The 57,671-nt window shown below is 43.3% G+C and carries 56 protein-coding genes (2 of these 56 only partly in view); 41 read left to right on the forward strand and 15 right to left on the reverse strand.

Translation table 11 applies throughout. The features are described from left to right. The 6 genes from ACESTD_RS01905 to ACESTD_RS01930 all read right to left on the reverse strand — a co-directional run. Positions 1–245, reverse strand: partial view of a DUF4185 domain-containing protein gene (locus ACESTD_RS01905; RefSeq protein WP_195288473.1) — the 5' end (the start) only. It extends 1,162 nt beyond the left edge of the window; the window shows 245 of its 1,407 coding nt (coding positions 1–245); it begins with the start codon at positions 243–245; the stop codon falls past the left edge of the window. Positions 246–388: 143 nt separating this feature from the next. Continuing rightward, positions 389–802 carry a DUF4945 domain-containing protein gene (locus tag ACESTD_RS01910; protein WP_009037502.1) on the reverse strand — a complete coding sequence of 138 codons (414 nt, stop codon included), beginning with the start codon at positions 800–802 and terminating at the stop codon, positions 389–391. Between the two features lie 24 nt (positions 803–826). Continuing rightward, positions 827–2,662 (reverse strand): RagB/SusD family nutrient uptake outer membrane protein, encoded by a 1,836-nt coding sequence (locus tag ACESTD_RS01915; protein ID WP_034529209.1) that lies wholly within the window; start codon positions 2,660–2,662, stop codon positions 827–829. A 19-nt stretch (positions 2,663–2,681) separates the two neighbouring features. Beyond that, on the reverse strand, positions 2,682–5,891 hold the full coding sequence (locus ACESTD_RS01920) for a TonB-dependent receptor (protein WP_009037504.1): 3,210 nt from the start codon (positions 5,889–5,891) through the stop codon (positions 2,682–2,684). A 63-nt stretch (positions 5,892–5,954) separates the two neighbouring features. Next, complete coding sequence (locus ACESTD_RS01925; RefSeq protein ID WP_373158616.1) at positions 5,955–7,136, reverse strand: glycoside hydrolase family 172 protein; 1,182 nt, start codon at positions 7,134–7,136, stop codon at positions 5,955–5,957. Positions 7,137–7,164: 28 nt separating this feature from the next. Further along, positions 7,165–8,406 carry a ribulokinase gene (locus tag ACESTD_RS01930; protein WP_373169928.1) on the reverse strand — a complete coding sequence of 414 codons (1,242 nt, stop codon included), beginning with the start codon at positions 8,404–8,406 and terminating at the stop codon, positions 7,165–7,167. A 217-nt stretch (positions 8,407–8,623) separates the two neighbouring features. On the opposite strand from ACESTD_RS01930, the gene ACESTD_RS01935 reads away from it, so the two are divergent. The 3 genes from ACESTD_RS01935 to ACESTD_RS01945 are packed head-to-tail and all read left to right on the forward strand — an operon-like array spanning position 8,624 to position 11,167. Continuing rightward, complete coding sequence (locus ACESTD_RS01935; protein WP_005636637.1) at positions 8,624–9,871, forward strand: site-specific integrase; 1,248 nt, start codon at positions 8,624–8,626, stop codon at positions 9,869–9,871. Continuing rightward, positions 9,861–10,397, forward strand: coding sequence for a hypothetical protein (locus ACESTD_RS01940; RefSeq protein WP_005636633.1), 537 nt, complete (start codon positions 9,861–9,863; stop codon positions 10,395–10,397). Before ACESTD_RS01935 ends, ACESTD_RS01940 begins: the two co-directional genes overlap by 11 nt. Further along, positions 10,364–11,167, forward strand: a complete 804-nt coding sequence (locus tag ACESTD_RS01945; protein WP_004320828.1) for a KilA-N domain-containing protein — start codon at positions 10,364–10,366, stop codon at positions 11,165–11,167. The genes ACESTD_RS01940 and ACESTD_RS01945 overlap by 34 nt, the downstream gene beginning before the upstream one ends. 123 nt (positions 11,168–11,290) lie before the next feature. On the opposite strand, the gene ACESTD_RS01950 is transcribed toward ACESTD_RS01945, so the two are convergent. Then, positions 11,291–11,554 (reverse strand): hypothetical protein, encoded by a 264-nt coding sequence (locus ACESTD_RS01950; protein WP_226766765.1) that lies wholly within the window; start codon positions 11,552–11,554, stop codon positions 11,291–11,293. A 320-nt stretch (positions 11,555–11,874) separates the two neighbouring features. On the opposite strand from ACESTD_RS01950, the gene ACESTD_RS01955 reads away from it, so the two are divergent. From ACESTD_RS01955 to ACESTD_RS01965, 3 genes are read left to right on the forward strand one after another with little or no spacing between them, the layout of a single operon-like run. Continuing rightward, positions 11,875–12,435 (forward strand): sigma-70 family RNA polymerase sigma factor, encoded by a 561-nt coding sequence (locus ACESTD_RS01955; protein WP_004320822.1) that lies wholly within the window; start codon positions 11,875–11,877, stop codon positions 12,433–12,435. A 38-nt stretch (positions 12,436–12,473) separates the two neighbouring features. Then, positions 12,474–12,866, forward strand: a complete 393-nt coding sequence (locus ACESTD_RS01960; RefSeq protein WP_004320820.1) for a hypothetical protein — start codon at positions 12,474–12,476, stop codon at positions 12,864–12,866. 4 nt (positions 12,867–12,870) lie between these two features. After that, on the forward strand, positions 12,871–13,050 hold the full coding sequence (locus ACESTD_RS01965) for a hypothetical protein (protein WP_005641974.1): 180 nt from the start codon (positions 12,871–12,873) through the stop codon (positions 13,048–13,050). Positions 13,051–13,388: 338 nt separating this feature from the next. Here the strand turns inward: ACESTD_RS01965 and ACESTD_RS01970 are convergent, their stop codons facing one another. From ACESTD_RS01970 to ACESTD_RS01980, 3 genes are read right to left on the reverse strand one after another with little or no spacing between them, the layout of a single operon-like run. Continuing rightward, positions 13,389–13,712: a helix-turn-helix domain-containing protein gene (locus ACESTD_RS01970; RefSeq protein ID WP_005641972.1), complete on the reverse strand. Its 324-nt coding sequence runs from the start codon at positions 13,710–13,712 to the stop codon at positions 13,389–13,391. Positions 13,713–13,740: 28 nt separating this feature from the next. Next, complete coding sequence (locus ACESTD_RS01975) at positions 13,741–14,037, reverse strand: hypothetical protein (protein WP_373158614.1); 297 nt, start codon at positions 14,035–14,037, stop codon at positions 13,741–13,743. A gap of 6 nt (positions 14,038–14,043) precedes the next feature. Beyond that, positions 14,044–14,355 (reverse strand): helix-turn-helix domain-containing protein, encoded by a 312-nt coding sequence (locus tag ACESTD_RS01980; RefSeq protein ID WP_005641682.1) that lies wholly within the window; start codon positions 14,353–14,355, stop codon positions 14,044–14,046. A gap of 341 nt (positions 14,356–14,696) precedes the next feature. Between ACESTD_RS01980 and ACESTD_RS01985 the strand changes: the two genes are divergently transcribed. From ACESTD_RS01985 to ACESTD_RS02135, 31 genes are all read left to right on the forward strand, one after another. Continuing rightward, the gene (locus ACESTD_RS01985) at positions 14,697–14,843 is read left to right on the forward strand and encodes a hypothetical protein (protein WP_005641679.1); all 147 of its coding nucleotides are present in this window, start codon (positions 14,697–14,699) and stop codon (positions 14,841–14,843) included. Then, a complete protein-coding gene (locus ACESTD_RS01990; RefSeq protein WP_007845191.1) occupies positions 14,833–15,336 on the forward strand; it encodes a DUF3408 domain-containing protein in 504 nt (167 codons plus the stop codon). The genes ACESTD_RS01985 and ACESTD_RS01990 overlap by 11 nt, the downstream gene beginning before the upstream one ends. Before the next feature lie 230 nt (positions 15,337–15,566). Beyond that, positions 15,567–15,938 (forward strand): plasmid mobilization relaxosome protein MobC, encoded by a 372-nt coding sequence (gene mobC, locus ACESTD_RS01995; protein ID WP_234060445.1) that lies wholly within the window; start codon positions 15,567–15,569, stop codon positions 15,936–15,938. A 4-nt stretch (positions 15,939–15,942) separates the two neighbouring features. Continuing rightward, the gene (locus ACESTD_RS02000) at positions 15,943–16,863 is read left to right on the forward strand and encodes a relaxase/mobilization nuclease domain-containing protein (protein ID WP_234075961.1); all 921 of its coding nucleotides are present in this window, start codon (positions 15,943–15,945) and stop codon (positions 16,861–16,863) included. 30 nt (positions 16,864–16,893) lie between these two features. Then, positions 16,894–17,655, forward strand: coding sequence for a hypothetical protein (locus ACESTD_RS02005; protein ID WP_195292772.1), 762 nt, complete (start codon positions 16,894–16,896; stop codon positions 17,653–17,655). Positions 17,656–17,662: 7 nt separating this feature from the next. Then, positions 17,663–18,877 carry a site-specific integrase gene (locus ACESTD_RS02010; RefSeq protein ID WP_195292771.1) on the forward strand — a complete coding sequence of 405 codons (1,215 nt, stop codon included), beginning with the start codon at positions 17,663–17,665 and terminating at the stop codon, positions 18,875–18,877. Between the two features lie 778 nt (positions 18,878–19,655). Further along, positions 19,656–20,216 (forward strand): UpxY family transcription antiterminator, encoded by a 561-nt coding sequence (locus ACESTD_RS02015; protein WP_005649028.1) that lies wholly within the window; start codon positions 19,656–19,658, stop codon positions 20,214–20,216. A 92-nt stretch (positions 20,217–20,308) separates the two neighbouring features. After that, complete coding sequence (locus ACESTD_RS02020; RefSeq protein WP_005634567.1) at positions 20,309–21,103, forward strand: polysaccharide biosynthesis/export family protein; 795 nt, start codon at positions 20,309–20,311, stop codon at positions 21,101–21,103. Between the two features lie 35 nt (positions 21,104–21,138). Beyond that, positions 21,139–23,553 carry a polysaccharide biosynthesis tyrosine autokinase gene (locus ACESTD_RS02025; RefSeq protein ID WP_195292462.1) on the forward strand — a complete coding sequence of 805 codons (2,415 nt, stop codon included), beginning with the start codon at positions 21,139–21,141 and terminating at the stop codon, positions 23,551–23,553. Between the two features lie 54 nt (positions 23,554–23,607). Beyond that, the gene (locus ACESTD_RS02030; RefSeq protein WP_005634560.1) at positions 23,608–24,318 is read left to right on the forward strand and encodes a tyrosine-protein phosphatase; all 711 of its coding nucleotides are present in this window, start codon (positions 23,608–23,610) and stop codon (positions 24,316–24,318) included. Continuing rightward, entirely contained in the window at positions 24,315–24,533 is a 219-nt protein-coding gene (locus tag ACESTD_RS02035) for a hypothetical protein (protein WP_005634557.1), read from the forward strand. Before ACESTD_RS02030 ends, ACESTD_RS02035 begins: the two co-directional genes overlap by 4 nt. Positions 24,534–24,558: 25 nt before the next feature. After that, positions 24,559–24,708, forward strand: a complete 150-nt coding sequence (locus ACESTD_RS02040) for a hypothetical protein (protein WP_227187327.1) — start codon at positions 24,559–24,561, stop codon at positions 24,706–24,708. 735 nt (positions 24,709–25,443) lie between these two features. Further along, the gene (locus ACESTD_RS02045) at positions 25,444–26,043 is read left to right on the forward strand and encodes a sugar transferase (protein ID WP_085931221.1); all 600 of its coding nucleotides are present in this window, start codon (positions 25,444–25,446) and stop codon (positions 26,041–26,043) included. A 30-nt stretch (positions 26,044–26,073) separates the two neighbouring features. Then, on the forward strand, positions 26,074–27,279 hold the full coding sequence (gene wecC / locus ACESTD_RS02050; RefSeq protein WP_005634550.1) for a UDP-N-acetyl-D-mannosamine dehydrogenase: 1,206 nt from the start codon (positions 26,074–26,076) through the stop codon (positions 27,277–27,279). Between the two features lie 7 nt (positions 27,280–27,286). Next, a complete protein-coding gene (locus ACESTD_RS02055) occupies positions 27,287–27,454 on the forward strand; it encodes a hypothetical protein (RefSeq protein WP_227226227.1) in 168 nt (55 codons plus the stop codon). A 44-nt stretch (positions 27,455–27,498) separates the two neighbouring features. After that, positions 27,499–28,380, forward strand: coding sequence for a glycosyltransferase family 4 protein (locus ACESTD_RS02060; RefSeq protein ID WP_227247930.1), 882 nt, complete (start codon positions 27,499–27,501; stop codon positions 28,378–28,380). A gap of 129 nt (positions 28,381–28,509) precedes the next feature. After that, positions 28,510–29,976, forward strand: a complete 1,467-nt coding sequence (locus tag ACESTD_RS02065; RefSeq protein ID WP_237976659.1) for a hypothetical protein — start codon at positions 28,510–28,512, stop codon at positions 29,974–29,976. A 19-nt stretch (positions 29,977–29,995) separates the two neighbouring features. Beyond that, positions 29,996–30,325, forward strand: coding sequence for a hypothetical protein (locus ACESTD_RS02070; RefSeq protein ID WP_005649017.1), 330 nt, complete (start codon positions 29,996–29,998; stop codon positions 30,323–30,325). A 4-nt stretch (positions 30,326–30,329) separates the two neighbouring features. Next, positions 30,330–31,277 carry an acyltransferase family protein gene (locus ACESTD_RS02075; protein WP_221729089.1) on the forward strand — a complete coding sequence of 316 codons (948 nt, stop codon included), beginning with the start codon at positions 30,330–30,332 and terminating at the stop codon, positions 31,275–31,277. Further along, complete coding sequence (locus tag ACESTD_RS02080; protein ID WP_258912145.1) at positions 31,270–32,259, forward strand: glycosyltransferase family 2 protein; 990 nt, start codon at positions 31,270–31,272, stop codon at positions 32,257–32,259. Before ACESTD_RS02075 ends, ACESTD_RS02080 begins: the two co-directional genes overlap by 8 nt. Continuing rightward, positions 32,238–33,260: an acyltransferase gene (locus ACESTD_RS02085; RefSeq protein ID WP_084824218.1), complete on the forward strand. Its 1,023-nt coding sequence runs from the start codon at positions 32,238–32,240 to the stop codon at positions 33,258–33,260. The genes ACESTD_RS02080 and ACESTD_RS02085 overlap by 22 nt, the downstream gene beginning before the upstream one ends. 41 nt (positions 33,261–33,301) lie before the next feature. After that, positions 33,302–34,441: an EpsG family protein gene (locus ACESTD_RS02090; protein WP_005634536.1), complete on the forward strand. Its 1,140-nt coding sequence runs from the start codon at positions 33,302–33,304 to the stop codon at positions 34,439–34,441. A gap of 59 nt (positions 34,442–34,500) precedes the next feature. Then, positions 34,501–35,604 carry a glycosyltransferase gene (locus ACESTD_RS02095; protein ID WP_373158613.1) on the forward strand — a complete coding sequence of 368 codons (1,104 nt, stop codon included), beginning with the start codon at positions 34,501–34,503 and terminating at the stop codon, positions 35,602–35,604. Then, positions 35,601–36,701 (forward strand): glycosyltransferase family 4 protein, encoded by a 1,101-nt coding sequence (locus tag ACESTD_RS02100; protein ID WP_234075987.1) that lies wholly within the window; start codon positions 35,601–35,603, stop codon positions 36,699–36,701. The genes ACESTD_RS02095 and ACESTD_RS02100 overlap by 4 nt, the downstream gene beginning before the upstream one ends. Continuing rightward, positions 36,688–37,908: a polysaccharide pyruvyl transferase family protein gene (locus ACESTD_RS02105; RefSeq protein WP_234075989.1), complete on the forward strand. Its 1,221-nt coding sequence runs from the start codon at positions 36,688–36,690 to the stop codon at positions 37,906–37,908. Before ACESTD_RS02100 ends, ACESTD_RS02105 begins: the two co-directional genes overlap by 14 nt. A 64-nt stretch (positions 37,909–37,972) precedes the next feature. Beyond that, a complete protein-coding gene (locus ACESTD_RS02110) occupies positions 37,973–39,028 on the forward strand; it encodes a glycosyltransferase family 4 protein (RefSeq protein WP_258912142.1) in 1,056 nt (351 codons plus the stop codon). Between the two features lie 5 nt (positions 39,029–39,033). Further along, on the forward strand, positions 39,034–40,587 hold the full coding sequence (locus ACESTD_RS02115) for a heparinase II/III family protein (protein WP_005634533.1): 1,554 nt from the start codon (positions 39,034–39,036) through the stop codon (positions 40,585–40,587). A 3-nt stretch (positions 40,588–40,590) separates the two neighbouring features. After that, entirely contained in the window at positions 40,591–41,781 is a 1,191-nt protein-coding gene (locus ACESTD_RS02120) for a glycosyltransferase family 4 protein (protein WP_234075990.1), read from the forward strand. Positions 41,782–41,798: 17 nt separating this feature from the next. Continuing rightward, positions 41,799–42,959 carry a non-hydrolyzing UDP-N-acetylglucosamine 2-epimerase gene (gene wecB / locus ACESTD_RS02125; protein ID WP_075965464.1) on the forward strand — a complete coding sequence of 387 codons (1,161 nt, stop codon included), beginning with the start codon at positions 41,799–41,801 and terminating at the stop codon, positions 42,957–42,959. Between the two features lie 492 nt (positions 42,960–43,451). Then, the gene (locus ACESTD_RS02130; protein WP_195292757.1) at positions 43,452–43,760 is read left to right on the forward strand and encodes an Arm DNA-binding domain-containing protein; all 309 of its coding nucleotides are present in this window, start codon (positions 43,452–43,454) and stop codon (positions 43,758–43,760) included. 25 nt (positions 43,761–43,785) lie between these two features. Further along, a complete protein-coding gene (locus ACESTD_RS02135) occupies positions 43,786–46,047 on the forward strand; it encodes a Helicase associated domain protein (protein ID WP_234075992.1) in 2,262 nt (753 codons plus the stop codon). Between the two features lie 767 nt (positions 46,048–46,814). On the opposite strand, the gene ACESTD_RS02140 is transcribed toward ACESTD_RS02135, so the two are convergent. The 5 genes from ACESTD_RS02140 to ACESTD_RS02160 all read right to left on the reverse strand — a co-directional run bounded on the left by ACESTD_RS02140 (position 46,815) and on the right by ACESTD_RS02160 (position 52,836). Beyond that, the gene (locus ACESTD_RS02140; protein ID WP_373158612.1) at positions 46,815–47,261 is read right to left on the reverse strand and encodes a hypothetical protein; all 447 of its coding nucleotides are present in this window, start codon (positions 47,259–47,261) and stop codon (positions 46,815–46,817) included. 11 nt (positions 47,262–47,272) lie between these two features. Then, on the reverse strand, positions 47,273–48,703 hold the full coding sequence (gene fucP / locus ACESTD_RS02145; protein ID WP_005824680.1) for an L-fucose:H+ symporter permease: 1,431 nt from the start codon (positions 48,701–48,703) through the stop codon (positions 47,273–47,275). Between the two features lie 25 nt (positions 48,704–48,728). Beyond that, positions 48,729–49,952 carry a DUF6786 family protein gene (locus tag ACESTD_RS02150; protein WP_005824682.1) on the reverse strand — a complete coding sequence of 408 codons (1,224 nt, stop codon included), beginning with the start codon at positions 49,950–49,952 and terminating at the stop codon, positions 48,729–48,731. Positions 49,953–49,966: 14 nt separating this feature from the next. Continuing rightward, on the reverse strand, positions 49,967–51,754 hold the full coding sequence (locus ACESTD_RS02155; protein WP_005824683.1) for an L-fucose isomerase: 1,788 nt from the start codon (positions 51,752–51,754) through the stop codon (positions 49,967–49,969). Positions 51,755–51,831: 77 nt separating this feature from the next. Beyond that, positions 51,832–52,836 (reverse strand): LacI family DNA-binding transcriptional regulator, encoded by a 1,005-nt coding sequence (locus ACESTD_RS02160; protein ID WP_005824684.1) that lies wholly within the window; start codon positions 52,834–52,836, stop codon positions 51,832–51,834. A gap of 230 nt (positions 52,837–53,066) precedes the next feature. On the opposite strand from ACESTD_RS02160, the gene ACESTD_RS02165 reads away from it, so the two are divergent. The 4 genes from ACESTD_RS02165 to ACESTD_RS02180 form a co-directional block, all read left to right on the forward strand. Further along, a complete protein-coding gene (locus tag ACESTD_RS02165) occupies positions 53,067–54,131 on the forward strand; it encodes a hypothetical protein (RefSeq protein ID WP_055288463.1) in 1,065 nt (354 codons plus the stop codon). 329 nt (positions 54,132–54,460) lie between these two features. Next, positions 54,461–55,399: an FGGY-family carbohydrate kinase gene (locus tag ACESTD_RS02170; protein WP_373158611.1), complete on the forward strand. Its 939-nt coding sequence runs from the start codon at positions 54,461–54,463 to the stop codon at positions 55,397–55,399. 29 nt (positions 55,400–55,428) lie between these two features. Beyond that, positions 55,429–56,604 carry a glycoside hydrolase family 172 protein gene (locus ACESTD_RS02175; protein ID WP_005824687.1) on the forward strand — a complete coding sequence of 392 codons (1,176 nt, stop codon included), beginning with the start codon at positions 55,429–55,431 and terminating at the stop codon, positions 56,602–56,604. A 102-nt stretch (positions 56,605–56,706) separates the two neighbouring features. Continuing rightward, positions 56,707–57,671, forward strand: partial view of a SusC/RagA family TonB-linked outer membrane protein gene (locus ACESTD_RS02180; RefSeq protein WP_373158610.1) — the 5' portion only. 1,960 nt of this gene lie beyond the right edge of the window; the window shows 965 of its 2,925 coding nt (coding positions 1–965); it begins with the start codon at positions 56,707–56,709; its stop codon lies off the right edge, out of view.

Here is a 57,671-nt window from a genome sequence, read left to right on the forward strand (position 1 = left end):
CTTTGACTTATCTTAGCTGAATAGCTGTCACCTACACTCTTTCTAACCAGCAAATAATCTATGGCATCAATATCCTTAAAATTCAATGTTGTTGATACAATTTTTGTATCCTTATTTGGAATCAAATGAGTATCCAAAGGTATAATTTCATCAATAGGAATATAAGTTTCAGTTTCTTGTTCAGAAGTACAAGAAACAAATAAAAATATAAACGAAGAGAATGCTATAAATAATATGTTTTTCATGTCTATTGATTCATTTTTCAATTTATCGTAACCAGATAACCCATTCGCCTTATATCAAATATTAAAATAGAGAGTGAGCTGACTCAGAAAAATACCAGTAAAAGCCCACTCTCTATCATTAACTACAAAAATCCTTCTCGAAACTATTCGACATTAACTATTACACCCTCAGAAGTAACAGTAGATGTACGCCCTGTTTCTTGATTTTCCTCAGTAAAAGTACCTACCAATTTAACGATATAGCGATACTTCTTAGCAGGATCAATAGTGAAAGTATGAGAGGTTTCCTCATTTACCAAGGTTATTCTATCTCTATAAATATTATTTTCCACTATTTGAATCTGTACAGAAATAGGACGTCTGAAGTCTTCTGGAATTACTGAAGGAATACTCCAAGTCAATGTCACTGTAGTAGCATTATCTTGAATATACTGCACATTCTCAGGCGTAGGCATGAAATAATTCAAGCCCTTGTCATCAAGCACATCTCTGTCATAGCAGCTGGACAGTGATAACACTACCAACAACATTGTAAAAATGGTTACTATCTTTTTCATAATTTTCTTCTTAATAGTTAAACATTAATATCCCGGATTCTGCGTATAGTTACCCTTTGAATAATTCATTTGTGGTTGGGAAATCGGAAAGTACTCATCACGACCGGCAGTAAAACGAGCATCATTGAACCAATCGAAGCGAGTTCTTTCAATAGCAAAATATTCGTTCATTGTCTTTTCCAACAATCCCCAACGCTGCAAATCAAAGAAACGATGACCTTCGCAAGCAAATTCAAGACGATTTTCCCACATTAAGGCTTTCCATGCAAAGTCCTTAGTCCAATTACAGTTAATACCCGGCTGATAAGTAGCAATATGATAATTCATTGTATATGAACCGTCAGCTTGAGTCAAACGAACCAAACTATTGGCAGCACGAGTACGAATCTGGTTAATATATGGCAGGGCTTCCATTTCTCTATCCAATTGAATCAAAATCTCAGCTTTCCACAGCAACACGTCATCGTAACGAATCATCTTCTTATTCATAGAATTAAATTGCCATCCATCATAAGCAATACAACCACAATCAGGATGTGGCATATCTTTGATGGGTTTCAAGAAACTATAAGTAATCGGATCACGAGTAGCAGTTGAATGGAATAATAAATCAGGATCATACTTCCAAGGCTGTCCAGGAGCTACGATAGTATGGCTAAATCGGGGATCCCATGTATACTTATCAAAGTAAGGCTTAGCGCCAGAATTAACGATATCCAAATTATAAGAACCATCTGAATTTTTAATATATTGACCATAATCATCCTCATTATAATCCTCGAAACGAGGTAAACCGTTTTCATCTGTCTTAAACGCATTAGTCAACGTATAGCTAGCATGGTTAAAGTCACAACACTTAAATACAAAATTACCAGGTTGTGTTTCGGGCCACATCCATGGATGATTCAAACCTTCAGCGCGATTAAATCGACCTGCTGTATGAAAATTATTATCAAGAGCAAATTGTAATTCCCAAATGGATTCTTTAGTAGCATTATCATACTCTACCAAAAAGTTATTACCAAAATCAGATTCCAAACCTACACGACCACCTTCTTGATCAATAATTTTATCAATATAAGGCAAAGCTTCTGCAAGTAATTCCTTATTGATATTTATCACCTGATGACGGTCATCCTGTTCGTAAGCCATATTTAATATTGTCCTAGCAACCATAGCAGTAGCAGCATTACGGCTTACACGACCTTTATCCATCTGATCCAAAGGCAATAATTCCTCGGCCTTTTTAAAATCATCAAGAATACGTTGCCATAAGTAAAGATCATTCCCCTTATCCAATTCACGGTTAGGTACTGCTTCAAAAGCATCTGACATACCTACTACATTCTCATCAATATAGGGTACATATTTCCAAAGTTTTTTCAAACGATACAACGTAAATGAACGGATAAAGAGCATCTCACCCATAAAACTATTCTTATTAGGTAACTCTTCTTCCGTAAAATTTGCCATTCTTTGAATTGCTGTATTACATCTTTGGATAACTTGATAAGAATTATACCAAGTACCATCCAATGCACCGGTATTAGGATTTACATAAGTAAAAAGTGATATGTTACCAAAAGAACCTACAGCATCAGCAACACCACCACCACCTTTGTAGCAGTCATCCGAACGCATAGAACCACTCCACCAATACATATAAGGAGAGGAATCCAATGACCCCATCTCACACATACGGGCATAGGCTGCTGTGACAAAACCTTCTATATCGCTAGGTTTGTTAAGTATATTTTGGTCCAGAACTTGTTTAGGATTGATATCCAAATATGAATCACAACTGCTGACTCCCAATATAGAGCATAGAGCAATTGATAAAGTTATATATTTGCTTTTCATAATAATTTATTAATTAAGTTTAAAAAGAAACATTGATACCGAAATTGAAAGTAAATGGTGTCAGATAATGATAAGAAGGTCTTTCTGGATCGAAACTTGTATATTTGTCATCTCCCCAAAACTTCTTCAAAGTAAATACATTATATGCAGCAGCATACAAACGCAGATTACTCATATGCATTTTTTTGATAAGCTTAGTCGGAAATGTATAACCCAATTCAATATTTCTCAACTTAATGTATGAACCATCTTCTATGAACCAAGAAGAGAATCTTTGTTCTTGATTGGCAGTATTATTCGAGATAGCCGGAATATCAGAATTCGGATTGTCAGGTGACCAACCGCCCAACATACGAGTTGCATGATTTTTCCATGCAGGATTGGTGAAAAGCCAAATATCACTCTCTTTCTTCCAGTCGCTATTTACATCATTACCGAACATACCCTCAAAAAACAAGTTCAAATCAAAACCCTTATAAGCGAAATCAAAATTAAGACCTCCAAAGAAATCCGGGTCATAGCAACCTATCCAAGTTCTATCATATGTTTCATTGATTACACCATCACCATCTAAGTCCTTGTAGCGAATACGTCCAACTGCTTTACCTGGCTGGTCTGCATGAGCATCAACTTCCTCTTGAGTTTTGAAAATACCATCAGCTACCAAACCATAAGCAGAATTTGGAGAACGTCCTAAAATCAAATCGTGTACACCATCACCAGCATACTTATTGATTACATTGGAAGGAAGGTCAGTCAATTCAGTTTTGTATGTACCAATATTGGCACTAACAGCCCACTGGAATTCACTGGAGGGGTCACTCTTGAAAGATACTGTAAATTCTACACCTTGGTTATTCATACTAGCACCATTAACCCAAGGTTCACCACCTTCACCCATTGCTGCGATATATGGAGTCTGGACCAAGATATCATTTGTTTTCTTATAGTAATAGTCAAAAGAACCAGTCAAACGTTGATTGAAAAATCCAAAGTCAACGCCGAAGTCTGTTTGTTTGGTTGTTTCCCATTTCAAATCAGGGTTACCAATCCAAGTTCTTCTATAGCCAGACTGCAAAGCGCCGGTTGCTTGTCCCTTAATAGGATATGCAGTATCAAAATAATTAGTAGTAAATGGAGTAGTTGTGTAACCACGAGGTAATCCTTGTACACTACCATTCGTACCCCAACTGAAACGAATTTTCAGATCAGACAACCAGTCCGCATCTTCCATAAAAGCTTCATCCTTAATTCTCCAACCAGCAGAAAATGCAGGAAATACACCATAACGATTATTGACACCAAACAAAGAAGAACCATCACGACGTACAGTTGCAGACAACAAATATTTACCAGCATATGAATAATTGGCCTTAGCAAAAAGAGAGAAATAAGTATATTCATCAGCAGAACTACTTACATCAATTTCATCACCGGTAGCAACACTAAGACCGGCAAAATCACGATCTTCCAAATAAAGTCCTTCTCTACTTGCATAAAAACCTTCTTGTACATAACGGGTAAACTCACTACCAAATACAGCATCAATATGGTGTTTTCCAAAACTTTTATTATAGGACAAAGTATTAGTCCATACATAATTTAACGGATGGGACTGGTTATTTCTTACATAATTTTTATCATTGCCTCTAAAACCAGTCTCTACATAAGCCCCATCTACTGTTCTACTATAAGAGTTACCATAATTTATACCAAACTGAGTTCTAGCAGATATACCATTCCAAATATTCAGGTCTGCAAAAACATTACCAATAATTTTCACATAATTATTGATATTATCTTTACCCATAGTCATTTTACGTACCGGATTATCAAAATCATCAAGTCCTGCAGGTCCTGCCCAGTTACCATTTACATCATAAACAGGAACCATAGGTGGCATAATCATAGCCAAAAAGGTTTCCCATTGACTTTTATACTGCAAATAAGAAATAGCTAAATTTTCTCCTACTTTCAAACGATCTTTAATCAAACTATATTCCGTGTTAGCACGTACAGAATATTGTTTGAAAAAAGAATGAATTTGTGTACCTTGGTTGTTAGTATACCCTAATGAAAACAAACTTTTAGCTTTATCCGAACCATTAGAAATAGTCAACTGATGATTTGTAGAAACTGCTGTACGGAAAATCTCATCCATCCAATTTGTATCAGTTGCTTTTACCAATTGATTATTATCCAAATATTCTTTCATTTTCATATTATCCAATACCAGCATTCCATTATCACCTCTATGATACTCATACTCAAAGCCATTGGGTAATAATAGGCCTGAACCATAAGCCCACTCATCATAAGCAGCAGCGCGGAAGGCAGCAGTACCCCATTCTGTGGCGTTCATCATTTCCGGTCTATTTATTATAGAACTTACAGAAACACTACCATTATAGTCAATGGTAGTCTTACCAGCTTTACCTTTTTTAGTTTGGACTAAAATCACACCACCAGAAGCACGTGCACCATAAATTGAGGCAGAAGCAGCATCTTTCAATACCTGAATAGATTCAATATCTCCTGAATTTATGTCACGTAGATTCAGACCTTCAGCTGGCATACCATCCAATACAATTAATGGAGTAACAGCTCCAGACAAAGAAGAAAGACCACGAATTTGAATGCCTATATCTTCTGCAGGATTACCGCCATTGTTGCTAATTTTCACACCGGCCATCTTACCCTGCATAGCTTTCATAACGTTAGCGGAAGTCTTCTTGATGTCTTTTGAATCCGCCAATGCAACCGATCCGGTTAAGTCAGCTTTTTTCTGAGTCATATAACCAGTGTATACAACGACTTCAGACAACATCGTAGCATCACTTTTCATAATAACATCCAAAGATTTCAAGCCTTTAACAGAATATTCTTCTGTTTTTTGACCAATATAAGAAAAGACTAACACAGCATTATCAGAAGGTATTCTTATCGAATATTTTCCCTCCACATCAGTAGTTGTACCTATAGTAGTTCCTTTAACGACAACATTTACCCCAATAAGAGGTTCATTAGTCCCTTCTTCCAGAACTGTTCCTTGTATTACTCTCGCTTGTTGAATCTCATTAGAAGTATCTACGCCATGCTCAGATACTTGAATAGATCCATTTGTCCCCGATGCAGCGGTTGCAAGGGGCAAATTATCCCCTGCATACACTGCAAATGATAGCATTGATGCCAATGCTATGAAACCATTCCTTTTAAAAGAAATCCTCATAATACTTTGATTTAATAGTTAATAAAAAAACAACGTAATTTTAAATATCGGGTATACCCAATTTTACCATCTTGGAATTTCCAAATCGTCCTTGCTCGGCAAAGCCGGGAATTTGGCATGCGGCTCGGCCTGGTACCAGAAAGTGGTCGACGAGATATCCGACTTCTGGTTGTTGTAGCGTCCGTCATGACGCCATCCCAAATCCTGTATCGTGACCTTCAGGTCCTTGTCGAAGCGTACCGGGTCAAGGATATGCCAGCGGTACAGCCCGAAAGCGGTCACCGCACGGTACAGCCCGTCGGGACGGATTACCTGGTGCATGCCGGCATAGGGGGTGGTGAACTCCTGGTACTGGCGCGTCTTCTGGTTCTCGAAATTGTACGAGCCGCAGAAGTAGTCCTCAGTCCCGGTCCCGCAGATAGTCGGGTATTCCTTGTCACCGTCCATGTAGAACTTGATTTCCCCTTCACCCCACCAGCAGTTGTCGTTTACACGCCATGCCAGGTAGGTACCCACGTACTGTCCCTTGCCCCTCACACCGTCAATCAGCGTGTGCAGCGACCCCTGGGTCGGGTTGGAGCGGCGGAACTGCGCGTGGAAGTAGGCCTCGTCCTCAGGAACTTCTGTCAAGGTGTAGTTGATTTGGTAGTACAGGCGCATCTCCTCGGCGGTGTTGATGTTCTCCAGCGTGATACGGGCTTTCTTGCGGAAAGGCATCTTCCAGTAGCAGTTGAAGGCGCTGCCCGGATTCACGCAAACGGCCAGTGAGGAGAGCTGTGCATATTCATTGTATGCGCTGCAGAAGAAGTCACCCACCGGACATTCGACGGAAGGCTCCTTCTCATCGTCCCAGTACATTCTCAGGACGGAGAAGCGCCAGTTCCCGGTCGGTGTCATCCAGATCTGCTGGATGGCTCCCGGACCCTCGATTTCCGCAATCGTGATTGTCTCTCCCGGTTTCACGATGATGAAGGGGTTTACCTTCCAACCCTTGCCCAGGTCCTTGGCCGCATGGTGGGCGTTGGCCACATTGCGCTGGTCCTTGTCCCTGACCGGATCGGCCATGCCGCCCTTGCCCTTCTCGCCTGTAAAGTTCTCAGGGCTGATGGAACGTGTCTTGGCATCGGACAGTCTTGACAGGTTACCCATGTTCATGTCCAGACCGTTGAACGGGTAGTTGCTTTGGGCGTAAACACCCACGGTGACCATGCATAAGGCCGCCAAAATTAATGATTTGATTCTCATGTTTTAAATAGATTAATGGTTTGTATACTTAGTTAATGGTTTCAGCAAGTTTTGCCAGTTCAAGATATTTCTTGTATAGTTTTTCGTAGATGAGGGCTCTTTTCTCATCCGGCCGGTATTCAGCCTCGATGTCCGACCCCATGTGCCTTGTCGCCTCATTGATATCCTTGTACACCCCTGCGGCAACTGCCGCGAACATTGCCGCTCCCAAGGCACAGGTCTGTTCCGAGCGGACCACACGGATGGGCATGTCCAGCACGTCCGCCAGCGTCTGCATCACGAAGGGCGCCTTCTTGCTGATACCTCCGATGGCATTGACCGAATCAATGCGCAGCCCCTGGCCCTTCATATGCTCCACAATACGGCGGGAACCGAAGGCGGTGGCTTCCACCAGCGCACGGAATATTTCCGGGGCGCTGGTACCCAGCGTGAGTCCCGCAACGGCACCCTTCACGTTCTGGTCCGCATCGGGGGTACGGCGGCCGTTCATCCAGTCCAGGGCGACAACACCGTCCTCGGAGGGTTCCATGTCCTGGGCCTCACGGGTGAGTTCCACCAGCATGCCGTCCAGAACTTTCTGCCTGGCCTCCCCTCCGGGGATATCTTTCAGTGTCCATGCCAGCATCTTCCTGAACCAGGCGTAGATGTCTCCGAAAGCCGACTGTCCGGCTTCGAAACCGATGAATCCCGGAAGCACCGAACCGTCCACCTGGCCGCAGATTCCCTTGATACAGCGTCTGCCTACCTCGTCTTTGCCGGCAACCATGATGTCGCAGGTGGATGTTCCCATGATACGTGTCAGTATCCCCGGGGCGACGGATGCGCCTACGGCTCCCATATGGGCGTCCAGCGCCCCCACAGCCACGGCGATTCCTTGGGGAAGTCCAAGCCTGTCTGCCCACTCGGGTGTCAGTTCCCCTGCCTTGGTGTCGCTGGTGTGGGTTTCTGTGAACAGATGGGGGAGCATTTCCTTCAAGGCCGGATTAAGTTCTTCGAGAACTTCGCCGGAAGGAAGACCCCAACTGGCATGCCACATTGCTTTATGTCCAGCAGCACAACGGCTACGAAAGATCTGTTCCGGAATAGTGTTACCAGTTACTAATCCGGTCATCCAATCACAATGTTCTACCCAAGCATAAGCAGCATCCTTTATAGCGACGTTTGTGTTGATAATATGTAAAACCTTTGACCATACCCATTCTGATGAATAAGTACCACCTTCATAAAGTAAACGCAGCAAGAAAAAGCAAGGTTGATGATAATACAGCAAGAATGCAGTCTATTAAGCAGTTAGGTGTTTAACTCATAATACTGCATAAGCTGAAAAAGGAGATCCGCTAAAAACAGCGAAAGACTTCAGTTCCCATATCGTTACTGATATAACGGGAATAAGAAACGGCACAACGGGTTCTATTTCAGTAATTTGCACAGTTTTTCATACCTGAGGACAACTCGCTTGATATTAACTTTGTAACGATCAAAAAAGTATGAAAACGAGTATGAGCAGATCGACTTTCAAAATCCTCTTCTACGTGAAGAAGGGCAGCGAGAGAGCCAACGGCTATCTCCCCCTGATGTGCCGTCTTACGGTGGACGGTGAAATCAAGCAGTTCAGTTGTAAACTGGACGTACCTCCGAAACTTTGGGACGTGAAAACGGCACGTGCTACGGGCAAGAGCGCCGAGGCGCAGAAAATCAATGCGGAGGTTGACCGGATACGCGTGGACGTGAACCGCCGTTACCAGGAACTGATGCAGTCCGACGGCTATGTCACCGCCGCCAGGCTGAGGGACGCCTGCCTCGGGCTGGGCGTGAAACGCGAGACGCTGTTGAAACTCTTCGAGCAGCACAACGAGGAGTTCATCAAGAAAGTGGGACACAGCCGCGTGCAGGGAACATACAACCGCTACCGTACCATATACAGGCACCTTTGCGAGTTCGTCCCGAAAGTGTACCGCCGTGACGACATTCCCCTGAAGGAACTCAACCTGACGTTCATCAACAACTTCGAGTATTTCCTGCGTACGGAGAAGAAATGCCGCACCAATACCGTATGGGGTTACATGATCGGGCTCAAGCACGTCATCTCCATCGCCCGCAACAGCGGTGCGCTTCCCTTCAACCCCTTCGCCGGGTACATCAACTCCCCCGAAAGCGTTGACCGGGGCTACCTAACAGAGCGTGAGATACAGACGCTGATGGAGGCCCCGGTGAAAAGCGGGACCTGCGAACTGGTACGCGACCTCTTCATCTTCTCTGTGTTCACCGGACTGGCATACGCGGACGTGAAGGCGCTGACGACCGACCGGCTCCAGACCTTCTTCGACGGCAACCTCTGGATCATCACCCGCCGGCGCAAGACAAACACCGAGTCCAACATCCGCCTGCTGGACGTTCCCAAGCGCATCATAGAGAAGTACAAGGGGCTGTCCAAGGACGATCATGTATTTCCGGTACCGAGCAACGGCAGATGCAACACCATATTGAAGGAACTTGGCAGGCAGTGCGGTTTCAAGATAAGGCTGACCTATCATGTTGCCCGGCATACGAACGCCACCACCGTGCTGCTCTCGCACGGTGTGCCCATCGAGACCGTAAGCCGTCTTTTGGGGCATACGGATTTGAAAACCACCCAGATATATGCCCGGATAACCAACCAGAAGATCAGCAGCGACATGGAAATCCTGTCCCATAAGCTGGAAAAGATGGAGAAGGAAATATGCGATGCCATATGAGGAAATGGTATTTATGAAACGGACGATTTTCCCCTTCCTCATCAAAGTTCGTCCGTCCCTGCGGGACTCCGCGTTTTCCCTTCGGTTTCCGGTAGAAAATTTCCGCATGGTGAAATTTTCTACCGGAAAAACGCTCCGAAAGCGCAGGGACGGACGTAAAAGGGATTCAGAAGGCGAAAACTGCGACCGACGTAGTGCATGTGCGACAAGGAAAAGAACTGTCCGGGAGCCCCTTTTCATGCCGTACCCCGGCATGAGACCGCTTTCCTCTCCGGCTGTGGTGAAGGCTCTCCTGCTCCCTCTGCATTGCATATGCGAGTTGTTCCGCCTGTATCCACGTCAGCCGGTATTGCCTGCCCTTTCCTTGGTAGAAACGGCTTGTCGCAACAGGCGGCGTGACACAAACTTTTCCGGATATGGAGGACCATTCCGGAAAATACACCGTACATTTGTACATCGAACCAATAATAACCGAATAACCGTTAAAAGAACATGGCTAAAATTAAAGTCCAAAATACAGAAGTGACAGTCATCACGTACAATGACAAGGATTATATCTCCCTGACCGACATGGTCCGCAATATGGAAAACGGTCCCGCCCTTATTGAAAAGTGGTTGCGTAACAAGAATACCGTCGAGTTTCTGGGCATATGGGAGGAGATGTACAATCCGGATTTTAATTCCCCCGAATTCGAGGGAATTAAAAACGAGGCCGGATTGAACCGTTTCATCCTTTCCGTCAAACAATGGGTGGAAAAGACCAACTCCAAAGGTATCATCGCCAAGGCCGGACGCTATGGAGGGACTTACGCACACAAGGATATCGCGTTCGAGTTCGCCACGTGGGTATCCCCTCAATTCAAGCTGTACCTGCTGAAAGAGTTCCAGCGGTTGAAAGAGGAGGAACAGGCCCAGCTCGGCTGGAGTGCGAAACGGGAACTGTCAAAGATCAACTACCGCATACATACCGATGCCATCAGGCAGAACCTGATACCGGTGGAAGTCACCCCCGCACAGGCCGGCGTCATCTATGCGGAAGAGGCGGACGTGCTCAACGTAGCCATGTTCGGGATGACCGCCAGGATGTGGCGTGAGCAGAATCCCGGTCTGAAGGGCAATATCCGTGACTATGCCTCCATCAATGAACTGATCTGCCTCTCCAATATGGAAAACCTGAACGCCGTATTCATAGACCAGGGCATACCGCAAGGCGAACGGCTCGTGAGACTGAACCGGATAGCCATCCAGCAAATGCGTGTGTTGGAAGATGATGGCGGACGAAAACTGCTTGAATGAGAATTCCGGCAGGCAACGCATCGGCATGTCCGTAAACGGGGCAAGGAGGTGAAATGCCGCCTGATCCACATTCATGCATGGGATATGGGATACTGAAGCTACGGAACGGCTTACAGCCTGATATCAAGTGTCATAACCGTTCCGTGGCGGGGTATTGTTCGGAACACATTCCCGAATGAGGTCTTCCATGATTTTAAAAGACTCCGTATTCCAGAAGGAACAAACGTACACATACAATTTCTCCGGAACGGCTAACCTTCCTGTCACTTCCCTGTAATCCTCCCCAAAATCAACACTGCCGTATAAACCGCATGAAAGCCCGGACATGCTTCCTGTTTCCAATCCCATTTCCGCTCCTTCTGCAATATCACGTATTGCCGTTCTCATTCCATATCCTTGAATATTTCTCCAAGTATGCCGAAGACAGAAAAGCTGCATGGTATTTTAGATTCTCACCGGACAGGCAATAGACAGAAGGAATCCGTCATCCTCATTTCTTGCGGCAAAAATAGTTGTTTTTCAGGCCGGTCCCGCAAGGCGGCCCTGCGGGCTGGTTGCTCGTGAAAAAATCTTCCTCACGCTTTGCGTGAGCGTATTTTTTCACGGCAAGCCTTGCCGGAGACCGCCGAAAAACAAACTGGAGGAAGCACAAGAAATAAGAATGCCTACCCGTGTAGGCCATGTATAACTCAAAAAAATATAAGGTTATGGCAGACAAGAGCGCAGAAAAGGAAAGACTGTTCAACGAGTGGTTCACAAAATCCTATGACAGGTTGAGAGGGACGTTACGCCGGTACGGAATGCTGGACGAGGACAATTTCCATGACACCTACCTTTTCGTAAGAAGGCAGGTGCTGGTTCCCGGAAAGGACATAACGGACTATGACGCGTATTTCATCGGATGCTACAAAAAGGCGGCCCTGATAAAGATTAAAAGGGAGAACCGGTATGCACACCCTGAAGATGATTTCTTCCTCCGATGTGGCGAGGAGGCAAAATTCCTTTCCGAGGACGACCTGAACGGGTGCGAGCGGCTGGTAAGAGACATACTGCGTTTCGTAAGGCAGAAGTTCTCCTACGAGGAATACCGGATGTTCATGCTCAGGTTCTATGAAGCGCAGTTCTCGTTCAAGGCGCTGGCGGAATGCATGGGTATCTCGGCATCGGCCATATCGCAGAAAGTATGCAGGATAGTGGACGCGGTACGTACCCACAGCGGTTTCGCATGGAGAAGTCAGATGCTGGCGGTGGAAAGCTTCATGTATTGAAAAACAAAAACAGTTCAACCGATAAAAGAAGGACAATTATGGCACTGATAGTATACAACAGGGAAAACTCCCGTCCGCAGGAAGTCACATACAAGGGTAAGCGGACCATCAACCTTGACAGCAGGGGGACTGTCTATCTGTCAAAGACGATGTCAATCGAATTAGGAATCCTCGGCGGCGGACGGGTGAACTTCGCCCACGACGACGAGACGGGTGACTGGTATATCTGCCGGGCCGACGACAGCGAGGGGTTCATCGTCTGGAAGGACAAAAGATGCGCAAGGTTCTCGGCGGGGTTTATCGTGCAGAGGCTCATGCGGCAGGCGAAGGTGGAGAGGAAGAGCGTGCAGTTCATGATGGCGAGGATGCCGGTAGAGATTGGCGGAGTGGCCTATTACAAGATACTGCTCTCGAATCCGATACTCAGATAGAGACATGGGCCGGAGGAGTCCGGCTGTATATGACATGACGGAGACAGGCGCATCCGACGGGACAAAAGCCCGGAGGATGTGCCTGTTTTTATGTGCCGTCATGTTTACACACGGACATGCGGTTGTCACCGGCCGGCATAAGGTCACTCCGAAAAGACCGGGAAACGGCATTGCCGGAGGATAATGATACCGGTACGGAATATGCCGTCATTACGGGAATGGATCGTCCCACCGGTACACGAACGACCCGCCCCAATTTCAGAATAACATAATGACATAATAAAATAAGGGTCTTTTTTTATAATGGAATCCCCGTATCTTATTGCCATACCGGAAAAATGTTTCCATGTCCCGCCATGTTATGCCAATGTTGTCACCGGATCATAATTCATAAAGAGAAATACTCTGTGTATAAATACTTTATGAGCAAATTAAAGTCGTTCATCCGATGGAAAGAAAACGAAGGGGCGACCGGTATGACAACCGACCGCCCCTTTATTCACGATCCCGTACGGAACATTTCTAAAGTTCCTCCGGCCTGGTTCTCGCCTTCCGGTAGCAGCCGTCAAGCAACTTCTCGATATCGGAAGAACGGTACAATATCTTGCCGCCCAGCCGGGTAAATGCAAGCAGGCCGCTGTCACGGTACTGTTGCAGGCTGCGGCGGCTCACTTTCAGCTTTTCAGCCAGTTCGCGGTCCGTATAGAAGTTCTCGCCCGCCATCGCCGGTGACCTGCCGGCAAAGAGACGCTCCATGGAAACGGAGAGACGTTCGACGGTAGAGAAGAACTCTCTTATATGCTCGCTGCTCTCACGGGTGAGCAAACGGTTATCGGTATTCATCATAAATCTCATCTGTTTGTTGGTTTGACATTTACTTTTTCAGTTTCTCATATATCGGCCCCACCCCATGACATGGAGGATATGGGGGCATCCCTCCGACATGAACCGGCACTCTTTCGTACCGATACGGATATGGCATCCCTCCCCGTCCCCGTCTATCCTGTAGAGCGAGAAACTTCCCCGCCCGTACTCCGGCGTCAAGGCTGTAGGCCAGCAGGCGGTAGTCCCCGCTGGAATCCCTGAAGATGTAGAAATCGGGACTGCCGTCCAGACTTTCCCAGCCGCCTGCCAGACTGCCGGGAGAAAGTATCATCCTTTCGTTTCCCATGGCTTTTCAAATTGATTTTCCCATGCTTTCAGCCCGCTTGCGGCGCTCCTCCACTATCCGGATGATACTTTCTACGTCCTCGGGCTTGTAATAAGTCTTATGGCAGATCTGTGTATATGCCAGCGTGCCATTGTCACGCAGGGTCTGCAGGGTTCTCGGGCTGACCTTCAGCAGTAGGCACACCTCCTGGTTGTCCAGCCATTTCTTCTCTTCCATGTCACCGTACAGCCGGCAAAGGGTGTCCAGCCGATCCGCGAACGTCCGGAAGGCCGAGAGCATCGCCTCGAAGGTCCTTGCTTCAATGTTCACTATTTCCATAATTAATGTAATTTCAGGTTTGACATCTGTTTCATTCTCTTTTCGGATCCGGATTCCGTGCCGCAATTTAGTGAATTCCGGCGGAACATCCTGAATTTCAAGACAGGATGACTACCTTTGACACCATATGCGTACTTGTTTCATCCGCAAAGTAAATGATTGTTCCCGGATATGGTTCCGGCCCTTCATCAGATGTCATTATATGTCATCAGATGTCATGGAAATCTGATTTTAACATTCATTTGTTTTTAGTAAACAGATGTTCAGATCCGTTCCCGAAGAGTGGAAAATTTCCGGTGCGTATATTTGTGAAGTCATCACTGTCAGACTGATCCAACAATATGAATAACGCGGCAAACCCCGCCAATCGGACCCGTCCGTTTCACACCGTCTGTTATTATCGTTTTATTTGCTTCCGACAACCGGGCAAACGGGTAGACCGTGCCCACAGTATCAACCAGCTAAAATCCATGTACAATGAAAAGTGAACCGACTGAAAAACCGAGAAGAAAGAAAACGGTGGTATCCGAAACCGCAGACAGAAAGAACAGCCGTAGTCTCGAGCCCGGCCACGACGAGTGGTGGGAAAGACTCATGATGGAACCCGGTCCGGGGGAATCCGCCGGTACGGACGCTTCCGTGACGGAATCGATGATTCCATCCGGGCTCGTTGCGGAGGAGGTATCCGGGGAGGCGAGAAGAAAGGACACCCCGCCGGAACCGGAAGACCCCGTGAGAAGAAGAACGAGCGGCAGGCAACGCAGGGCCTCGCTGGAGGAGTACCGGGAAACGTACCTCACCATCCCGAAGATCAGGAACCGCAAGACGGTGTTCGTCAGTGAGGATGTGAGGGACGAACTGGACGCCGTCGTCCGCAGGCTCGGCGGGCGTGGCATGAGCGTTTCCGGACTGCTGGAGAACCTTGCCAGGGAGCATCTTGCCGCCTACCGTGGGGACATCGAGCAGTGGAGAAAAATCTGACAGCCTGTTACCGGGCGTGGAGTATACCCGATGTATGCACTGTTCCCTGTATACCCGCTTCAATGTGGAAAATGCGGGGGGGGATTTTTCTGTGGGGGGAGCAAGGGTATGTTTCCGGATTCCCGAAAACCCTTGCTCCCCGCGCCCGGCGGTTGCAGGGAGGGCAAATCCACTCCCGCCGGTCGCAGATTTTAATAGCAAAAGATGTACGGACGAAAAAGAAAAAACATATGACAAAGGATGTGAATGGGATGAAGAAAAAACGCGGCCGTCCGGCACTGGGCAGGACGCGTAAATTGACCAAAGGCGTGACGGTGAAGTTCTCCCCCGTCAGCTACGAGGCTCTCAGGTTCAGGGCAGGGAAGTCCGGCCGGAGTCTGGCGGTCTATATCAGGGAGGCGGCACTGGCGGCCACCGTTACGGCAAGGCATACGCCTGAAGAGAACGCGCTGCTGCGCAGCCTGGCGGGAATGGCGAACAACCTGAACCAGCTGACAAAGCTCTCACACCAGACAGGCTTTTACAGGACAAAGCTGCTGATAGAAGGACTGCTGGGAAAGCTGAAGCGGATCATGAATGATTACAGACCGAAAGGAGAATAGCCTCATGATAGGGAAGATCAGGAAAGGCCGCTCGTTCAGCGGCTGCATACGCTACGTGACGCAGAAGGACGACGCGAAAATCATCGCCTCGGAAGGCGTGCTGCTGGGAACGGCGGAGGAGATGGCACGCAGCTTCCGGTGGCAATGCCTGCTGAATCCGGACGTGGCGAAACCGGTGGGGCACATTGCGCTCAGCTTCAAGCCGGAGGATGCACCGAGGCTGACCGATGCGTTTATGGCAAGTCTGGCGGAAGAATACCTGGAGCTGATGGGGATACGGAACACGCAGTTCATCGTGGTGAGGCATCACGGGACGGACAACCCGCACTGCCACATCGTCTTCAACCGGGTGGACTTCGACGGGAAGGTGATTTCTGACAGCAACGATTTCAGGCGCAACGAGAGGGTAACGAAAATGCTCAAAGACAAGTATTCGCTCACCTATTCCGAAGGCAAACAGGCCGTTAAAGCGGAAAAACTGCACGCTTCCGAAAGGGTGAAATACGAGATATATTGTGCGGTTAAGGAAGCTTTGAGGAGTGCAAGTACATGGAAGGAATTTCAAAATAAGCTCTTAAAAATGGGTGTGGAAATGGAATTCAAGTACAAGGGAAATACCAGTGAGGTGCAGGGCATCCGCTTTATCAAGGACGGTCTGCCATTCAAGGGGAGTGAGATTGACCGCAATTTCAGCTGGTCAAGGCTGGATACGGCATTGGACCGTAACCATGCCACATTTTCGGAAAATGATATTTTCCGAAAACGACTGTACCATGAACAAAGTCATGGTTCTGTTATTGATAACCTGGTCGAAGTCATTGGTACGGGCGGCGTGTTCATGCCGTCGGTGGCACCGACGGAGGACGAGAAGGAAGCGAAACGTCTGCGGAAAAAGAAAAAGCGCAGGAAAGGAAGAAGTTTGTGAAACATATGTATAACGAAAAAACTTTGAAAGATGAAACAGGAAAATTATTTGGAAGGCATCTACGGATGCCTTGAAAGGATCGAGAAGAAAGTGGAGGCACTGCCCGTGGAAGGCACAAGCCCTATAGTTGAAAACCGAATCATTTCCCCGGAAGGGATTGCGGAACTGAAAATCCGTCTGGAACGCCAGCAATCCGCAGTGGAGAAAATCAGCTCAGAAATTGCAGCGGTACATAGCCATATTGTCCGTTTGTCGGAAGGCAGGCCGTTGTCTGCCGAAACGTTTGCCGGGGAAATGGAAAGGACAAGGGACTGCCTGCGACAGGACAGCCAGGCCATATGGGAGGCAATGAAACGGCTGGACGAGAAAATAATCCGGCAGAGAAAGGAACCGGAGCGCAGACTGGTGACCTACCGTTTGGAAAGCGCATCCAAGGCGGTGGTAACAACAGCTTCGGTACTGATCCTAGCACTGATCGTTTCCGTCTGGACCAACTGCAACCAATATCGCACGAACCGGCTTTTGAAGGATGCCGATTTGAAATACCGTGCCATCAGGGTCTGTCTGCCGGGGGATGATCCCGACATCGCCTTCCTTGAGAAACATTTCACCATTAAGCGAGACGAGGAAAAGATCCGGCGTGTGGAAAGGCTGGTGACCGCTTTTGAGGACTCTGTCAGGAACCGCATCCGTAATCATGAAATGGCGGCCTACAAGGACAGTCTGGCGCATCGGCTGTTCAAGGAGGCGCAGGAAATCAGAAAGCAACTGGACAATCCTAATTCAAAATGACTGCACTATGGCAACAATCAAAACCAAATTCAGGTCCTCGTCCGTGGAAGGCAGGGAGGGGACACTCTATTTCCAGGTCATCCACGGAAGGGTGGCGCGCCAGATAAACACCGGCTACAGGCTGTTCCCTTCGGAATGGGACGGACGCACGTCGGAAATCATACTGCCGGTATCCGGTGATGCCAGAAGAAGCCTCCTGCTCGCGTTAAAGGAGCGGATGGAAAAAGACATCCGCCGTCTGGAAAGTATTATTGCCGGACTGGAACGTTCCGGCGGTACCTATCCCGCCGGCAGGGTTGTCGAACTTTTTCACAACCCGCCCCCTGAGGACAGCCATAATTTCATGGCCTTCGGAAAGAGGCTCGTGGAGGAACTGGAGCGTGTCGGCAAGAAGCGCACCGCCGAGAGGTACACCACCGTACTGAACAGCTTCACGCGCTTCCGGGGCAGGGACGGCGACATCCCGCTGGAGGATATCGGCTCCACCCTCATGCTGGAATACGAGGCATGGCTGAAGGACAAGGGGATATGTCCGAACAGCACCTCCTATTACATGCGGAACCTGCGTGCCGTCTACAACCGTGCGGTAGACAGGGAACTGACGGTACAGCGCAGCCCTTTCAAACATGTCTACACTGGGATAGACAAGACCGTAAAACGTGCTGTTTCATTGAAAGCGGTCCGCATGATACGTGACCTGGACCTGCGCCTTTCCCCGGGCATGGAATACGCTAGGGACATGTTCATGTTGAGCTTTTATACCCGGGGTATGTCGTTCGTCGACATCGCCTACCTGAAAAAGGCTGATCTGAAGGGCGGCGTGCTGACCTACCGCAGGCGGAAGACCGGCCGGCGTCTGTCCATTAAATGGGAGAAGCCCATGCAGGAGATCTTGGACAGGTATGGCCATAATGACAGCCCCTACCTTTTTCCGGTCATCAGGGATACGGCCAAGGATGCCGTGCGGCAGTACAGGAGCACAGCGCATTTCATCAACGGGAAACTTAAAGAACTTGGGAAACGGCTCGGACTCGGCATGCCGCTCACGATGTATGTAGCGCGCCATGCCTGGGCGAGTATTGCCAGAAGCAAAAATGTCCCGCTGGCAACCATCAGCGAGGCGATGGGACATGATTCGGAGAACACGACCAAAATCTACCTCGCCTCACTGGACACCTCACAGGTAGACAAAGCAAATGACATCATACTCAAATCCTTATAACGGGAACGGATGCGGCACGCAGAATAACGGACAAAGGCTGTGCCGTTCCTGCTTCTCTTTTTAAGAGAAATATTACACATTGCAAAGATAATCAAAATATGGGAAAGTACCCGTCCGTATGATAAAAAATTGTTTTCTCCAAAGGAAAATGTTTCAAATGTCGGTATGATTGTTGAACAGATCCCTTTCAGGATTTATATATAATTCTGATTGTCAGATGCTATCCCTTCCCGATATTTCTCTTAAAAAGAAAAGTACCGGAAAAGATCCATGAACTGTCAATATAGCGGCAGGATACCGTTGGAGATATTCTTATTGACAATTTAAAACCGGATGTTTTTAAAAATGGATTTTTGAAGGCATTTTGTAATATAATAAAAATTGTTGAGCATATGGCTCATTTTCTTGGCAAGAGAAATATTACAATGTGCAAAGTTATGTAAAATATTGAAGAAACGATAGAAAACAGGTGATAAAATATAACCAAAACATTCATACAGAGTGTATTTGCTTAACGTATATTGGATAAACGCCACAATGCCACTTCGCTTTTCTACTTGTCTATCAATTAATTACATAAAATACAGTCCTCTAATATTTCTCTTGCCAAGAGAAGTAGTGACGGAAGCCCCGGAAATGAGGTCTGTACACTTTGTCAAAAGTATGGAACTAACAATGGATATTATGGGAAAATGGAACGTAATCCATTGTAATACATGCCAATATGTAGGTTGGCATGAACTAGGTTTATATCCACACCTATAAAATGTTTCGGAATATGAGTACGAGTCTTTTTACAGCGGAGGAAAAAAGGCAGGTCCGATGGTTCGTCATGCGCGCCTACAAGAATGAGAAAATGGCAGAGGACAGGCTGAAAGACAAGGAATATGGTTTGGAATATTTTATCCCGAAACATTATGCCGTAAGAACTTATCATGGAGTGAAGTCAAAAAAGTTGGTGCCGGTTATACCGAGTCTGCTTTTCGTCCACGCCAGCCATTCGCAGATCACTGAATTCAAGAAACGATACAATTTCTTGCAATTCGCCATGTGGGAAAAGAGCACGGGGGCGGAATATATTACCGTACCGGATGACCAGATGGACAGCTTCATCAAGATAGCTTCTCATTATGAGGAGGACACTGTTTATTATAGGCCCGAAGAGATAGACTTGAAAAGAGGAATGCGTGTATGTATCCACGGTGGCAAGTTCGATAACGTGAAGGGCATGTTTGTGCGGGTGCAGGGCAAGAGAAATCGTAGGGTGGTTGTCCTATTGGAGGGTGTCATGGCCGTTTCCGCTGAGGTGCACCCCGATCTGATTGAAGTTCTTTCCTAAAACCGCTGGCTTTTACGGGACTTCGCAAAAATCACGATAAAAATTAATTGAAATTACAAATTAGAAATAATATAAACTGTACAGATATAAATATGAAGAATCGATTTTTGATTTATCTCTTTGCGATAGTGTTGTTTACATCCTGTCACACTTCGAAGGAGATTCTTTACTTTCAAGACATTGCTGTGAATCAGCCTGAAGCGATTGTGGGTGCAAGAGACATCACCGTGCAGCCCAAGGACCAAATTTCCATCATGGTATCCAGTAAAGACCCGCAGTTGGCAGCGTTGTTCAACCTGACACGTGTCCAGTATCGGGCAGGAACTGCCGATTTACGTAGTAGCAACAATAATGGTGAAATATCCGGTTACACGCTCGATGACAAGGGAAACATAGACTTTCCGGTCATTGGTACGCTTCATATTGCCGGTATGACCAAAAGCCAGATTGCCGCCCTTATCAAGAAACGGCTGATGGAAGAGGACTTGGTGAAAGATCCGGTAGTGACCGTAGAGTTCATGAATCTCTATTTCTCCGTGTTAGGTGAGGTAAAAACCCCCGGCAAGTACAACATAACCAAAGACCAGATCACTTTGCTTGAAGCCATCAGCATGGCGGGCGACTTGACCATTACCGGTAAACGTGATGCTATCTTTGTCATCCGCGAGGAAAACGGTGAGCGTGTCACCCACTGGGTAGATCTTCGTAGTAAGGACATTTTTAAATCTCCGGTCTACTATTTGAAGCAAAACGATGTGATTTATGTGCAGCCCAATAAGATGCGTGCCGGTCAGAGCACCATCAACGAGAATAACGTGAAGTCCGTATCGCTATGGATCAGCGTCGCTTCATTCCTCACTTCGTTGGGTGTGCTAATATTCAAGTAACCATCAGAAAAGGAATCACTTTATATTTTTATAATATGACAGAAAAGAAAACAACCGCCAGCAAGCCTGCTGACGACTTCATACGCATACAAGACCTGTGGGGGATTTTCATGCCCCGGTGGCACTGGTTTGCCCTCTCCCTGTTCGTAACCCTGGCGACAGCCGCCTTGTACCTGCTGGGCACCCCGAACATTTACACCCGTACCGCTGCCATTTTGGTGAAAGATGATTCCAAGGGAGGAACATCCACCAATGCGGTCAGTGAATTTTCTGACTTGGGTATCTTCAAGTCGAATACCAATATCAACAATGAGTTGCTCACCCTGAAATCGCCCACGCTGATGACCGAGGTGGTACAGCGGTTGGGATTAAACGAGACCTATACTGTCCGCAAAGGACTGAAAGATGTGGAATTATACAAAAGTTCGCCTTTAGCAGTCACCTATCGCCACTTGGATGAAACTCCTGTCGGTTTTACAATAGATATTTCATCCAAAGAAACGTTTGTCATATCCGACATGGAAGTAAACGGGAAAGCGTTTGGGGAAGATTTCTCCGGAAAGATGGGCGATTCCATCCGTACTGAAATAGGCACACTTGTCATCAATTTCACAAAATATTGGAATGATTCATTCGTGGGCACTTCCATACGTTATAGAAAAGGTAATGTGTGTGCCGTCACCGATTATTATACAGCCGCTTTGCATGCGGAATTGGGAAACGAGGATGCCACCATTATCAATCTGAGTATCAACGATGCCTCCATTCAGAAGGCTGAAGACATTCTGAACACCCTGATTGAAATGTACAACGAGAAATGGATTCAGGACAAGAACCAGATCGCCGTCAGTACTTCGCAGTTCATCGGTGACCGTCTGAGCGTGATCGAAAACGAGCTGGGCAATGTAGATGAGAACATCGCCGGTTACAAGAGTGAGCACCTGCTGCCGGATGTGCAGGCGGCATCCAGCCTCTACCTGTCCCAGTCCGCCGAGAACAAGAAGGAGTTGCTGGCACTCAACAGCCAGCTTTCCACCGCACAGTATATCCGGAAAGAGTTGAATAACAAGAAACTCAGCCAGCTGTTACCCACCAACTCCGGTATCGCTAATGTCAATATCGAGAGCCAGATCGGTGAATATAACACGATCGTGCTCGAACGTAACCGCCTGATCGCCAACAGTAGCGAGAAGAACCCTCTGGCAAAAGACATGGCTAACTCACTGCAAAGCATGCAGCGTACCATCATTCAGTCGGTGGACAACCTGATTGTTTCGCTCAATACCCAAATACGCAACATCCGCCAACAGGAAGCCACGACCACCAGCCAACTGGCTTCCAACCCGAACCAGGCGAAATATCTGCTTTCTGTGGAACGCCAGCAGAAGGTGAAGGAGGAACTGTATCTTTATCTGCTCCAGAAACGTGAGGAGAACGAGCTTTCACAGGCTTTCACCGCCTACAATACACGTGTGATTACCGCTCCGAGAGGCAGCATGCTTCCCACAGCCCCCCGAAAGATGAATATCCTTTTGGTGGCATTCGCCATCGGTCTGCTTGTTCCGGCGGTGATTATTTTCATGAAGGAAAACATGAATACCAAGGTGCGCGGGCGAAAGGATCTGGAAAACCTAAGCATTCCGTTCATCGGTGAGATCCCCCAATATCTCAGTGCTAAGAAGAAATTGGGATTCGATAAACACACACAGTCTGTCATGAAAGCCATCGTGGTGAAGGAAGGCAACCGTAACATTATCAATGAAGCGTTCCGCGTGTTACGTTCCAATATTGACTTTATGGCAGGCAAGGACAGCGGTCAGAACGTGTTCATGCTTACCTCGTTTAATCCTGGCAGCGGCAAGTCGTTCCTTGCCATGAACATTGCCATGAGCTTTGCCATCAAGAAAAAGAGAATATTGGTGATAGACGGTGACCTGCGTCACGGCTCCACCTCCTCCTACGTGGATTCCCCGAAGACTGGTTTAAGTGATTATCTGGGCAACCGTGTCAGTGACTGGAAGGAGATTATCGTGAAGGATGAAAAATACGACAACCTGCATATCATTCCTATCGGTACTGTTCCCCCAAATCCGACGGAACTGTTGGAGGACGGCAAGCTGGCCACTTTGATAGAGGTGCTTCGCAGCGAGTATGACTATATCTTTATTGACTGTCCGCCTATCGATATCGTGGCCGATGCGCAGATCATCGAGAAACTGGCTGACCGCACCGTCTTTGTAGTCCGCAGCGGTTTATTGGACCGTAGCATGCTGCCCGAACTAGAAAATATTTACCAGGAGAAACGTTTCAAGAACCTCAGCGTGATACTGAACGGTACAGAAAGTGCCGGAGGCCGCTATGGCTATAGATATGGCTATCGCAACGGCTACTCCTCCTACTATGGAAATAAAGGAAAAATGGGGGGGGGTAAATGGATGGTCATCAAGTGATTGATTTTGCATGTTATCGTTCTCGTAAGAACTTTTAATTTTAACTCAACTATCATGTGGCCCTTTCGTAAGACAATAACCTTCGCCCGGAGCGGTATCCTGAAAGGAATGACCGACTGTCACAGCCATCTCCTTCCGGGAGTGGATGACGGAGTGGGAACATTGGATGAATCACTCCGAATTCTAGATATGATGGAAAAGCATGGAGTCAGAAAGGTATGGCTCACGCCGCACATCATGGAGGACATCCCTAATGAAACTGTGACCTTGCAGGAAAAGTTCCAAGAATTGAAACGGAGTTATAACGGCACACTGGAACTTGCCTTGGCTGCGGAATACATGATGGACAATCTCTTTGAGGAACGGCTGGAAAAAGATGACCTGCTGCCCCTAGAGGAGGGGAAACGTTACCTGTTGGTGGAAACCTCCTATTTCAATCCACCAATGGAACTGCTCTCTGTCCTGCAACGCATCCAAAAGAAAGGTTATTACCCGTTGCTTGCACATTCGGAACGGTATGAATATATGCAGAAGAGGGATTATCAGGCCTTGAAGGAAGAGCATGTCTCCTTCCAACTCAATTTGCCCTCGTTGGCCGGAATGTACGGAAAACATGTACAGGAAAAGGCCGAAGCCCTGCTGAAAGCCGGAATGTACGACCGTACCGGTTGTGACATCCATGCCATAGGCTGTTACAAGACATTGGTCGCTTCGGCAGTAAAATCGGAAGTCATTGGAACCTTACAGAAACAAAGTGATCAATGATTGCAAATTTTGCATTGACGAGCCTTGTAATCCGAAAGGATGACCGCTGGAACAGGAACGTACTGCGCATCTTGAAACAAGGTGAACAATATCAGTTCAATGGCTATGGTGATGAGTGCAGGTCGCTTGAAAGGAATTTCTTTGCTGCGGGGGTGACAATAAGTGCCATTGTCGGCAAGAATGGAAGTGGCGGAAGAAATTATCTGGAAACGTAAGGCATGGGATAAGAGCTATATGAAGATGATGGAAAATCAATACGATGGGATGACCATAACTCCTTCCCTTCAGAAACGTATCATTTTTGGTTTTCTGGAGAATGAAACGGACATTCATCTACGTCCGTTGACTAAATTGCAACAAGACTTGTACAATCAACAGGATTTGGTATAATCTTTAATCTTAGAATAAAAGACACTGATATTTTTATATCCAATGTTGTTATGCATGGTTTCACTACGGCTCATGCCATAACAGCTATGGCTTTGGTCCAGACAGTGGTCGGATACGAAGCTGCATTAACAACATTGACGATAATCACGATTGTTCCTCTATCAAAGATTCTGTTGTCCTTCGTGTGAGGAATGGAACTTCTTCGTCATGCCCCCACAAGTATGTCTTAGGTGAAATAGAATAGATGCGATCAGGAAACCTCTTGATTATTAGTCAAATGTATAGTGCTTTGTGCTTACGATAAATTATAAACAATATACTTTTATGAATGTTCATCTTATAAGGGAAAACGAAAATCAAAATGATGGTTCTTATATCCACTTGTATCGGAATAAACAGATCGGTGCATGGTGTGCATACGGTTATTCCGCATACGGTTTACGTCTTTTTGATAAACAACAAGGCTACATGAATTTTCGTAGTTACTCAGACTGTCTTCAGATGCCGTGTACGGTTACATCCGGAGAATCCCTTGTTTCATTGTTGCAAGGTTCTGTTGAGGTAGGTTCACAAACTGAGACCTATATAAAGTTAAAAATGGCAGATACAATAAATTTTAATGCTTATCAGAAGTGGTTGCATAAGCTGAAAAAGGATGACCCGAATGATGATGCAATAATTGTCACCACACATGTCAGCCAATATGTGCCACGGGACAGTTTCATTCCCGATGGAATGTCCGCATTTGCGCGCAATGTAAAGCGTATCGGTGATTTTATCCTGTCATTGATTGCATTGATCATTTTTTCTCCGCTATTCCTGTTTTGCTACATTGCCATTCGCAGGGAAGATGGAGGAAGTGTCATCTTCAAGCAAGAACGTATCGGCAGATTCGGGCGCCCGTTCTACATATACAAATTCCGCTCCATGCGTCTGGATGCCGAGAAGTTCGGACCGCAGCTTAGTCATACCGGGGGTGAAAATGATTCCCGATTGACTAAGACCGGTCGTTTCATCCGGGCGCACCATTTGGATGAATTACCCCAACTCTACAATGTTCTGCGTGGCGATATGGCATTCATCGGTCCACGTCCGGAGCGTAAGTTTTATATCGACCAGATACTTGAACACGACAAGCGATATACTTATCTTTACCAAATCCGTCCGGGCGTAACATCATATGCCACACTATATAACGGCTATACGGATACGATGGAGAAGATGCTCCGACGTTTGGAATATGACCTTTATTATTTAGGACATCGCTCATGGTGGTTCGACTTTAAAATTCTGTTGAACACATTCTGTTCAATTGTACTCGGAAAGAAATTTTAAAAGATTAATAACTTATATAACAGATTGATAATGAAAGCTTGTTTTATGGGCTTGGGGTATATCGGATTGCCCACAGCCATTATCGCCGCCAAGCACGGCATTCAGATTACAGGAGTTGATATTAACCCCCAGGTAGTGGATATGACGAATGCAGGACATCTGCATATCATTGAGCCGGGTATGGAGGAGATGTTGCAGGAGGTGGTGAATGCCGGCTCGTTGAAAGCTTCCATAAAGCCGGAGGTGAGCGATGCTTATTTTATGGTAGTTCCCACCCCGTTCAAAGGAAATCATGAACCGGACGTTAGTTATGTGGAAGCCGCTACACGTGCCGTATTGCCATTATTAAAGGAAGGCGACCTTTATGTCATCGAGTCCACTTCACCCGTAGGCACCACCGAAGCGATGGCCCGCCTCATTTTCAGCGAACGTCCTGAATTGGAAGATAGGATTTATGTGGCTTATTGTCCCGAACGTGTATTGCCGGGCAATGTGATTTACGAACTGATACATAACGACCGGGTCATAGGCGGTTTAAATCCTGAATCTACCGATAAGGCCATTGGATTTTATTCTCAATTCGTGCAGGGAACACTTCATAGAACCAACTGTCGTACTGCTGAAATGTGCAAACTGACGGAGAATTCCAGTCGGGATGTACAAATAGCCTTTGCGAATGAACTTTCCTTGATTTGTGACAAGGCCGGTATCAATGTGTGGGAACTTATCAATCTTGCCAACAAACATCCGCGGGTTAGCATCTTGCAGCCTGGTTGTGGCGTGGGAGGTCATTGTATAGCTATTGACCCTTATTTTATCACTGCTGATTTTCCAGCAGAGAGTAAATTGATTGCCGATGCCCGTGAAATTAACAATTACAAAAGTTTTTGGTGCGCAGAAAAAGTGAAAAATGCCATGCTGGAATTTGAACTGAAACATCATCGGAAACCGTGCGTTGCCATGATGGGGTTGGCTTTCAAACCGAATATCGACGATTTGCGCGAGAGTCCTGCAAAATATATTACCACGAAAGTGATGCAGAGTTGCAATAATGCCAATATCCTGGTTGTGGAACCCAATGTAAAGGAGCACCATGTGTTCAAGTTAACAGATTACAAAGAAGCCTACGACAAGGCGGACATCGTGGTATTCCTTACAGCACACACTCCGTTCAAAGAATTAGAATGGCGAGAGGATAAGGTGATATTGGACTTTTGTGGAATATTTAAAAAATAGTGAATATATGAATATTTTAGAACTGACAGGTATGAAATCGACTAAATACGGCGGAGTAGAATCCTACTTCGCTGAATTGGTCAAGATATGCCGTGTTGATAAATTTATTTTTGTATACGAGTCGATGCCAATCAGTGAAAACTATGTAAATGACATCAATAAGTGGGGGGGGTAATACTTTGTAAACAAAGCATTTCCACATTTCAATATTTCAAATTTGTGATAGGTGTCATCAAACGTGAGAAAATAGACATTGTTCATTTTCATTTTGGAAGTTATCTTATTGCACCATTCTTGCGAATTCTGTTTCCCCGGATTCGGATTATTTCAACCCGTCATAGTGAAATCTTTGTTTCCAACAAACTTAAAAAATTATATCTGAAGTTCTGTTTTTTTCCTTTTGAAAGATTCCTTTGTGTCAGTTGTGGCGTAAAGAAAGAAATGATTGAAGGCGTAGGTTTTTCTTCAAAGAGTGAAGTCCTATACTTGGGAGTCCGGAAAAAAAAGATTGTCAACCCAAATCTGAAAAAAACATTGGACATACCAAAGGGGGTAGTCGTGTTGACTACAATCGGATTCAATATTCGTATCAAGGGATTCGATATACTTGTCAAAAGTATTCAGAGTCTGATGGACTCCAACAGACTTAAAAACGATATAATAGTGCTTGTCATCGGAATTAGCGAAAATTCTGAAGACAGTAATAGCTTGAGGCAATTGATTGCCGAGGCCGGATTGAATAGAAAGATTATGTCTTTGGGAATACGAAATGACATTAATGATATTTTGAATATTTCTGATATTTACTTGCAGCCTTCCCGTACAGAAGGACTTTCTCTTAGTATTATGGAGGCCCTAAACTATTCGTTGCCTGTTATTGGTACACGAGTTGGGGGCATTCCTGAAATCGTACATGAGGGAGAAAACGGATATCTTTTTGAAAAAGAGAATGTTGAAGAGCTTGCTGACAGGATTGAGATACTTGTCAATAATCGTGAAGTCCGAGAAATGATGGGTAGAAAATCAAAAGTAATATCCAGTCGGTTCACGCTTGCAGACGGTGTGGAAAAGTTAGCTTCTATATACCATCAGACCAATTGATTTGCCCCTGACACTCTATTGTCATTCAGGTTGCAATTGAGATTAAAAAATGTAGGATAGTTATAAATGCAGTCATCAAACAAACGCATAGCACGCAACACGTTAATGCTTTATATACGGACATTCGTAATGATGCCCGTATCTCTATATACTTCCAGGATTATATTGGAAGTGTTGGGAGAGAACGATTTTGGAGTATACAATGTTGTTGGCGGCTTTATCGCACTTCTGTCTTTTATTAATTCCGCAATGACAAAAGCCACCCAACGTTTTCTGAACGTGGAATTGGGAAAAGGCAATCATGACAGAGTCTCGAGGGTTTATTCCATGAGTCTTCTGATACATTTTGCAATAGCGGTATTTATCGGCTTCGTATTGGAAACTGTGGGGCTCTATTTCTTTGAAACAAAATTGAATATTCCTCCGGAAACACAAGATGCAGCACGGGTTGTGTACCATATTTCTGTAGTGACCGCTTGTCTTCATTTTATCAGGATTCCTGATGAGTCGAGCATTATTGCATATGAGAGGATGTCTTTTTTCGCTTATGTCAGCATCATTGAGGTAATGGCAAAATTGGGAACAGTATTTCTCCTTTTCTGGGCTGAAGACAATCGTCTGGTGTTGTACGCCGTTGCCCTTATGACCGTTGGGATATTGTTGAATATCATTTATGCCATTTATTGCAAGCGTAATTTCACGACTTGCAGATTCCGGTTCTATTTTGACAGAAAGCTGCTGAAAGAAATGCTTTTCTTTTCTTCATGGAGCCTTTTCGGCGGTATAGCCCATGTCGCATCCATACAAGGCATATCAATACTTTTGAATATTTTTTTCACGGTTGCTGTCAATGCGGCAATGGGGGTAGCCTCGCAAGTGTTCAGTGCTGTCAATACTTTGGTTACAAACTTTCAGAAAGCGGTGCAGCCACAGATTGTCCAGTCCTATTTTTCAGGGGATAAATCCAGATTTCTGGAACTTGTTTTCCGCTCGTCAAAATTCTCGTATTTCCTGCTCTTTTTCGTCGCTTATCCGTTGATTTTGATTTGTCGGCCTGTCGTCGAGTTATGGCTTGTCTGTGTCCCTCAATATACAGTACAGTTCATTCAGCTTTATCTCATCTTCCTGCTTATTGATGCATTATCCGGAAGTCTTTGGGTGTCATCTGAAACAATAGGCAATATAGCCAAGTATCAGTTTACCGTTTCTTCGATGATAATTATGAATATTCCGATTATATATATATTGTTCAAGTTCGGTTGCAGTCCCGTCTATGCGGTGATTGTCAGAATTGCCATCAATTTCATTACTCACTGTTACAGAATATTCTATCTCAAACACAAAGTGAATTTCCCGGTTAGGAGGTATGTCGTGGAAGTGATGTTTAGGTGTCTTTGGGTGTCGGTCTGCATCATTCCGGTCCCATTCTTTTTGCATAAATTTCTAACCTCAAGCTGGGGTAGCCATATACTTGTCGTATTGACCAGTCTTATCATTTCCGGACTTGTTATCTATAAATTCGGACTTGATGCTAAAGAAAGAGGGTTCGTAATCAGTACGGTAACAAATAAATTCATGTTCTTAAAAAAACAATAAAATGTAGGGAATAAAGGTGGTGGCAACAGTATACAATACACTCCGTTGCGGTTTGTATCCTTTTAAACAGCAGCTTGTTACGGGGCTTTTGGAATTCCTTAATTTGGTCAAATTGCAATGTTTGTTACCGGCGGTTCGTTTCATGCGCTCGTTTTTTCATATGCCGTTCTTTGCTGTCAATAGAGATAAGGACAACTGCATGATTACTTTTCTCGATAATATCGGTTTGCAGAAACGTACTATCAGTGAAACAGATAAAGAGGAAAAATACAAAGAAGTTCTTTGGGCAGATTATAGTGCTGCGGATGTATTTCTTGCAGAAGAAAGGAAGAGGAACTTAAACTTTTGAAATAATGGAAAGGGACATTCGTATAGACATACTTAAAGGCATCGGCATAATCCTTGTCGTTTGGGGACATGCCACCGCAATCCTTATAAAGGAAATTTGTATTTTCCATATGCCTTTGTTTTTCTTTTTGGCCGGTATGTTTTATCATCCCAAACAAGGATTTATTCAATCAAGAGCAAAACGGTTGCTTATTCCCTTTGGGGAATATTCTCTGATATTCGCTGTATTTTATTTTAGCATGGGGTTGCAGGGAATACCGCTTGATAAACTGAGCATCCATCATATCGCCGCATTTGATGGTCCGTTGTGGTTCTTGGTCGCTCTTTTTTATATATGTGTCATATATTATTTTTTGGACAAAACCGTTAAGGAAAAAAACGTTATTCTTATCGTTTCTTTTGTAATTGGGCTGGCTGTCGCATATTCCAAGATCAATTTGCCGTTTTATATCGGGCAGGGGCTGTTCTCTTTGCCATTCTATGCTGTCGGCAAATGGATGAACGACAAAGGGCTGACACAAGCAGAGGGGGCAATTAAAAAAGCAACCGTTATTGCTATAGCCGGATATATCATAGCCATAGCGTTCTGCCGTTTGGCACATTATCAATTTGATATTTCGCAACTGAAATTTTCCAGTTTCCCGTTTATATTCTATGCCGGAGCTTTCTGTGCCATATATCTTTTGTTGAATTTCAAGCCTTTCAACAAGATAACAACTACAAACAGAATATTGGCATCTTTGGGAGCTAATTCACTCACGATAATGGCTATACACGCTCCTTTTCTGTGGTTGTTCAGGGATTTTATCAGAACAAACAGTAGCTTTTATAACACAAAACTGGGGGGGGTAATTTCAAACTTAATCACTTTTGTTATCTTCATAACATTGAGTTATTTAATTGCCCTTGGAATAGAACAATTAAAAAAACTGACAGCTAAAAATCATGGATAATCCGAAAGTATCAATCATTGTACCGATTTATAGAGTAGAGGAATATATTGAGCGGTGCGCTGAATCGTTGTTCGCCCAAACGTTTGATGACATTGAATACATCTTTGTGGATGATTGTTCTCCAGACAAGTCGGTGGAGATCTTGCAGAGAACTCTGGAAAAATATCCGCATCGAAAGAGGCTGACACGAATTGAGAGGTTGTCGTCGAACAGCGGCCTGCCCGCTGTTCGACGACAAGGGATTCAATTGGCCTCTGGTGATTACACGGTTCATTGCGATAGCGATGACTGGATGGATGTGCATGCCATAAAGGAACTATATACTTTTGCCCTATCCGGCCATTACGATATGGTCTTTTATGATTTCTATCGTAGTGATGGTGTTTCTACATATGCTTCCGCCCCGCGCAAGGTTTCTACCAATAATAAAGACTTCCTGATGTCATCATTGCTTTGCGGGCGGTTGATGGGGAGCTTGTGCGGCGCTTTGATCAAACGTAGTCTTTACGATGGGATAACATTTCCAAGGCAAAATATGAACGAGGATCTGGCGACGATAATCCAATTGGTTTGGAATAGCCGGAATGTAGGATACTTGATGAAACCATTTTATTACTATTTTTTTAATCCTGCGTCAATTACAAGTTATGGCAGTGCTGAGATCCAGATTAATAAACTCAATCAGCGTAAGGAGAATCTTGATCTGATTTTCACCTTTCTTCGCTCCAAAGGTATTTATGAAAAGTATACAGACGAGATAAATGCGCTGAAAGTTGGTTCAAGAATGTATCTTGATAGATATATGCTGATGCCGCGAATCCGTCGGATTTGGCACAATACATATCCGGAAATCAACAGTATTACAGTCATTCATCACAGCAAGATGCGTACTCTCAGTAAAATCGAGTATTTCGGTTCTTTGCTTGGTGTATATCCCATATTCAAATACCTTAAAAATATATGGAAAGACTTAAGGAAATAGATATTATCAGGACGTTCGTAATCATTCTGCTCGTGCTCTATCATGCTCTTGCGCCCTATTGCGGTGGTTGGGATATGCCTTCCTACGCCCAACCCAATGAAGGATTTTATTGGGGAGGAAAACTGGCATACAGTGGGATGCTGGAAACTTTTGTCCTGATTTCCGGGTATGTATTTGCCTTTTCGCTCCAAAAGAAAGTCATTTCTTTCCGATTATTACTAGCCGGTAAGCTGAAACGGCTGTTTGTACCGTGTATGTGTTGGGGCATTATCATGACATTGATATTCTTTGGTCCGTCAAAACTTCTTAATCTGGAACATTTTTGGAAAATTATTGGGGGATACGGACATCTTTGGTTTCTTCCGATGCTCTTTTGGTGCTTTTTAATGGAATATGGCATACAGCACTGTCTCAAGGGACGTAACTTGATGTTAGTACTCATGATTATTGCTATTCTGCCTTGGCCGGGAATTCCGTTCCGTTTTAATCAATCGCTTTATTATCTGCTTTTTTTCCATCTTGGTGGAATTTTCTTTAGAAATCGTGAGCGGCTGAGAACTGTCAATTGGTCAACAATATGCATTTTATCGGCTGTTTATATGGGGTTATTCATTGCGGTAACATTGGTTTTGGGAATGGACGGGATGCGTCCGGAACTGGCATCGGACTTGAAAGTAAAAGTTTTAATCCTGTTTGTCCACCATACTCTTAAAATGGTAAGCTATGGATTAGTCACAATTATCTATGTCGCTGTATTTATAAAACTGGAAGACAGATGCAATGGAAAACTATACACTGTATGCCGAAGTATCGCAATGAATTCGATGGGAATATATGTGATGCAAGAAATAGTTCTGAGACTTATCTATTATAGAATGGGGGGGGTATTTTTGTATACCAAAGAGTTAACTCCGTTGGTCGCCTTCGTGGGCACTTTCATCGTCTGCTATGTATCAAGTGTGATTATAGCCGGATGCAAATACACCAAATTTCTGTGTTAGTATGAATGTGTCCTATTTTATTTACCTAATAAATTACAACGATGAAATATCATTACGAGGCAGTTCCGGTACTGTTCAATATACTTCTGTTTTTTCTTATGCTGTATCCGTTTCCGAATGTGTATAGATATGGCTGTGAATTTAGAAAACGATATACAGACATCTTGGATTATGCAGTATACGGTGTCCTGCTGATACTGTTTTGCACTTTCGGCTATGCGGACAACGATTTCTATCACTACGAGGGGCTTTTCAAACGTATCTGTTCAACCGGATTAAACGTGCATCTTGAACCCGTTTACTATTGGTTGATACGGAATGTCACTTCAAACTATCTGGTATGGCGGTTTATAGTGTGGAGCGGAACGGTGATTTTGTCGTTATGGACAATAAAACGGCTCAAACTTGATGTGAGGATAGGATTGCTGATATTTGTGCTGTTTTATATCAACATTATTTCAGTAATGCGCGGAAATTTGGGAATTGCCATACTGTTTTTTGGCTTTTCATTCATTATCAGGCCCTCTCATAATAGGTTATTGTCATTCCTATTCGGTTGTTTGTTGATTTTCTGTTCATTCTTCTTTCACAAAAGTATGTTGTTTTCGATTGCTGCACTTTCGGTAACACCTTTTTATCTGAATAGGAAAACGGTAAAAATCAGTCTTGTCATATTCCCTTTCCTGACCGTTGTGACTACTTTACTGCTGGATTATATTATTATGAACGGACTCATCGGTTTTGATATAGCAGACATGAATATAGGGAGCTCGATGACGGGATATGCGAGCGGCACAATGCGGCAGTCGAATATTTTTGGTAAACTGAACCAAATGATAACCTATATGCCGGTATACGCATCTTTGGCTCTTATGACTAAGAAGATAGTTTTTGAAGAAATTGATGTTCCACGGTATATAAAGGCATTGTTCATCTATTGGTATGCAATAACTTATATTGCCAGTCTGTTTTTCTTCCAAGAAACTTCGGTATGGCTCTTTATACGTTTCATAATGATGAGCTATTTTCCTCTTTGTATTGTTGTGGGGTATTATTATTCTAATTTCAAGATGACACGCGAGAAAAGAATCTTGATGCTTTTGGCAATCCTTCCTATCTGTTATAAACTTTTCTATGCCTTCTATAAGAGGTTGGTATGGGAAGGGTACGTCTTTTTCTGACATGTTTCGTTAGTTTACACGTATTAGGATCACAATAAAAAAATTAAAAAACAATCTGAATGAAAATCTTAGAAATAATTCCTCAACTTAGCAGTGGCGGCGGAGAGCGGTTTGTGGTTGACTTGTGCAATGAGCTGTCGAAAGAACATGATGTGACATTGATGGTTTTGCACTCACTTGACAAGGTGGATTTCTATTTGAAAGAGGTATCGAATAATGTAAGGGTGGTATCGATGAACAAACGGATGGGACTTGACATCGGTTTGTTATTTAGAGTATATAGATATATCCGTAGAGAAAAGCCTGATGTGGTGCACACGCATTTGCGTGCTATTATGTATATTGCTTTCGCAATCATGCGAAAGAATGGCGTTATGTACTGTCATACAGTACATTCCGCTGCTGATAAAGAAGCCTCCGGCTTCTTTATCAGCAGCGGAATGCGGAAGTTCTGTTTTCATCGTGGGTGGATTACACCCATCACCATTTCCGCCGAATCATTACATAGCTTCCGAAAATATTATGGAATGGATGCTCCTATGATTTTCAATGGGCGCAATGTGGATGCTGGTATGCTTGTTTCAGACGAGGTCAAGGAACAATTTAAACAGTATAGACATACAAATAAGACGCGAGTACTGATAAGTCTCGCACGTATCGACCCTGTGAAACGACAAACTCTCTTGGCACGTGTGGTAATGCGGTTAAAACGGGAAGGATACGACCTCACTGTATTGTTTATCGGAGGTGAACGTGATGCACAGATGACCGCGGAATTGCGTTCGTACAACGATGAAGCAATACAATTACTTGGAGAACTGCACAATCCGCTTGAATATCTTAAAATGGGAGATGCTTATGCACTTTGTTCCTCGTATGAGGGGATGCCTATTTCGTTGATAGAGGCTATTGGTGTTGGCTGTATACCGGTATGCACACCTGTGGGCGGTATAGTAGATGTGGTACACAACGGTGAAAACGGTTTTCTGAGTGACGGTATCGGTGAAGAATCTTATTACAAAACGGTAAAGAGATTTCTATCCCTCACCGATGTACAGCTTAAAGACATGAAGCAAAAAGCTCTTGCCACTTATGGTCCATTCAGTATGTACGAATGTGCTCGCAACTATGTAAAACTTTTCGAGAAAGGAATAAAGAAATGAAAATAGCATATATAGTAGAGCCACGCAAGGTGATAGGTGGTGGTGTCAGAGCCGCCATAAATCTTGTAAAGGCAATGAAACAATATTATGAAGAAGATGCCATGGTGTTTGGAGTAAATCGCGGTACAATAAAAGATAAAGACGTTGAGCTCATCGAAGTGGACACCTTGAACCCAATGAGTATGGCTTATTGGAAAGCGCTAAAACAATTCTTAAAGTCATATCATCCTGATGTAGTACATTGTTTAGGACTTTACTCAGCTTTAGTGTTGGTGATGCAAAGACAGTTCTATGGTCTTAACTTCAAAATTATCTGTACTGTACATCGTGTAACAATGAATATGCGTTTTAGATCCATGCTAAAAGTGATTACACCGTATATTGCAAAGCATGTTGATTTTACTACTTTTCTTACCCGGTATCAAAAAAAACATTACTTTGAAAATGTGGGATTTCGTCCAATGAAACATATCATAGTCCCTAATGTGATTTTTGTGGATAAACATAGTGAGAATGAAACAGTAGCCAAAAGAAAAGAATTGGAAACAAAGGTTGGTACAAATTTGCTTACTTGCTTTGTCGGACGTATTGTTCCAAGCAAAAACATTGAGGATACGATTCGATTAGTGGGGATTTTAAATCGCAGAGGAGTTAAATTAGGGTGTATTCTCGTAGGTGGCTATGAACAATCATATTATGAGCGGCTTGACCAGTTGGCTAAGGCAGAAGGAGTAAGAAATCGTATACATTTTGAAGGATATGTCAACAATCCCACCCTATACAATGCAGCTTGTACTACTACAACCTTTACTACATACAGCGAAGCGTTGCCAAATCTTATGGTAGAGACATTTGCATTGGGTAAGGTGTTATTCTCCTCAGATATCCCTCAAATGGTGGATTTGATAGATGATGGACGAAACGGGTATACCAATTCATTAGCGGATTTGGAGGGAATGGCTGATCGAATGGAAGAAATATATCAGAATGAAGTTCTCCGCAAATCAATAGGTAAACAAGCTCTTGCTACTTATGAAGAAATATATAATCCACGTAAAGTCGCAGCAAAATATCATGATATATATGAATCCTGTTAAAACTGTTAGTCTTGTATATGGTTATTCAGCACGTAATGCCGGTGATTTTGCTATAACACTTGGAGCGATAGACGTGCTACTCTCGTTTGGAATAAAAGTAAAACTTTTTTCTCGATACTCCCGAAGTAATTTGGATTATCACCAAGCTTTAGAAACTCTTAACCAACGTTATGGCAATCACATAGAGGTTTTTGAATCTCCTTTTACGCTTGACAGAACCGATAGCATGATAAAAACACTGAAAAACTATACGGAAGGTCTTTTTACCATAATGGGAATAATACGTAAAAGAGGGTTTCGCCGACAATTACTTGATAGCGACATGATTATTTTTAATGGTGGAAATTTGTTCAGGTGTAATTCTATTATTGATTTTACTCGCTTATTGGCATTGATGTATCCATTACAGGTCGCACAGAAGAATGGTAAAAAAGTAATCATATTTCCGCAATCAGCATCTACTCTCAATAAGATAGGTAAATTATTATTATTTCCCATACTACGTAAGGCGCAGGTTGTGATGTTTAGAGAGAAACTTTCATATAAGAATCTCGAACACTTTATGCCAGCTGGCAATTTCTTTCAGACTATCGACTTGGCGTTTTTTATCAACAAGCAACAAGCAAAGTCTATACTCTCTATTAATTGTGATAAACCGAATATTGCTATAACATTACGTTTTCATACGGTGGGTGATATCACTCATCTTCCTAATAGTGAGATAGCATATTGTCTTGACGAACTCGGTAAAGTAGTAGATAAACTGGGGGTAACGCATAATGTAATAGTGGTTGTACAGACAGAGAAAGATTATGAAACGTCACAAGCGTTTGCAATAAAGCATGGAGTAAAGTTGATAAAATCCCATAATGTGCTTGAACTGATAGAAGTATACAGAAATGTGGATTTACTCTTAGGTATGCGTTTACATTCCATTATCCTTGCACTATCGGTCGGGACACCTTGCTTGGGCTTGTTTTACAAGCAATGGGGACTTAAAAACCCGGGAATGATGAGCTGTTTTAATATGCCGTATAAATTCTGGGAAGACAGACCCACAGCTGAGGATATAGAGCAAAATGTACAAACGTTAATTCAAAACAAGCAAATCCATACGAATACAATACTTGAAATAGTAAAAAAGGAAGAACATATGTTGAAAAGTAAAATTTCTGAAATAGTTCAGATACCATACGGGGGGGGGTAAAATTTCATACATAAACGGGCGATCAGCCGCTTAGTTTCATTATGTAATCTAAATTTAAAGCGTAATGAAACGGAAAAAATTACTCGTTGTAGGCTCAATTCCCGATGAGAGCAACTTATTGAATTATGGAGGTGCGACGGTGTTGATGAAAAACTATCTTGACTATCTAGCCTCTCAGTCTGAATATGAATATAGGTTTGTACAAAACAACCGGTATTCAAATCTTCGCACTCGCCAGCGTAGTATGTGGCGCAATTATTCATACTTTTTCTCGGCATTTTTGTGGAGACTGTTTGGGTGCGATATTGTAATGTTCAATTTTTCTGATCATGGTACAATTTATTATTTCCCATTATTGAGCAAAATAGCTCGTTTGGCACACAAAAAAGTCGTACTACGTAAATTCGGAGGTTCATTTGAGTTCTACATAAAGAAAATTGGTCAAACCCAATTACAACGGGCACTTGATGCTATCAGACAAACAGACTTGATATTCTTTGAAACCCAACAGGGTATTACGCACCTACAACAGTTAATAGGAAAGAGTGACAATATACATTGGTTCCCTAATGTGCGTAAAGCTTCAACAATACGAAAGAACCCCTCAGACTTTCATGGCAGATGTGTTTTCATGTCGCATATCAACAAAGAAAAAGGGATAGAAGATCTTATAGCGGTATCCAAACTGTTACCTTCGAATTATACCCTTGATATATATGGTGAGATAAAAGAGGATAAATATCGCAATATCAACTTCAACGAAAGCGGAATAACATACCATGGAGTTGTCTCTTCCGAACAGGTTTTAAAAACTTTAATAGAATATGATTTACTGCTATTACCTTCTTATCGCGAGGGCTACCCGGGCATTATCATCGAAGCTATGTCTGTAGGCATTCCTTGCGTATCAACCTATGCAGGTGGAATACCTGAAATCGTAGAAGACGGTTACAATGGTCGTTTAGTAATTCCCGGTGATGTAGATGCGATAAAACAAGCTATCTTATCGATTAACGCAACAAACTATTCTCAATATTCAGAGAATGCCTTGAAGAAATTTGAAGAAGAGTTTGAATCTGATAAGACGAATAAACGCATACTTGAAATTATAATGCACTAAATCAAATGGCTAATAATATTCTTATTGTCAATACAATTAAACATCTTCGGTTAAAACAAATCTATTATCAATTATATTATAGACTATTTTCTCATAAGTTGATGGAATATAATGTTCCCCGGCAATCTTCATTGCGGATGGTCTCAGTTATCGCAAAGTGGTATTGTTACAATGTACCCAAGACATTTACATTCCTAAATCTTATAGGGGATTTTAAGTCATGGAATGATGTTAGTCATGGGATGCTTTGGGCATACAATCTGAATTATATGGATTGGTTGTTGCAACCTGACATGACTTTTGAACAAGGTTCAGAATGGGTTGAACGGTTTATAACTGATTTGCCAACAAACAGGATCGGTCTTGATCCTTATCCTATCGCACTGCGAAGCATCAACTGGATCAAGTTTATCGGCAGGCATCATAAAAAAGTGGAGAGCAATCGGTTGCAACGGTGGAACGATTCCCTTTATGCGCAATGTAAATTGCTCGAACGGAAACTGGAATACCAACTGCTTGGCAACCATCTTTTAGAAGATGCTTACGCTTTGTTTATCGCTTCAATTTATTTTTCCGATAAAAAAATGTATGACAAGGCATCCTGTCTGTTGTATAAAGAGCTTGATGAACAGATTTTGCCTGATGGCTCACATTACGAGCAATCACCGATGTATCACTGCATTTTGCTCGATAGGTTATTGGATTGCTATAATGCCTCGATTAATAGAGGTCATGAGAAAATGTGTGAGCTTTTGAAACTGTATGTGGTAAGGATGTTGGGGCATTTGGAGAGCATCGTGTGGAAAGACGATACGATTCCCTTACTTAATGATTCGGCATATGGGATAGCACCGACAGTTTCCGAATTGAGAGCATACGCCAAAAGATTGAAGTTGGAATGGACCCCTTTGCCTATGAAAGAATGTGGCTATAGGAAGCTTTGTTCAACACATTTAGAGGCAGTTGTGGATGTGGGTAATATTACTGCGACCTATCAGCCGGGGCATAGTCATGCCGATACGTTTAATTATGAATTGCGAATTGATTGCAGACCGTTTGTTGTTGATACAGGTATTTCTACCTACAACAAGACTGCAAGAAGGCAGTACGAACGAAGTACGTCAGCTCATAACACCGTAACTGTCGGCAACAAGGATTCTAGCGAGGTGTGGGGAGGTTTCCGTATGGGTAAAAGAGCTAAAGTAAGAGTACTATCCGATACCGAAAATGAAATTATGGCAGAGCACGATGGTTTTAAAGGATGTATACATCAACGGAAATTCACTATTAACGATGATGTATTTACAATAAATGATAAGATTGTCGGCAATAATATGACAGAATGTATCAGCTATATTCATTTCGCACCCGATATTGAGGTTCTTGCCATATCGTCAACTGAAATAAGAACCAACAGGGCTAATATCGCTGTATCCGGTGCAAATTCCATAGAAATTATAAACGATTTTGTATCAGTAGAATACAATCGCCTAGAACCTTCTAAGACGATAAAAATAGTATTTTGCAGAAATTTAACGTATCAAATATTTCAGGCATAAAATATGAAGATTTTAATTGTGTCGTTCTACTATTCTCCCGAGCTTGGGGCTGCTCCTTCCCGTATAACCAATATGGCTGAAGGGCTGAAAAGTCAGGGAGCGGAAGTGGATGTGTTAACTTGTTTGCCGAATTACCCTCAAGGACAAATATTCGAGGGTTATAGAGGCCGTTTGTCAAAAAAAGAAAAGATTAATGGCATAAACGTGTATAGATATTGGACTTATGCAACCGTGTCCAAGAATCCTTTTAAGCGAGCGGTAAGTATGATGTCATTTGCGACCATGTTATGGTTGTTTGTTTTTAAGATAAAGAAGATCCAGGGTTACGATAGGGTGATCATCCAAAGCCCTCCACTACCAGTGGCTGGTTCGGCCATCACGCTTTTCAAAAAAATATTCGGGCGCAAGACTCTTGTGAACATATCCGATTTATGGCCACTTTCTGCTGTTGAGCTTGGAGCAATGCGTGAAGGTGGGAAGATATATGATATTTTCGCGTGGATTGAACGTTATATTTATCGCAATGCAGACGGTATTTTCGGTCAGTCTGAAGAGATAATCCGGCATGTGAATCAATTTCCTTCGACAAAAAACAAGTTTGTATACCGTAATTTGCAGCAATATGCGGTTGCTGCTCAACCCAAAAGGAAGCACAAGCCCTTTCGCATTGTATATGCCGGATTATTAGGTGTGGCACAAGATATATATTCAATTATCGAGAATATTCCGTTTCAGTCTATTGGCGCTGAGTTTCACTTGTATGGTGGTGGAAATCAGGCAGAAAAGATAAAAGAATATATAAATAAACATCCCGGTTGTTTCGTGTATTATCATGGATATGTAAAAAAAGAACAAATTGCCGAAGAGTTGTCAAGATACGATGCGTCAATTGTTCCACTTACCGTAGCAATCAAAGGAGCAGTGCCATCCAAAATATATGATCTCATACCTATTGGCATACCTATACTGTTTTGTGGAGGTGGAGAAGGGGCTGAGATCGTATCGAAATATTATTTGGGAATGGTTTCAAAGCCACATGATTTCAAACAATTACACAATAATATTATTGAGTTGATTAACCTTCCTGACGAAGAATACAGCACAATATCGAAGAACTGCCTGGATATGGCAAAAAATGAATTCGATTTTAACAAACAGATATATCGCTGTTACGATTTTATAAAATCAATCTGATGTAAAAATATAATTCAATGAAGAAAGTAATGTTGGTCTTCGGCACCCGTCCGGAGGCAATCAAGATGGCTCCGCTGGTGAAAGAATTCCAGAAACAGCCAGAACGGGTGGAAACTGTAGTATGTGTGACCGGACAACACCGGGAAATGCTGGACCAGGTATTGGATATATTCGATATTTGTCCAGATTATGACTTGAACATTATGAAGCAGGGACAAGACTTATATGACGTGACGTCCCGTGTATTGACAGGTATGCGTGATGTACTGAAAGAGGCAAGGCCGGATGTAGTGCTGGTGCACGGTGACACGACCACTTCTACTGCCGCTGCTCTGTCGGCCTTCTACCAACAGATTCCGGTAGCACACATAGAGGCAGGATTACGTACACATAACATCTATAGCCCATGGCCGGAGGAGATGAATCGACTTTTGACCGGACGACTGGCGACCTACCATTTCTCGCCTACGCCACTGAGTCGTAGCAATCTGATACGGGAAGGTATTGACGATCGGAATGTCATCGTGACCGGGAATACGGTAATTGACGCGCTTTATTGGGTAGTGGATAAAATTAAGAGCGACAAGGCGTTGGATTGTGAATTGGTAGGGATACTGGCAAAAGCCGGATATGACGTGAGCCGTTTGAATGGTGGTAAGAAGCTGGTGCTGATTACGGGACATCGTCGTGAAAACTTCGGTGACGGATTCATCCATATGTGTACAGCTATCAAAGACTTGACAAAAAAATACCCGGAGGTGGACTTCGTTTATCCGATGCACTTGAATCCAAATGTGCGCAAACCGATACATGACGTATTTGGAGAGGAATTATCCGATTTTGGGAACATGTTCTTCATTGAACCTTTAGAATATCTGAGTTTTGTCTATTTAATGGAAAAATCCACTATAGTATTAACCGATAGCGGTGGCATACAAGAGGAAGCTCCGGGACTGGGTAAGCCGGTATTGGTGATGCGCGACACAACGGAACGTCCGGAAGCATTGGATGCAGGAACGGTAAAACTGGTAGGTACGGATTATAACAGAATAGTAAATGAAGTATCTGTTTTGATTGACGATAAAGTCGCCTATGAAAAAATGAGCAAGGCAGTGAACCCTTATGGAGACGGGCTTGCTTGTGGACGTATTGTGAACGCATTACTGTACAGAATATAAAAAGATATGAGATTAAACCTGAAAATCAGACTATTAATGTTTTTTTTTTAAGGAGATGATAATTCTGCTTTATAAGCGGAAAACGAGGAAGATGCAGATTCGTCCGGTTTCTAATTTCAAACGGGTGTATAACATTCAAGGATTACTATATGTTGTCACCACTAACTTCGGAAGAGAACGGGCATGAGAAGCATTTTGACCGCAACCGTCTGCAATATGATTCTAGATTTTAGTGTGAAGAAAAGGGGAATGGTAAATGAAAAAATTCCTGCGTATGGGTGTTTCTTTTGGGAACTTTTATTGTTTGGACTTTCTCCTATTTCTGGGTAGCATATACTAGTATGAGTGAATTTATCCATTTTTCCAGTGCGGATATAAATAATGCTGGGAAAATACTCAGATTGGTGAGCGTTTTTAAGAAAAAATCACCCTACCCAAGTTTTGATTATAAGGGAAACTCCTCTATATAAATCAGCTGTAAAAGTAACAAGGATGCCTACTGTTGTTGTCCGTTTTGAACCTAATAAGAAAAATCCCGAGCGTGGTACAATTTATTACCGTATCTACAAAGGGCACAATCGGCGTATGGAGTTTTCTTCCCGTCTTCACTTGTCAGCTTCTTCCTGGGATGAAACTGCAAGGACAGTCCGGGATAATTATCCTGAGTCCTGTCGTTTCCGTGTCCAAATTGAGGAGGATCTTCGGCTTTTGAACCGGATTATAACTGAAGATATTACCGGTCGACTGACAATGGGTGATATGATAGCCCTCTTTAAACAGCAAAGGACAATAATCAAATGAACTTTTTGACTTGTAAGTAAATAGGATGGTACCGTCTTTAACAGATTGCTATCTCCGTCTAGGCTTCCAGGTAACAGAATCCGAAGAGGGACTACGGATAGGCTTCAAGCCGGGAATGGTACATGCCATCGTGAAGGAGGTCCGAAACGAACGTCCTTTGACTCGCTCGGATGCTGAATTGTTCTACGAGAAGTTCTCTACACTAAGTAAAGGGCATCGAAATCTATATTTCAGGATCGTGGCACACGGCGGATTCCTGCCGGAAGCATTGGACTTTGAACTGCATGGGCTGACCATTTCGGATGAAAGCTATATTGAAAGCCTCTTGTCCGGAAGACATGTGGAGCTTTATCCGCATAACGAAGCGGCTTACAGGGCGATCATGCGGGGATTCAAACAACACCGTATCGGTGCGATCGTGCAGGCTACCGGAACAGGGAAATCCTATTTGCTGGCACGCTATATCGCAGATCATGCAAAGGAAAAGATATTGGTCTTTGCTCCGAACATCACGATTCTGGATGAGATCCGGAAAGCCGTCGGATTTTCTATTCCGCAAGTGACGTACCGGACATTCCAGTCACTGATCCGTAACCGGGAGGACAATGGGTTGTTACGGGCAGATCATATTCTTATTGATGAATTCCACCATTTCGGGGCGGAAATTTGGGGAAGTGCCTTGCAGGAAGTGATAGAAAATAATCCCTGTGCCTATGTCCTGGGAACGTCGGCAACGCCGATCCGTCCGGAGGGAATGATCGATACGGTGGATCTTTATTTCGAAGGAAATTTGTTTTATGAACTTACCTTGCCGCAGGCTTGGTATTACAATATCTTACCGGTTCCGGTTCTGGTACAGAGTGCTTACGGGCTGGACAACGAACTGGACCGGCTGCAAAGAAAGCTGGAACGCAGCGGTTGTTCAAAAGGACGAAAAGAAAAGGTACAGAAGAAACTGGATCTGGCACGTGTGGATTTCAAAGAGGCTTTGGGGGTATCGGAAGTCATCCGGAAGTTCCTGCCGACAAGCGTACGCAAGCTGCTGGTATTCTGTCGCGATCTCACCGATTTGAAGCAGATGGTGCCGGAAGTATGCGGATGGCTCACGCGAGCGGGACGTGCCATTACTCCGTTCGAGATTCATCATGCCCAAGGTGAACGGCAGAACGGCCGGATACTGGATGCTTTCCGAGAAGAATCAGACCAGCTGCACGTATTGTTCTCCGTCAATATGCTGATAGAAGGACTGCATGTGGAGGGTGTGGATGCTGTCTTGTTCCTTAGGCGGACGGAATCATACATCGTTACTTTGCAACAATTGGGCCGTTGCCTGGATGCCGGGGCAGGAAAACAGCCGGTCGTCTTGGATTTTGTCAACAATCTTTCAGGGAAATCGGTCTATGACGTGATGGCTCCCCACTTGGAGCGTCTATCTCTCCTTCCATCACCCAAAGGATTCGAAGGGAACACCTCTTTTCTGACGACAGGTTTTCTATCGGACATACGGCTGCGCATAGAGGAAATATTGGCAGAACTGGAGCCCTGGCAGATTATGTATGAGAGGCTGATTGAATTCCGTCGGGAAGAAAACGACTGGCCGTCAGTTACGGAAGGAAAACTCGGTTTGTGGTGCAACACCCAACGCATTGCCTATAAACGGGGAAAATTGCAGGAGGAACGCCGCCGTCAGCTAGAATTGATCGGTTTTGAATGGAACCAGCTCGACTCCAAATGGATGAGAGAATACCATGCGTTGAAAGTCTTCTTTGATACCTGCGGACGCTGGCCTAAACGGGAAGACGGTTCGCTTGCAACTTGGTGTTATACCCAACGGGAAAGGCGGAAGAATGGACGCTTGAGCAAAGAGCGGATCCGGGCTTTGGATAAGATCAGTTTTATCTGGAACCAGGACCTCCAAGGGGAATGGATGAAGAACTACGAGGAGCTGAAGTCTTTTATTGGAAAATTTTATCGTTTTCCTAAATCGACAGAAGGGAACTTGGGCGGATGGTGTCATACACAGCGAAAAATGCACAAATTGGGAAAATTATCCAGTGATCGCCGAATTTTGTTGGATAAAATAGGATTTGTTTGGTCGGCGGAACAGGTCTGGCAAGGTAACTTCGAACAATTGTGCTTGTTTCATAACCAACAAGGACGATGGCCGGGATGCCGTGAAGGAGCATTGGGACGTTGGTGTACCATCCAAAGACGGGATTACCGCAAGGGAAACATGTCAGATGAGCGAATAGTACAATTGGAGCGGATCGGTTTCCCTCTGAGCTGACAGGAAACATCTTTGAAACCATTGGGTTACGAAATATATTCCCAAATGTTATTTGCAGGAAATAGTATAGTGATAACCTGTGTAAGCAGATATAGAGTCTAATTTTATGAATAAATACGCATAAAATCAGAATTCAGATATGTACATAACTGATAGGAATTCTAGACACTTTTAAAAGATGTTATTACCAAATTTCGTAGACATGGAAATGAAATTGTCACTGCATATAAATGACGATTTACAAAAGACGGTTATTACCAATGTCATGACTCTTGTCTGTCATAATAATGTAAGGAGCATTATTATGAACATCTTTTGACTTTCCTTTGAATGAAACCAGTTTGAATATATAGGGGTATGGTTACAATTTAAATAATCTTTATGCCCCACTCGGAATACTTGATTTGGGTAATTTTAAATATAATTGTCGGTTCTGCAATCACTAGTAGAAGCAATATACAGGAATTCTGAATATGCCTTTTTCGGTAACTGCAAATTGATTATACAATTCCCCCCCATACACATACACTTAATTCCTCAACCTCTCTCTTGAATTTTTCCAATCCTTTCCCAAACTTTTTTTTATTTTTTCCTTCAAATTTTTTCCCTAATCTAAAAAATGTGTATCTTTGTCCATAGAAGAGTTCCTTATAAGTATGAGGTTGTAAAATACTGAAATTAGCACAATCTCCAAATCGTTACCTTAGACTTTTCAAAACTTTCATAAGCGTTTGTCTTTCAAATCAAGACATCAATTAGATAAGAATTTAAAGTAAATAATCAAGGTTACGTTTATTGATCAGTGCATTGATTTGCTCAGCTTCTCGAACAGCTGTATGATCTTTCCAAAGAATAAACATAGCATCCGGTTCTTCTGCAAACTCGGGACATAAAGCTAATGGCATTCCTGCCTTATCGGTTAAAGCAGGAGTACTACCAGTTGTGTCAAAACATAATCCACAAATAGAAGCAATCTCTTCTTCCTTCAAATCTGATAAGGCTATATGTACAGCCTCTATCATGGATTCAATATAATCCAATGGATGTTGGCGATAACGATTGTTGTGTGCATCGCAGTAAAGCCCCGCTTTCCAACGGGGGTAAAAACTTACCCCCGTAGCCATTTCACGGCCAGTATATGTATCCACTACCAGTGCACGACAAGAATCCGTACCAAAATCAAGACCAATAACGTATTTCTTGTTTGATTCCATACTCTAAAGCATTATTTGGTTGTTAACTCTTGTTTTCTTGCAATGAAAAGCCCATAATAGGCAATCACTGCAAAAGCAACGGCCGGTACAACATATGCAGCCATAATACTACCCGTCTGGTCGGAGACAATACCCTGAATTTGGGTCAGAACGGCAGCACCGGCAATAGCCATTACCATGAATGAACCTCCAATCTTAGTGTCATCCCCCAAACCCGTAAGACCAAAACCATAAATGGTCGGGAACATCAATGACATACAACCAGAAATGCCCATCAGGCAATAAACGCCGAAACTGCCCTTGCCGAACATAGCACCCAAACAACACATTACAGCAAGAAGCGCAAGTCCTATCAAGAGTTTATAAGCTTTCACATATTTCATCATGGCAGTACATACGAATCTCATTACTACAAAGAGAATAAGTGACATGATATAGTAAGTAGCTGCAGCCTGTTCTGCTGTACGTGGCAGCAAATCATTCAATCCAAGCCATTCACAACAATTATAGAATGCGGCAGCTACCGGTTCCACTCCCCGTAATGCATTTACAACAGCATCTGCAGAAGCAGAATCTCCTAAAGAAGCCAATACACCGTCAAAATTCAGCTGTACCATAGCATAACGGATCACGAATGACCATACGGCTATCTGTGCACCAATATTGAAAAATTGTGCTATTACACCCCATACATAATTCTTATTCTTTATAAGACGACGAAGAGTGGCACCAAACTCTATTTTTTCACCTTTTTCACTAAGATTAGGCATTTTGGTAAGCCGAATAGCAAGTAAGAGCACCAACATCACCAGACCAAGTACCACATAAGCAGTAGTAACAGCATTCAATTCCTGCCCCTGGATGGCGGCCAGCTCCTCAGCCGGAAGTTGGGCACGCTCTGTCGCTGTCATTCCATTCAGTTGTGAGAGGATGAAAATCTGACTGATCACCACTCCCGTAATCGCTCCGAACGGATTGAAGGCCTGAGACAGATTCAAACGGCGTGTCGCGGTACTTTCAGGACCGATTGCCAATACATAAGAATTAGTAGACGTCTCCAGAACTGAAAGTCCGGCAAAGAGAACAAAGATTGCCAGCAGATACATAAAGAAGCTGAAATCAACATTCACTCCCGAGCTAAGCATGGCAGGATAGAACAGTAAAGCCCCAAATGCATATAGACCAAGCCCCAGCATCACGCCTGATTTATAAGTGTATTTCTTGATAAACAAGGCACCGGGAACAGCACAACATCCATATCCCAACAAATAGCACACTACCTGTATCCAAGCTGTTTTTGAATCACTCATACTCATGATGCGCTTGAAAGCTGCAAGCATAGTATCTGTCAGATTATTCGGCACAGCCCAGGCAAAGAAAAGAGTAGTGAGCAGAATGAATGGGAAGAGGATTCCTTTCGGTATTATTTTATTTGATTCCATACGAATTCTCCATTATATAGTTACCCTATTGAAACTTTGTTTTTATTACATTCAAATCTGCTCCAAATAAATCTTGCACGATAGGAACCAATTGTTCATCCTTACCTTGTACATGAATCACCTTTTGCGTATGGACCAATGAGGCACCGGGAGCCAGCTCCGCACCAGGAGAAGACGTTTCAATTTCATAGAAAGGTCCCATTATAGAACCGTCTTCTACCGGACCGTCATTATAAGAGTTGATTACATCGCCGGCAAACGGATCTTCCTGAGGTCCCCATTGGCCATTTACGTAGACTGAAGGAGTTTCGGGAAGACTACACCACAGGATTGTGAGTACGCCTTTCGATGAATCATAACTTCCGCAAATATCCGTTGCCCGTGAAGCCGGCAATCCCAGCTTGGAACGATAGAGCCCGTCAATCTTGAAATAGATAATACCATTTTCCTTTATCAGCCTATCCGCCGGTATCTTACCGAAATATTCATCATTCACAATTGTTCCTTCCGCATCTTGCTTATAAGGAATGAATACAGTAGTGGTCGGTGTAGGATTAAAACAGCCGAGCATCCACACAGATACAAGACCACCCTCTTTTGTCCATGCCTTGTCACCTGTATTGGTAATCTTATTCTCACTCTTGTAAGCTACAATTTTCATATCATTTGTAAGCTGGATATTAAAATCGGCAGCCACTTCACCAGCATCCATCAACGATACAGTACGGTCAATATTCATATCAAAAGTAGTACCGGAAGCATTTGTCAAACGAGTATCTTTCACAAAACGGATACTACTGTTGTCTTGCGACTTTATGTCAAAAGCTTCAGTATCAAGTACCGGAGGAACTATCCAATTATCATAAACCTGCTCTTGTCCTTCCTTAAAATAAAGTGAGAACGGACCACCTTCCGGACCAAGCCAGAAGCGTTCCTCACCTCCTACCGGATTAAATTGAGAACTGACTTTGCCTTCATTTATGAAACGATAATTAATCCAGCCGTAACTATCACCTTCATCGCCGGAAGCAGAAGTAGTCATTACACGGCCTTGCCATGCAGGAATAACCATCACTTTAGAATTCCCATCAGCAGATACCAATTCAGTATATTCAATGCCGTGGTCCTTTAAGAACTGGGCATCATAAGCATAACTTCCCATCTTGATTTCTTTTTGTCCGCCGCATGATACAAGTATTGCAGTTGCACCTACCAGCAGAGTGTTTTTCAGTTTGGTTGATTTCAACATAACGCCTGTTTCCTTTATTTATAGAGAGGTCCATAATTCTTGCAAGCTCTATAGTCACTGCCTTCCATATCCTCGCCAAAAGCGGTCCATGCACTGGGACGGAAAATATTTTCCTCAGAAACATTGTGCATGCATACCGGGATACGAAGCATGGAAGCCAGAGTAATCAAGTCAGCACCGATATGACCATAACTGATAGCGCCATGATTAGCCCCCCAGTTATTCATAACAGTATATACATCACGGAAATACCCCTTACCTGTCAGACGTGGAGCGAAGAAAGTGGAAGGCCATGTACGGTCAGTACGTTCATTGATAGCCTTGAAAACATCCTTATCCAAATTTACTGTCCAGCCTTCGGCAATCTGCAATACCGGACCTTGACCTTTTACGAGATTCAAACGGCACATTGTTACCGGCATTTCACCACGAGTCAGGAACTGGGAAGAATAACCACCGCCACGCATATATTCGCGACTGGCCGGATGCCACTTGGTTACAGAAAGACAAGCTTCTACTTCCTCTTCCGTAATTTCCCAGAAAGGCTTCATTACCGGTTTATTGTCACGTGTCTGACAGCCTGTTCCATCAAGCGTACAAGAGCCGGAGTTGATCAGGTGAATGAAACCGTTTGCCGCCTTACCTTCCAATTTCTTACCCGTTACCCGTTCTATGGCATTCGGACTCCAATAAGTACGCACATCCGCAAATATCTGTGCAGTATTGGTCAATAGATGATTGAAGAGCATTGAAGTACAATTCAACGTATCATTTTCCGTAGCGAAAGTAAATGCTTCACGGATACCGTTCCAATCGAAAGAAGTATTCAGTATAGCTTCTGAAAAATCACCGTCAGGCTTATAATCCGTCCACTGGCGCTGTCCCTGGAAACCCGCAGCAATCGCATTGTGTCCCATTGACTCTTCCTTGAACCCCATTTCAGCCAATTTGGGATTGCCAATCATCATATCACGGAAAATAAGAGTCATTTTTACCACGTATTCCCAACGGGCATCTTTCTCTTCACGGGAATATACCAGATGTTCCGGATTAAAGTCTGTCCCTTCATTACTCTTGCAATACTTTTCTGTCCATGCCATGGCACGTGCGAACTCTTCATGGTCATAAATGCCCAACTGGACACGACGTTCTATCTCACTGGCATCCACATACTCATTACGCATGCCCAAATACTCTTGGAAGAAATCAGGATTGGGAATAGAGCCTGCAATGCCCATGGATACACTGCCGATTGAAAGATAGGATTTCCCCTTCATTGTAGCCACAGCTATACCTGCACGGGCAAAGCGCAACAATTTTTCCTGTACATCTTCCGGTATCTCCATATTGGTCACCTCCTGTACATCACGTCCGTAAATGCCAAAAGTAGGCAATCCCTTCTGTGTATGGCTTGCCAATGCTGAAGCCAGGTAAACCGCACCCGGACGTTCTGTACCATTAAAGCCCCAGATGGCTTTTGGCATTTCTCCGTCCATATCAATAGTTTCGAATCCATAACACCAGCAAGGAGTTACAGAAAGTACAACACCGACTCCACTATTACGGAATTTTTCAGCCGCCATGGCAGCTTCAGCCACTCCACCAATAGTTGTATCTGCAATGACGCACTCTACGGAAGTACCGTCACTATGACGTAAGACAGAAGAATAAAGCTCGGCCACTTTATGGGCCATGGCCATAGTCATATCCTCCAATGACTCACGGATACCTCCACGACGACCGTCAATAATAGGTCTAATACCAATTTTCGGCTTTCCACCGATTAATCTTGAATTTCTCATGGTTCAACTGATTTTATTGAGATTAATATAAAAATTAACTAAATCGATTAAGCTATCATATAAAAAAAACAGCTCTCCTAAGGAGCCATTTCAATAAATTCTCCCTCGGCAAGCACAGACTGCACTGTATTACCGTTAATAATGATATCTATCAGTATTTCAAGTGCTTTCTGTACTAAAACATCTATAGGCTGCTGAATATAGGATATAGGGGCATCAAAAAAGTCAAATACCGGATTACCGTCAAAACCCACTAAACCTATTTTACCAATAATTCCCTCTCCCATGTCCTTTATTGTATATAAACAAGCCAATGAAATCATGTTGGTGGCAAAAAGAAAAGCGTCTACACCGCCATCAATCATTTTAGGCAACAAACGGTCTGCGGACTTTCTGGGAGCATCCTGCCTCAAAAAGACCACGTTAGCCAAGTTTCTCTTACCGGCTTCATCCATAGCCTTTTTATAACCACGGATACGCTCTTTCATATGGATAAGGTTGACATCATAAGCCACCATACAAGGAGCGTTATAGCCTGCATTCAAAAGATGTTTGGTTGATATATAGGAAGCATTGAAGTTATTCAACGCCACATAGCTGACATTGATTTCCGGAAAATAGCGGTCGAACAAAACAATAGGGATATTATTGTTCACAAGTGAAGCGATGGATTTCTCAGAATTGTCACAAGGAACAATGATGAGTCCATCTACCCCTTTATTAATAAGGTTACTAACAACACGGGTCATCTTATCCTTATCCTCATCTGAACTTCCAAAAAGTACGGTATATCCCCGTTTGGTTGCCTCATCTTCCAATACACGCGCTAATTGAGAAAAAAATGGGTTGGAAATATCAGAAACCACTAATCCTATTGTTTTTGTTTTGCCACTACGAAGACTTTTGGCCGCAAGATTAGGCTGGTAGTTCATTTCATTGGCAATTTTCAATATGCGTTGGGCAGTTTCTTCTCCCACGCGATACTCTTTCTTTTTCCCATTCAAAACGAACGAAACCAATGCTGTTGAAACGCCTGCAGCTTCAGCAATATCCTTCAGCGATATTTTTTTTAGTGACGACATATATTTGTGTAACGTTTTTGCTATATAATAGTATTATACTTTTAGGTTACCTCTTGAATCAGTAGCACTTATCGTATTCTCACGATGCAAATATAAACATAAAAATTAAATCTGCAAATTATTTTGCTAATTCGTTATAACATTTTTATATTTGCAGTACCAAATCATGCTAAAAACGATATGAACTACCATAAACGACACATAAAAATTAATTTTAAACTTTTAAAATCATGAAAACCAAGATTCTATTTACACTTTTATTCTTTGCATGCAGAATACACTACCTTTATGGACAGACTAACCTACAAATAGCTCCGGAAACTTTAGCAACTCCGGAAAAAAATGGAATATGGTTACAACCTGCTCAAAATACAAAAGCACAACCCATTTGGGGATTTGCAAATGGTATCCGAATAGGAATTGCTCCATTAGGAGGTCCACGTGGGCTAATTCGTATCTATACACCTTATTTAGAACATGATGAATTTGTTGTTACCAATTTCATTGCTTTTGAACCAATTGATAAAGCAAAAAATAATAGGGGGCTCTCAGAATTGGAATGGAGTCAACTTGATAATGTTCGTGGAAAACGTTTTTGGAGTGGGAATACTCCTGAAGCTCCCTCATTCCCAAATCAATATTATCCAGCTCACGGAGTAATAGCAAAGGAAAATGGAGTTGAAACACTTACTGTGTATTTCTTTTGTGAAACTTTTGATAATGGTGCGGATATCTATGTCCGGACTAAATTCACAGAAGGAAAGCCTTATGAGTTTGAATTAACTACGTATACCACGGAAGAGTCAGATGAGCTAAATCGTTTTATACTCACAGCTACTATGGGAAACAAAGCAAGACTTAGGACATTACATCTCGCAGATGGTAAAACGAAAGAAGCCGGCCAATTATGGCCGAGCTATAAAGATTCTAATTTCACAGAACATAACCATACTCCAGTGGCAGAAATGATAAAAGATAAAAATGGAGGTGTATGGTTTATAGCGTCACCTGATGAGAAAGACCCTACAAAAGCTGTATATGCTGAAGATACACATACACATTGGAAATATACTGGTAAAAAAGCAACGCAATATTGGTATTGTTCCAATCCAAGTAATGAGTTAGAAGGAGTTGTGAATGGTCGTTATACTTATTGGGCAAGTAAATCTCCGATACCTGGTGGTATCGCTTATGAGAACTTTGAACTGACTGAACCATTTCAGTCTGGTCAAAGCTATATTTTTGGTATCACACCTCTTTCATCGGAAGAATTAATAAACCACATTATGAAATAAGAACGGACTACTTTTTGGGTAGAACTTCTTTTCCTCCTTATTTATCCCCTCTTTTGTTCTTAATTTATAGAACAGAAAAGGATAAAAGGTGGATAAAAATAAGAAAAGGATAAATTACAAAACTTACTAAATAGCTTATTACTCTAATGAGAACAGCAGAAAATAGATACTCTATTTCTACTGTTCTCATTTTTTATATATATACAACTTTTCATAGTATAAAATCTCAAAACAATCTTTTAAAGTCAACTTAAGAGATACTTCTTAACTATTGTTGGGGTCTTCCTTCCGGCGAAGTTCTCGAAGAACTTAATCCGGCCTTGAAGGAAATGCTCCCCCATCTGTTCACAGAAACCCACACCAGCGACACCAAGGCAGGGGAACTGACACCCGAGTGGGCAGACAGGCTTGGACTTCCCCAAGGAATCGCCGTGGCCGTGGGGGCGTTGGACGCCCATATGGGAGCCGTAGGCGCATCCGTCGTCCCGGGGATACTGACACGTATCATGGGAACATCCACCTGCGACATCATGGTTGCCGGCAAAGACGAGGTAGGCGGACGCTGTATCAAGGGAATCTGCGGCCAGGTGGACGGTTCGGTGCTTCCGGGATTCATCGGTTTCGAAGCCGGACAGTCGGCTTTCGGAGACATCTACGCCTGGTTCAGGAAGATGCTGGCATGGACACTGAAAGATATCCCCGGAGGGGAGGCCAGGCAGAAAGTTCTGGACGGCATGCTGGTGGAACTCACCCGTGAGGCCCAGGACATGGAACCCTCCGAGGATGGTGTTGTTGCCCTGGACTGGATGAACGGCCGCCGTACCCCCGATGCGGACCAGAACGTGAAGGGTGCCGTTGCGGGACTCACGCTGGGTACCAGCGCCCCGGAAATATTCCGTGCGCTGGTGGAAGCCACCGCCTTCGGTTCCCGCCGTATTGTGGAGCATATGAAGGGCCAGGGGCTGCGCATTGATTCGGTCAATGCCATCGGAGGTATCAGCAAGAAGGCGCCCTTCGTGATGCAGACGCTGGCAGACGTGCTGGACATGCCTATCCGTGTGGTCCGCTCGGAACAGACCTGTGCCTTGGGAGCGGCAATGTTCGCGGCAGTTGCCGCAGGGGTGTACAAGGATATCAACGAGGCGACAAGGCACATGGAGTCGGACATCGAGGCTGAATACCGGCCGGATGAGAAAAGAGCCCTCATCTACGAAAAACTATACAAGAAATATCTTGAACTGGCAAAACTTGCTGAAACCATTAACTAAGTATATAAACCAATTAATTTATTTAAACCATGAAAATCAAATTTTTTATCTTAGCAGCCTTATGTATGGCAACTATAAGCATTTACGCTCAAAATTTTAATGGACTTGACATGAATATGGGTAATTTATATCGCTTATCCAATGCCAAGACACGTTCCATCAGCCCTGAAAACTTTACAGGTGAGAAAGGTAAAGGTGGTATGGCTGATCCAATTACAGATAAAGAAAAAATAAATCAAGCTAATGCACATCATGCAGCTAAAACTTTAGGGCAAGGCTGGAAAGTCAATCCTTATGTAAACATTGGCCCTAACGAAACTTTTACTTTAGCAGAAATCGAAGGCCCTGGTTCTATACAACAAATTTGGATGACACCAACAGGTGAATGGAGAAAAACAATTATTCGCTTTTATTGGGATGATGAAAAAGAACCTTCTGTAGAGTGCCCTATAGGTGATTTTTTCTGCAGTGGTTGGGGACTATATTCTCCATTAAGTTCATTAGCAGTTTGTGTAAACCCTGGTAGTGCGTTCAATTGTTATTGGCAAATGCCTTTCCGCAAAAAATGTAAAATTACAATGGAAAACATTGACCCCAATAATGAAATGAGAGTTTATTACCAAATAAACTACACTTTAACAGAAGTTCCTGAGGATGCAGCTTATTTTCATGCACAATTCCGTCGCTCAAATCCTAATATAAATTCTGACCATGTATTGGTTGATGGTATTAAAGGTAAAGGACAATACGTTGGTACATATATTGCTTGGCAAGTGAATAATAACGGTTGGTGGGGTGAAGGTGAAATTAAATTCTTCATGGATGGTGATAAGAAATTTCCGACAATCTGCGGTACTGGTACAGAAGATTACTTTTGCGGATCTTACAACTTTGAAAATAAAACGACGCATCAATATGAAGAATTCACTACTCCTTATGCAGGATTACATCAGATTATTCGCCCAGATGGAGTTTATCGTTCACAACAACGTTTTGGCATGTATCGTTGGCACATACTTGATCCAATCCGTTTTGAAAAGGATTTAAAAGTTACAATTCAAGATCTTGGATGGCGTAACGACGGCCGATATCTCGATCAGAAATCAGACATTTCTTCTGTTGTATTTTGGTATCAAACTGAACCACATGCTAAATTTCCAACATTACCTTCAGTAGACGATCTAGAAATTGTACGACCTTTTTAAAATACTCTGAGAAATATATAATTATTTATCTAAACATTTTATCACTTTGAATCTATGCTAAATTTTTATCAAAAAAGGACTTTGTCCAATACAATTCGACTAATGACAATATTATATATGTTATGCATATGTCAATTAGCTATTGCACAAACCAAAAACTTCCAAGGTGTCGTAAAAGATGCAAAAGGCAACACATTACCAGGAGTTACAATATTGGAAACTGGCACCAGTAATGGAGTTTCAACAAATATTGACGGAATATTTGAGATAAAATTAAGACCTGGCAGTACATTAACAGTAAGTTATATTGGATACATTACTCGCACCATTCCAACTAACGATAAAACTACTTTTTTAAACATCATTCTTGAAGAAGATGTATTTCAGCTTGATGATGTGGTAGTGGTAGGTTATGGTTCCATGAAAAAAGGTGAAGTAACCAGTGCTATTACATCAGTAAAAAAAGACGATTTTCTTGCCGGGATGGTAAAAAGTCCCGAACAACTCCTTCAAGGAAAAGTAGCAGGTCTTCAACTTTCAAATTATACTGGTGATCCTGTATTAGGACTCGAAATGACTATTCGAGGTGTTAATTCATTATCTGGTAATACTAGTCCATTGATCGTTATTGACGGAATTCCAGGTGGTAGTTTAACAGCTATTTCAAGTGAAGACATAGAATCTATAGATGTGCTAAAAGATGGTTCTGCAGCTGCTATTTATGGTACTCGTGGTACAAATGGTGTCATTGTAATTACTACCAATCGTGCTAAAGCGACTAAACTTTCCATGGAGTATAATGGATCTATCTCATTTGAAACATTTGCAAAACATGCTGATATGTTAACAGCCAATGATTATCGTAGATTAACAGATGATCCTGATTTTCCAGGTATTCAAGATGAGGGAACTACCACTGATTGGGTGGACGCTATTAGTCGTACAGCTATCAGCCACAATCATTTTCTTTCTTTGAAAGGTGGTAGCGCTGAATCCAATTACGTAGCTTCCATAGATTATCGCAAACGTGAAGGTGTCATTCGTCATACAGATCGTGAATCTATTAC

The organism is Bacteroides sp. AR20, from assembly GCF_964250605.1.
GTDB lineage: Bacteria > Bacteroidota > Bacteroidia > Bacteroidales > Bacteroidaceae > Bacteroides > Bacteroides uniformis.

What these genes read in the sequence shown, in the direction of transcription:
- ACESTD_RS01955 (WP_004320822.1), top strand. Translation starts at nt 11,875, where the DNA reads ATGGCAGACAAGAGCGCAGAAAAGGAAAGACTGTTCAACGAGTGGTTC.
- ACESTD_RS02045 (WP_085931221.1), top strand. Translation starts at nt 25,444, where the DNA reads ATGTCCGCATTTGCGCGCAATGTAAAGCGTATCGGTGATTTTATCCTG.
- ACESTD_RS01925 (WP_373158616.1), bottom strand. Translation starts at nt 7,136, where the DNA reads ATGAGAATCAAATCATTAATTTTGGCGGCCTTATGCATGGTCACCGTG.
- ACESTD_RS02120 (WP_234075990.1), top strand. Translation starts at nt 40,591, where the DNA reads ATGAAGATTTTAATTGTGTCGTTCTACTATTCTCCCGAGCTTGGGGCT.
- ACESTD_RS01940 (WP_005636633.1), top strand. Translation starts at nt 9,861, where the DNA reads ATGCCATATGAGGAAATGGTATTTATGAAACGGACGATTTTCCCCTTC.
- ACESTD_RS01920 (WP_009037504.1), bottom strand. Translation starts at nt 5,891, where the DNA reads ATGAGGATTTCTTTTAAAAGGAATGGTTTCATAGCATTGGCATCAATG.
- ACESTD_RS02055 (WP_227226227.1), top strand. Translation starts at nt 27,287, where the DNA reads ATGAATATTTTAGAACTGACAGGTATGAAATCGACTAAATACGGCGGA.
- ACESTD_RS02160 (WP_005824684.1), bottom strand. Translation starts at nt 52,836, where the DNA reads ATGTCGTCACTAAAAAAAATATCGCTGAAGGATATTGCTGAAGCTGCA.
- ACESTD_RS02025 (WP_195292462.1), top strand. Translation starts at nt 21,139, where the DNA reads ATGACAGAAAAGAAAACAACCGCCAGCAAGCCTGCTGACGACTTCATA.
- ACESTD_RS02115 (WP_005634533.1), top strand. Translation starts at nt 39,034, where the DNA reads ATGGCTAATAATATTCTTATTGTCAATACAATTAAACATCTTCGGTTA.
- ACESTD_RS01965 (WP_005641974.1), top strand. Translation starts at nt 12,871, where the DNA reads ATGGGCCGGAGGAGTCCGGCTGTATATGACATGACGGAGACAGGCGCA.
- ACESTD_RS02100 (WP_234075987.1), top strand. Translation starts at nt 35,601, where the DNA reads ATGAAAATAGCATATATAGTAGAGCCACGCAAGGTGATAGGTGGTGGT.
- ACESTD_RS02170 (WP_373158611.1), top strand. Translation starts at nt 54,461, where the DNA reads ATGCTCCCCCATCTGTTCACAGAAACCCACACCAGCGACACCAAGGCA.
- ACESTD_RS01980 (WP_005641682.1), bottom strand. Translation starts at nt 14,355, where the DNA reads ATGGAAATAGTGAACATTGAAGCAAGGACCTTCGAGGCGATGCTCTCG.
- ACESTD_RS01910 (WP_009037502.1), bottom strand. Translation starts at nt 802, where the DNA reads ATGAAAAAGATAGTAACCATTTTTACAATGTTGTTGGTAGTGTTATCA.
- ACESTD_RS01950 (WP_226766765.1), bottom strand. Translation starts at nt 11,554, where the DNA reads ATGAGAACGGCAATACGTGATATTGCAGAAGGAGCGGAAATGGGATTG.
- ACESTD_RS02095 (WP_373158613.1), top strand. Translation starts at nt 34,501, where the DNA reads ATGAAAATCTTAGAAATAATTCCTCAACTTAGCAGTGGCGGCGGAGAG.
- ACESTD_RS02000 (WP_234075961.1), top strand. Translation starts at nt 15,943, where the DNA reads ATGATAGGGAAGATCAGGAAAGGCCGCTCGTTCAGCGGCTGCATACGC.
- ACESTD_RS01970 (WP_005641972.1), bottom strand. Translation starts at nt 13,712, where the DNA reads ATGATGAATACCGATAACCGTTTGCTCACCCGTGAGAGCAGCGAGCAT.
- ACESTD_RS02110 (WP_258912142.1), top strand. Translation starts at nt 37,973, where the DNA reads ATGAAACGGAAAAAATTACTCGTTGTAGGCTCAATTCCCGATGAGAGC.
- ACESTD_RS01990 (WP_007845191.1), top strand. Translation starts at nt 14,833, where the DNA reads ATGAAAAGTGAACCGACTGAAAAACCGAGAAGAAAGAAAACGGTGGTA.
- ACESTD_RS02015 (WP_005649028.1), top strand. Translation starts at nt 19,656, where the DNA reads ATGAGTACGAGTCTTTTTACAGCGGAGGAAAAAAGGCAGGTCCGATGG.
- ACESTD_RS02135 (WP_234075992.1), top strand. Translation starts at nt 43,786, where the DNA reads ATGGTACCGTCTTTAACAGATTGCTATCTCCGTCTAGGCTTCCAGGTA.
- fucP (WP_005824680.1), bottom strand. Translation starts at nt 48,703, where the DNA reads ATGGAATCAAATAAAATAATACCGAAAGGAATCCTCTTCCCATTCATT.
- ACESTD_RS02155 (WP_005824683.1), bottom strand. Translation starts at nt 51,754, where the DNA reads ATGAGAAATTCAAGATTAATCGGTGGAAAGCCGAAAATTGGTATTAGA.
- ACESTD_RS01935 (WP_005636637.1), top strand. Translation starts at nt 8,624, where the DNA reads ATGAAAACGAGTATGAGCAGATCGACTTTCAAAATCCTCTTCTACGTG.
- ACESTD_RS02005 (WP_195292772.1), top strand. Translation starts at nt 16,894, where the DNA reads ATGAAACAGGAAAATTATTTGGAAGGCATCTACGGATGCCTTGAAAGG.
- wecB (WP_075965464.1), top strand. Translation starts at nt 41,799, where the DNA reads ATGAAGAAAGTAATGTTGGTCTTCGGCACCCGTCCGGAGGCAATCAAG.
- ACESTD_RS02030 (WP_005634560.1), top strand. Translation starts at nt 23,608, where the DNA reads ATGTGGCCCTTTCGTAAGACAATAACCTTCGCCCGGAGCGGTATCCTG.
- ACESTD_RS02150 (WP_005824682.1), bottom strand. Translation starts at nt 49,952, where the DNA reads ATGTTGAAATCAACCAAACTGAAAAACACTCTGCTGGTAGGTGCAACT.
- ACESTD_RS02040 (WP_227187327.1), top strand. Translation starts at nt 24,559, where the DNA reads ATGATGGAAAATCAATACGATGGGATGACCATAACTCCTTCCCTTCAG.
- ACESTD_RS02090 (WP_005634536.1), top strand. Translation starts at nt 33,302, where the DNA reads ATGAAATATCATTACGAGGCAGTTCCGGTACTGTTCAATATACTTCTG.
- ACESTD_RS02140 (WP_373158612.1), bottom strand. Translation starts at nt 47,261, where the DNA reads ATGGAATCAAACAAGAAATACGTTATTGGTCTTGATTTTGGTACGGAT.
- ACESTD_RS02010 (WP_195292771.1), top strand. Translation starts at nt 17,663, where the DNA reads ATGGCAACAATCAAAACCAAATTCAGGTCCTCGTCCGTGGAAGGCAGG.
- ACESTD_RS02105 (WP_234075989.1), top strand. Translation starts at nt 36,688, where the DNA reads ATGAATCCTGTTAAAACTGTTAGTCTTGTATATGGTTATTCAGCACGT.
- ACESTD_RS02080 (WP_258912145.1), top strand. Translation starts at nt 31,270, where the DNA reads ATGGATAATCCGAAAGTATCAATCATTGTACCGATTTATAGAGTAGAG.
- ACESTD_RS01915 (WP_034529209.1), bottom strand. Translation starts at nt 2,662, where the DNA reads ATGAAAAGCAAATATATAACTTTATCAATTGCTCTATGCTCTATATTG.
- ACESTD_RS01960 (WP_004320820.1), top strand. Translation starts at nt 12,474, where the DNA reads ATGGCACTGATAGTATACAACAGGGAAAACTCCCGTCCGCAGGAAGTC.
- ACESTD_RS02175 (WP_005824687.1), top strand. Translation starts at nt 55,429, where the DNA reads ATGAAAATCAAATTTTTTATCTTAGCAGCCTTATGTATGGCAACTATA.
- ACESTD_RS01985 (WP_005641679.1), top strand. Translation starts at nt 14,697, where the DNA reads ATGAATAACGCGGCAAACCCCGCCAATCGGACCCGTCCGTTTCACACC.
- ACESTD_RS02130 (WP_195292757.1), top strand. Translation starts at nt 43,452, where the DNA reads ATGCCTACTGTTGTTGTCCGTTTTGAACCTAATAAGAAAAATCCCGAG.
- ACESTD_RS02075 (WP_221729089.1), top strand. Translation starts at nt 30,330, where the DNA reads ATGGAAAGGGACATTCGTATAGACATACTTAAAGGCATCGGCATAATC.
- ACESTD_RS02065 (WP_237976659.1), top strand. Translation starts at nt 28,510, where the DNA reads ATGATGCCCGTATCTCTATATACTTCCAGGATTATATTGGAAGTGTTG.
- mobC (WP_234060445.1), top strand. Translation starts at nt 15,567, where the DNA reads ATGACAAAGGATGTGAATGGGATGAAGAAAAAACGCGGCCGTCCGGCA.
- ACESTD_RS02020 (WP_005634567.1), top strand. Translation starts at nt 20,309, where the DNA reads ATGAAGAATCGATTTTTGATTTATCTCTTTGCGATAGTGTTGTTTACA.
- ACESTD_RS01945 (WP_004320828.1), top strand. Translation starts at nt 10,364, where the DNA reads ATGGCTAAAATTAAAGTCCAAAATACAGAAGTGACAGTCATCACGTAC.
- wecC (WP_005634550.1), top strand. Translation starts at nt 26,074, where the DNA reads ATGAAAGCTTGTTTTATGGGCTTGGGGTATATCGGATTGCCCACAGCC.
- ACESTD_RS02165 (WP_055288463.1), top strand. Translation starts at nt 53,067, where the DNA reads ATGAAAACCAAGATTCTATTTACACTTTTATTCTTTGCATGCAGAATA.
- ACESTD_RS02085 (WP_084824218.1), top strand. Translation starts at nt 32,238, where the DNA reads ATGGAAAGACTTAAGGAAATAGATATTATCAGGACGTTCGTAATCATT.
- ACESTD_RS02035 (WP_005634557.1), top strand. Translation starts at nt 24,315, where the DNA reads ATGATTGCAAATTTTGCATTGACGAGCCTTGTAATCCGAAAGGATGAC.
- ACESTD_RS01975 (WP_373158614.1), bottom strand. Translation starts at nt 14,037, where the DNA reads ATGGGAAACGAAAGGATGATACTTTCTCCCGGCAGTCTGGCAGGCGGC.